At 37.5% G+C, this 56824-nt stretch carries 52 protein-coding genes and 3 pseudogenes; 24 read left to right on the top strand and 31 right to left on the bottom strand.

The annotated features are described in order from the left end of the window. Positions 1–303 precede the first annotated feature (303 nt). Together H592_RS0107985 and H592_RS0107980 are read right to left on the bottom strand one after the other, a co-directional pair. Positions 304–912: pseudogene (locus tag H592_RS0107985) on the bottom strand (PAS domain-containing protein); the annotation flags it as partial. Between the two features lie 603 nt (positions 913–1515). Next, the gene (locus H592_RS0107980; protein WP_051369084.1) at positions 1516–2484 is read right to left on the bottom strand and encodes a TDT family transporter; all 969 of its coding nucleotides are present in this window, start codon (positions 2482–2484) and stop codon (positions 1516–1518) included. Positions 2485–2944: 460 nt separating this feature from the next. On the opposite strand from H592_RS0107980, the gene H592_RS0107975 reads away from it, so the two are divergent. Next, positions 2945–3274, top strand: a complete 330-nt coding sequence (locus tag H592_RS0107975; RefSeq protein ID WP_028868309.1) for a DMT family transporter — start codon at positions 2945–2947, stop codon at positions 3272–3274. 146 nt (positions 3275–3420) lie between these two features. On the opposite strand, the gene H592_RS0107970 is transcribed toward H592_RS0107975, so the two are convergent. Beyond that, positions 3421–4662, bottom strand: coding sequence for a sensor domain-containing diguanylate cyclase (locus H592_RS0107970; protein ID WP_037071272.1), 1242 nt, complete (start codon positions 4660–4662; stop codon positions 3421–3423). Positions 4663–4944: 282 nt separating this feature from the next. Here H592_RS0107970 and H592_RS0107965 point away from each other — a divergent pair, with 282 nt between their 5' ends. Further along, complete coding sequence (locus tag H592_RS0107965; RefSeq protein WP_028868307.1) at positions 4945–5562, top strand: glutathione S-transferase family protein; 618 nt, start codon at positions 4945–4947, stop codon at positions 5560–5562. Between the two features lie 863 nt (positions 5563–6425). Here the strand turns inward: H592_RS0107965 and H592_RS0107960 are convergent. The 6 genes and pseudogenes from H592_RS0107960 to H592_RS0107940 all read right to left on the bottom strand — a co-directional run bounded on the left by H592_RS0107960 (position 6426) and on the right by H592_RS0107940 (position 10001). Then, positions 6426–7379 (bottom strand): DUF2971 domain-containing protein, encoded by a 954-nt coding sequence (locus H592_RS0107960; RefSeq protein ID WP_028868306.1) that lies wholly within the window; start codon positions 7377–7379, stop codon positions 6426–6428. A 132-nt stretch (positions 7380–7511) separates the two neighbouring features. Beyond that, positions 7512–7757 carry a hypothetical protein gene (locus tag H592_RS0107955; protein WP_028868305.1) on the bottom strand — a complete coding sequence of 82 codons (246 nt, stop codon included), beginning with the start codon at positions 7755–7757 and terminating at the stop codon, positions 7512–7514. Positions 7758–8027: 270 nt separating this feature from the next. Continuing rightward, complete coding sequence (locus H592_RS23915; protein ID WP_156916093.1) at positions 8028–8240, bottom strand: hypothetical protein; 213 nt, start codon at positions 8238–8240, stop codon at positions 8028–8030. Between the two features lie 668 nt (positions 8241–8908). After that, positions 8909–9103, bottom strand: a pseudogene (locus tag H592_RS23570) (helix-turn-helix transcriptional regulator); the annotation flags it as partial. A gap of 47 nt (positions 9104–9150) precedes the next feature. Beyond that, positions 9151–9552 carry a putative signal transducing protein gene (locus H592_RS0107945; protein ID WP_028868304.1) on the bottom strand — a complete coding sequence of 134 codons (402 nt, stop codon included), beginning with the start codon at positions 9550–9552 and terminating at the stop codon, positions 9151–9153. Between the two features lie 80 nt (positions 9553–9632). Beyond that, a complete protein-coding gene (locus tag H592_RS0107940) occupies positions 9633–10001 on the bottom strand; it encodes a PH domain-containing protein (RefSeq protein WP_028868303.1) in 369 nt (122 codons plus the stop codon). Positions 10002–10324: 323 nt separating this feature from the next. On the opposite strand from H592_RS0107940, the gene H592_RS0107935 reads away from it, so the two are divergent. Next, entirely contained in the window at positions 10325–10531 is a 207-nt protein-coding gene (locus H592_RS0107935) for a cold-shock protein (RefSeq protein WP_025566132.1), read from the top strand. Positions 10532–11689: 1158 nt separating this feature from the next. Here the strand turns inward: H592_RS0107935 and H592_RS0107925 are convergent. Together H592_RS0107925 and H592_RS0107920 are read right to left on the bottom strand one after the other, a co-directional pair. Continuing rightward, complete coding sequence (locus tag H592_RS0107925; protein WP_028868302.1) at positions 11690–12481, bottom strand: ABC transporter permease; 792 nt, start codon at positions 12479–12481, stop codon at positions 11690–11692. Between the two features lie 330 nt (positions 12482–12811). Further along, on the bottom strand, positions 12812–13252 hold the full coding sequence (locus tag H592_RS0107920) for a dCMP deaminase family protein (protein WP_028868301.1): 441 nt from the start codon (positions 13250–13252) through the stop codon (positions 12812–12814). A gap of 234 nt (positions 13253–13486) precedes the next feature. Between H592_RS0107920 and H592_RS0107915 the strand changes: the two genes are divergently transcribed. Further along, entirely contained in the window at positions 13487–14431 is a 945-nt protein-coding gene (locus tag H592_RS0107915; RefSeq protein ID WP_028868300.1) for a YeiH family protein, read from the top strand. Positions 14432–14958: 527 nt separating this feature from the next. Here the strand turns inward: H592_RS0107915 and H592_RS23910 are convergent. Further along, complete coding sequence (locus H592_RS23910; protein WP_156916092.1) at positions 14959–15117, bottom strand: hypothetical protein; 159 nt, start codon at positions 15115–15117, stop codon at positions 14959–14961. Positions 15118–15323: 206 nt separating this feature from the next. On the opposite strand from H592_RS23910, the gene H592_RS21765 reads away from it, so the two are divergent. Beyond that, positions 15324–15617 carry a hypothetical protein gene (locus H592_RS21765; RefSeq protein ID WP_051369083.1) on the top strand — a complete coding sequence of 98 codons (294 nt, stop codon included), beginning with the start codon at positions 15324–15326 and terminating at the stop codon, positions 15615–15617. A gap of 121 nt (positions 15618–15738) precedes the next feature. On the opposite strand, the gene H592_RS0107900 is transcribed toward H592_RS21765, so the two are convergent. From H592_RS0107900 to H592_RS0107885, 4 genes are all read right to left on the bottom strand, one after another. After that, positions 15739–16686: an ABC transporter permease gene (locus H592_RS0107900; protein WP_028868299.1), complete on the bottom strand. Its 948-nt coding sequence runs from the start codon at positions 16684–16686 to the stop codon at positions 15739–15741. Position 16687: 1 nt separating this feature from the next. Further along, positions 16688–17665 (bottom strand): ABC transporter permease, encoded by a 978-nt coding sequence (locus H592_RS0107895; protein WP_028868298.1) that lies wholly within the window; start codon positions 17663–17665, stop codon positions 16688–16690. Between the two features lie 176 nt (positions 17666–17841). Further along, on the bottom strand, positions 17842–19392 hold the full coding sequence (locus H592_RS0107890) for an ABC transporter substrate-binding protein (protein ID WP_028868297.1): 1551 nt from the start codon (positions 19390–19392) through the stop codon (positions 17842–17844). A 60-nt stretch (positions 19393–19452) separates the two neighbouring features. Continuing rightward, positions 19453–21159 (bottom strand): dipeptide ABC transporter ATP-binding protein, encoded by a 1707-nt coding sequence (locus H592_RS0107885; protein ID WP_028868296.1) that lies wholly within the window; start codon positions 21157–21159, stop codon positions 19453–19455. A gap of 410 nt (positions 21160–21569) precedes the next feature. On the opposite strand from H592_RS0107885, the gene H592_RS0107880 reads away from it, so the two are divergent. From H592_RS0107880 to H592_RS0107870, 3 genes are all read left to right on the top strand, one after another. Then, entirely contained in the window at positions 21570–21962 is a 393-nt protein-coding gene (locus H592_RS0107880; protein WP_028868295.1) for a DNA polymerase III subunit psi, read from the top strand. Then, complete coding sequence (gene rimI, locus H592_RS0107875) at positions 21949–22413, top strand: ribosomal protein S18-alanine N-acetyltransferase (RefSeq protein WP_245600383.1); 465 nt, start codon at positions 21949–21951, stop codon at positions 22411–22413. The genes H592_RS0107880 and rimI overlap by 14 nt, the downstream gene beginning before the upstream one ends. A 78-nt stretch (positions 22414–22491) precedes the next feature. Continuing rightward, complete coding sequence (locus H592_RS0107870; RefSeq protein ID WP_028868293.1) at positions 22492–23235, top strand: TrmH family RNA methyltransferase; 744 nt, start codon at positions 22492–22494, stop codon at positions 23233–23235. Positions 23236–24232: 997 nt separating this feature from the next. Here the strand turns inward: H592_RS0107870 and H592_RS0107865 are convergent. Continuing rightward, positions 24233–24727, bottom strand: coding sequence for a SprT family zinc-dependent metalloprotease (locus tag H592_RS0107865; protein ID WP_028868292.1), 495 nt, complete (start codon positions 24725–24727; stop codon positions 24233–24235). A gap of 35 nt (positions 24728–24762) precedes the next feature. Then, positions 24763–25911, bottom strand: coding sequence for a methionine adenosyltransferase (gene metK / locus H592_RS0107860; RefSeq protein ID WP_028868291.1), 1149 nt, complete (start codon positions 25909–25911; stop codon positions 24763–24765). A gap of 246 nt (positions 25912–26157) precedes the next feature. On the opposite strand from metK, the gene H592_RS0107855 reads away from it, so the two are divergent. After that, on the top strand, positions 26158–27486 hold the full coding sequence (locus H592_RS0107855) for a peptidoglycan DD-metalloendopeptidase family protein (protein WP_051369082.1): 1329 nt from the start codon (positions 26158–26160) through the stop codon (positions 27484–27486). 110 nt (positions 27487–27596) lie between these two features. Beyond that, complete coding sequence (locus H592_RS0107850; protein ID WP_028868289.1) at positions 27597–27938, top strand: DUF3802 family protein; 342 nt, start codon at positions 27597–27599, stop codon at positions 27936–27938. Between the two features lie 204 nt (positions 27939–28142). On the opposite strand, the gene H592_RS0107845 is transcribed toward H592_RS0107850, so the two are convergent. Continuing rightward, complete coding sequence (locus tag H592_RS0107845; RefSeq protein WP_028868288.1) at positions 28143–28616, bottom strand: Rsd/AlgQ family anti-sigma factor; 474 nt, start codon at positions 28614–28616, stop codon at positions 28143–28145. Between the two features lie 463 nt (positions 28617–29079). Here H592_RS0107845 and nudC point away from each other — a divergent pair, with 463 nt between their 5' ends. After that, the gene (nudC, locus tag H592_RS0107840; protein ID WP_028868287.1) at positions 29080–29886 is read left to right on the top strand and encodes an NAD(+) diphosphatase; all 807 of its coding nucleotides are present in this window, start codon (positions 29080–29082) and stop codon (positions 29884–29886) included. A 159-nt stretch (positions 29887–30045) separates the two neighbouring features. Beyond that, on the top strand, positions 30046–31110 hold the full coding sequence (hemE, locus tag H592_RS0107835) for a uroporphyrinogen decarboxylase (RefSeq protein WP_028868286.1): 1065 nt from the start codon (positions 30046–30048) through the stop codon (positions 31108–31110). A gap of 156 nt (positions 31111–31266) precedes the next feature. On the opposite strand, the gene H592_RS0107830 is transcribed toward hemE, so the two are convergent. After that, the gene (locus H592_RS0107830) at positions 31267–31716 is read right to left on the bottom strand and encodes an RrF2 family transcriptional regulator (protein WP_025564194.1); all 450 of its coding nucleotides are present in this window, start codon (positions 31714–31716) and stop codon (positions 31267–31269) included. A gap of 261 nt (positions 31717–31977) precedes the next feature. Here H592_RS0107830 and H592_RS0107825 point away from each other — a divergent pair, with 261 nt between their 5' ends. From H592_RS0107825 to purD, 6 genes and pseudogenes are all read left to right on the top strand, one after another. Next, complete coding sequence (locus H592_RS0107825; RefSeq protein ID WP_028868285.1) at positions 31978–34239, top strand: nitric-oxide reductase large subunit; 2262 nt, start codon at positions 31978–31980, stop codon at positions 34237–34239. A gap of 180 nt (positions 34240–34419) precedes the next feature. Then, positions 34420–34542 carry a hypothetical protein gene (locus H592_RS24755; protein ID WP_281170601.1) on the top strand — a complete coding sequence of 41 codons (123 nt, stop codon included), beginning with the start codon at positions 34420–34422 and terminating at the stop codon, positions 34540–34542. Next, positions 34523–34883: pseudogene (locus tag H592_RS24560) on the top strand (IS4 family transposase); the annotation flags it as partial. The gene H592_RS24755 and the pseudogene H592_RS24560, both read left to right, overlap by 20 nt. A 504-nt stretch (positions 34884–35387) precedes the next feature. Then, positions 35388–35882 carry a GNAT family N-acetyltransferase gene (locus tag H592_RS0107815; protein WP_028868283.1) on the top strand — a complete coding sequence of 165 codons (495 nt, stop codon included), beginning with the start codon at positions 35388–35390 and terminating at the stop codon, positions 35880–35882. Positions 35883–36059: 177 nt separating this feature from the next. Then, positions 36060–37652 carry a bifunctional phosphoribosylaminoimidazolecarboxamide formyltransferase/IMP cyclohydrolase gene (gene purH, locus H592_RS0107810; protein ID WP_028868282.1) on the top strand — a complete coding sequence of 531 codons (1593 nt, stop codon included), beginning with the start codon at positions 36060–36062 and terminating at the stop codon, positions 37650–37652. A 275-nt stretch (positions 37653–37927) separates the two neighbouring features. Then, positions 37928–39214 (top strand): phosphoribosylamine--glycine ligase, encoded by a 1287-nt coding sequence (gene purD, locus H592_RS0107805; RefSeq protein ID WP_028868281.1) that lies wholly within the window; start codon positions 37928–37930, stop codon positions 39212–39214. A gap of 209 nt (positions 39215–39423) precedes the next feature. Here purD and H592_RS0107800 read toward each other — a convergent pair whose 3' ends face one another. From H592_RS0107800 to prmA, 6 genes are all read right to left on the bottom strand, one after another. Further along, on the bottom strand, positions 39424–40638 hold the full coding sequence (locus H592_RS0107800; RefSeq protein ID WP_028868280.1) for a bifunctional alpha/beta hydrolase/OsmC family protein: 1215 nt from the start codon (positions 40636–40638) through the stop codon (positions 39424–39426). Positions 40639–41009: 371 nt separating this feature from the next. Next, complete coding sequence (locus H592_RS0107795; RefSeq protein WP_028868279.1) at positions 41010–41285, bottom strand: HU family DNA-binding protein; 276 nt, start codon at positions 41283–41285, stop codon at positions 41010–41012. A 493-nt stretch (positions 41286–41778) separates the two neighbouring features. Next, complete coding sequence (locus H592_RS0107790) at positions 41779–42363, bottom strand: YjaG family protein (protein ID WP_028868278.1); 585 nt, start codon at positions 42361–42363, stop codon at positions 41779–41781. Between the two features lie 154 nt (positions 42364–42517). After that, positions 42518–42817, bottom strand: a complete 300-nt coding sequence (gene fis, locus H592_RS0107785) for a DNA-binding transcriptional regulator Fis (RefSeq protein ID WP_025563271.1) — start codon at positions 42815–42817, stop codon at positions 42518–42520. 18 nt (positions 42818–42835) lie between these two features. Further along, positions 42836–43798: a tRNA dihydrouridine synthase DusB gene (dusB, locus tag H592_RS0107780; RefSeq protein WP_028868277.1), complete on the bottom strand. Its 963-nt coding sequence runs from the start codon at positions 43796–43798 to the stop codon at positions 42836–42838. Between the two features lie 137 nt (positions 43799–43935). Next, positions 43936–44820 carry a 50S ribosomal protein L11 methyltransferase gene (gene prmA / locus H592_RS0107775; protein WP_028868276.1) on the bottom strand — a complete coding sequence of 295 codons (885 nt, stop codon included), beginning with the start codon at positions 44818–44820 and terminating at the stop codon, positions 43936–43938. Positions 44821–45094: 274 nt separating this feature from the next. Between prmA and H592_RS0107770 the strand changes: the two genes are divergently transcribed. After that, positions 45095–45733 (top strand): response regulator, encoded by a 639-nt coding sequence (locus H592_RS0107770; RefSeq protein WP_028868275.1) that lies wholly within the window; start codon positions 45095–45097, stop codon positions 45731–45733. Between the two features lie 40 nt (positions 45734–45773). Here the strand turns inward: H592_RS0107770 and H592_RS0107765 are convergent, their stop codons facing one another. The 3 genes from H592_RS0107765 to acs form a co-directional block, all read right to left on the bottom strand. Continuing rightward, a complete protein-coding gene (locus tag H592_RS0107765) occupies positions 45774–47441 on the bottom strand; it encodes a hybrid sensor histidine kinase/response regulator (RefSeq protein ID WP_169727645.1) in 1668 nt (555 codons plus the stop codon). Between the two features lie 389 nt (positions 47442–47830). Next, complete coding sequence (aroQ, locus tag H592_RS0107760; protein ID WP_028868273.1) at positions 47831–48268, bottom strand: type II 3-dehydroquinate dehydratase; 438 nt, start codon at positions 48266–48268, stop codon at positions 47831–47833. A 127-nt stretch (positions 48269–48395) separates the two neighbouring features. Further along, positions 48396–50345 carry an acetate--CoA ligase gene (gene acs / locus H592_RS0107755; RefSeq protein ID WP_028868272.1) on the bottom strand — a complete coding sequence of 650 codons (1950 nt, stop codon included), beginning with the start codon at positions 50343–50345 and terminating at the stop codon, positions 48396–48398. Between the two features lie 431 nt (positions 50346–50776). Here acs and H592_RS0107750 point away from each other — a divergent pair, with 431 nt between their 5' ends. The 4 genes from H592_RS0107750 (at position 50777) to H592_RS21760 (ending at position 54250) form a co-directional block, all read left to right on the top strand. Continuing rightward, positions 50777–52171 (top strand): hypothetical protein, encoded by a 1395-nt coding sequence (locus tag H592_RS0107750; RefSeq protein WP_028868271.1) that lies wholly within the window; start codon positions 50777–50779, stop codon positions 52169–52171. Continuing rightward, positions 52171–52893: a type IV pilus modification PilV family protein gene (locus H592_RS0107745; RefSeq protein ID WP_028868270.1), complete on the top strand. Its 723-nt coding sequence runs from the start codon at positions 52171–52173 to the stop codon at positions 52891–52893. Before H592_RS0107750 ends, H592_RS0107745 begins: the two co-directional genes overlap by 1 nt. A gap of 111 nt (positions 52894–53004) precedes the next feature. Next, on the top strand, positions 53005–53505 hold the full coding sequence (locus H592_RS0107740) for a DinB family protein (RefSeq protein ID WP_028868269.1): 501 nt from the start codon (positions 53005–53007) through the stop codon (positions 53503–53505). A gap of 4 nt (positions 53506–53509) precedes the next feature. Beyond that, complete coding sequence (locus H592_RS21760; protein ID WP_051369081.1) at positions 53510–54250, top strand: NRDE family protein; 741 nt, start codon at positions 53510–53512, stop codon at positions 54248–54250. 93 nt (positions 54251–54343) lie between these two features. Here H592_RS21760 and H592_RS0107730 read toward each other — a convergent pair whose 3' ends face one another. Together H592_RS0107730 and H592_RS0107725 are read right to left on the bottom strand one after the other, a co-directional pair. Then, positions 54344–54568 (bottom strand): SlyX family protein, encoded by a 225-nt coding sequence (locus H592_RS0107730; RefSeq protein ID WP_028868268.1) that lies wholly within the window; start codon positions 54566–54568, stop codon positions 54344–54346. A gap of 8 nt (positions 54569–54576) precedes the next feature. Continuing rightward, positions 54577–55563, bottom strand: coding sequence for a WD40 repeat domain-containing protein (locus H592_RS0107725; protein WP_037071267.1), 987 nt, complete (start codon positions 55561–55563; stop codon positions 54577–54579). Positions 55564–55689: 126 nt separating this feature from the next. Between H592_RS0107725 and fkpA the strand changes: the two genes are divergently transcribed. Next, complete coding sequence (gene fkpA, locus H592_RS0107720) at positions 55690–56457, top strand: FKBP-type peptidyl-prolyl cis-trans isomerase (protein WP_028868266.1); 768 nt, start codon at positions 55690–55692, stop codon at positions 56455–56457. Positions 56458–56824: the final 367 nt, after the last annotated feature.

Genomic DNA, 56824 nt, shown 5'->3' with positions numbered 1-56824 from the left:
CAAGCAGCGTAAAATTTCAAATCCTTCATTTTGAATATACTGCTCAATGTCGCCATGCTCATTATCTCGGAAATTATCAGATTGTAGCTGCTCAATCATGTGATCAATCTGTTTAGTTGCATCAGAAAAGAATGAAAAATCAGGGGTATTCAAGTAAGCTAGATTCATAGAAGGCCTTTTGGTGCTCTTTGTGTTGCGTAGTAACTACATAACTAACACAAAAAGGTTCTTCTTTCTTCTATAAAATTCTATAACCACCTGAAATCAAATAGATCTTCCGTCGATTCAAAAGATCTACACCCAATGTAATTTAAATTTATTAGCCACATGCTCAGGTAAAACATCAACCATCGACTTGCCAATAAACTTATTTGGGGGAATATACAGGCTCTTTTTGTCATGGGCGCGATAATCGATAATGATGCCTTCTTCTGTCATTAAGAAGAATAAATCTGGGCTGGCTTCAAATACCGCTTCTAACATTTTTTCTTTAAAAATAGCTTGTTCTTGTGCATAACGTACATCGGATAAATCAATATCAACACAATACATTTGCTTTTTATTTTCTTGATTTACAAACATCACATGACTAGAGAAAACATTAACATCCTCACCCGCTTTATTAAGTAAGGTTATTTCAGAGGCTGGGATTTCTATATTGTTGTGGACCCAATTACTGTGGGCGGGAATGATATGTTCCCATAATGGTTTGGGAATGATTAACTGTTCAAGCTTTTGTCCTAACGCTTCTTCTTTGCTGTAACCATAAAGAGACTCACTACCGGCATTCCAATAGATAACCCTGCGCTCTTCATCATATCCTTGCACAGAGATAGCATCCACTTCATCAAACATCTTGTGTAATGGATCGTTGGTTAAACTTGAGTGGGATATTGGTTTGTTAATTTTCATGTACTCCGCATTGAGTGAGATGAAAAAAGATATTTTATTTATACTACACCTAAATAAATATTTTTGTTTTTTCGTCGAATTTATTATAAAAATCGTAAACTTGAATCAAGTTTTTGAGGTAAAGCGTCATTTTGTATCATAAAAATAACAGCTTCTTACGATCAGTGCAAAGCCAGTGAAAATTGACCTTTAGAGGATGTTTGTCAACTAGTGTTATTAAGCTATTAATATGTAAACGCATTAATGTATTGCTTACCTTGATAAGTGTTTTATTTATTGTTGGCTTTATTGTGGTAAGGGGTGGTTATTATCATAATAATAATTGATAATTTAAGTTTCCATGTTACTTGACATCTATTTTAGATATTAGCATCCGTTCATCTGAGCATGTTGTTTGAAGGGGAGCTCATTGGCTTTAAAGATTATCCTGAATAAACACAACAGTTAATGTCTGAAATGATAGCGGTTAATTGATCACCGCTATTCCATTTGATGTTATTAAATATAAAGCTGTTATTAAATATAAAGCTGTTATTAAATATAAAGCCGTTATCTATTCGGCGATGTTTTTTATTACTGTGAAGTTCAATTAAAAAAGTTTTATTACCGTGAAGCCCGATTAAAGAAGTGCGGTAAATAATGAAAACTAACATAAAGCACCATCGCGCTGGCAATCGCTAACTCTATGTTCGCTAACTGCGCAGTCATATTGACCCAGTAAACAGTAATGCCCTGCTCAGATAAAAACTCACTCATTTTTAATAAAGTAACGGCGCCGACCACCAATGGAAAAGTAAAGGCAGAATAGGCGGGGGTATAAGCTAAGCGTAATAGATTTTTAAATGCAAAATAAACATACAACGTCATGATCAGTGCTAAACAAAACAGTACTGCAATAATTATTGTATTTGGCAGAGGAGAAGTCGCAAGGTAGGCCAATAGCAATAAACTTGCTGGAGTGGCTAGGATAACAATAATTGGTTTTTCATTGTCATTGAGCACACCACCAAAGCATAATCGATATAAAACAATCGGCAATAACAGTGTGTAAGAGGCTAAACCAAGTGTAAATATAAATTGGGTTACTATGGGGGCAAGGCCGCCTGGGTGCGTTATTAAGGCAAGCACTAATCCAATTGGTGGGATAAACCAACTCGGTAATATCTGTTTAAACTGAAAGTCTTTACTACGGCTTAAGATAAAATATCCCAAGAAATAGAGATGTAAAATGATAGCTAACCAGCTAATGATTTGCCCTAACTGTAAGTAATATAAAGCAATGCTATTGGCGATCACCATCATCGCCATCGCTAATGTAGGGATCACTGTTCCGGCGATAGGGTGTTGTAAGTCTTGTTTAAATAGGTGTGGATTAAATACAAACTTAATCATAAGTAGTAAAAGAATACAGGCTGCAATGCAGGCTCCGAATACCTGGGCTTTTCCCTGTAAAGGTACAAAATGCTCCCAAGATAAACCTAAACTTGCAATCGCTAACGCAAGCCCTGAAGCCGCGGTTGGAATATTACAAAAATAGTGATTGATAGTGGTCAATTTATTCGATTTTAACATGGTCAGGATGGCTCATTTTAGAGTGTAATTTATTCATTTTTTAATCGTCGACTTTTAAAGATAAAAGCCTACTAATGCCGAAAATAATAGCAGAGATTACAAGGTTTGAGGGGAAGACCTTTTGATATTAAATAGGTTATCGGCATTTCCAATATAGAAGCTAATTTACCTTCAGGTGTAAGTTTATTTAAATGACTGTTTTATTTAGACAATTAAAAATAAAGGCGGAAGTTGTTTTAATCAATAAAATAGATCTTCACTGACTGAAATCGAGATTATTAAACAGCAAATACAAAAGCTTCATTTGTTACATCAATAAAGTGTTGCTCAACATCTCTTAGGTACTTAATTAACTCATTGATTAAGTCGCTGAACTTGCTATTGTCCACACAAAAATTAACGTCAACATTTACATGAAAAGTATTAAGCGTCATTTTGCTTAATATAAAGAAGGAAAGGTATGGGGTATTGGTATTTAGCCATTGCGATAGTGTCAGAAGTGATCGCTACACTGGCATTAAAAGCGTCTGATGGATTTAGTCAAACTTTTTACAGTGTGATTTGTGTGGTGGGTTATATTGCCGCTTTTTATTTTCTGTCCCTTGTACTTAAAAGTGTACCGGTAGGGATTGCTTATGCCATATGGGCAGGGATGGGTATTATTTTAGTGGCTGCTATTAGCGCGATTATCTATAAACAAATACCAGACTTACCTGCCATTATTGGGATGGGACTTATTTTAGCCGGCGTTGCGGTAATGAATTTATATTCCAAAACCGTGGCTCATTAAGTGTAACTGTAACCTTTTTACTGTTTTTATTGGTTGGCGTATTGGTTGCTGTTTAGAGTACGTGTTGAATGTTGAATGTTGAATGTTGAATGTTGAATGTTGAATGTTGAATGAAGCGAGTAGAGGGGCTTGATCACCATTAAAGTCTAATCTTTACAGTTAACCACGCAGTTTTTACCATTGGCTTTTGCTAGGTATAAATATTTATCTGCCGACTTAATAAGATCATTAATACTAATTGGGGTATCACAAGCACTATTTGAGCTAATACCAATGCTGACACTCGCCGTAAACGGATTAATTTCTGGTCTGAACTGCACTTGTTTAAATGCGATACGAATAGATTCCGACATTTCAACCGCTTGCTGACTACTTATATTAGGCACAAACGCAATAAACTCTTCACCTCCCCATCGGCCCACCACTCCATTAAATTGTTGTACTATTTCTTTAATGAGACTAGCCAACGCTTTTATCACCTGATCGCCCATCTGGTGCCCGTAGGTATCATTAACCTTTTTAAAGTCATCAATATCCATCAGAACACAAATAATATTGGTATTTATTTTGAAGTGCTTATCTAACCAGTCATAAATGGCACTACGATTAAGTAAATCAGTAAGTTGATCATGTGATGCTCGATAAGCTAATACGCGTTCATATTCAACTTTATCGGTGACATCTTCTAATACAACTTGTACTGCAGGTTCACCTTCCCATTCAATGAGGTTGTCGTAAATATTAAAAAAGCGTTTACTGCCATCAAAGCAAATGTTTTCAACGATAGTGCTTTTATTCGCCGATCCACCCTTGAGCGTTTTATAATAATGCTCTTTCACTTCTTGATGTTTTTCAATAGGAATAAATTGCAAAATAGAATCCGTAGACATCGCTTGTTCAAGTGATTCCGCGCGCATCTCATTCGCCCATGCCTGATTAAGCATTAAGGGCTTAAAATTACGATGCACCATAATACCTTGCCCAGAATTCATGATCAGTCGCTTAAACATTAAATCTTTTTCACGTATTTTCTTGTTAGCTTCAACAACAGTCGATAGATCCATCACAGTCACTTGAAGGGCTAACTCACCCTCATATTCAATAACATGATCAATGGAGAACACTGTAAATTCTCTACCGTGACGGTCAATATTATTAAAAGTATGACCTCGAGGTGTTACTTTTCCCGCAATGGTATCAATATAATTCTGGGTGGCCAGTTCATGAAACTCAGGTGCAATCAGTTCAAGAAAGGAGTCGATGCTATTTAATAAATCATCAGGGCTGTCATAGCCATAAAGTTTGGCATAGTTTTCATCAACATAAATCGCTTTAAGATCTTGTATGATGACCACGCCATAGGTTGAATCAATATTAATATCAGACATAAGGTTTACTATTTTAATTATAATTATTAAAGGATGAAAATATCCATTTGAAGGTAGTTATTAGCATGTAATTACTTAAATATAGCTGTTTTTTAAAGTTAAGTATAACTAACTTAAAATTTAATCGAATTATTTTTGAGCTTTTTATGTTACTCACATCACATCTTATAAATGCACTTGATGGTTGATATTGGTTATTACAGGCATTGGATTAAACTGCTTTCATTGCTATGGTGATGCAAATAACTGTTTCTGTTATTAACAATAAAATAGGTAGGTATTATGATCACGTTACACCACTTAAATAAATCTCGCTCTAAACGTATTATTTGGCTTTTAGAAGAACTTGGTGTTGAGTACCAAGTTAAACCTTATTTACGAAACAGTGAGACATTTTTTGCACCTCCAGAATTAAAAGAAATCCATCCGCTTGGTAAATCCCCAGTGATAGAAGATGATGGTTTAGTGATTAGTGAATCAGGTGCAATCACGGATTATTTAATTGAAAAATATGGTAAAGGTAAGTTTGCACCAGAGCGTGGAACAAACGCTTATGTTGAATATTCACAATGGTTGCACTTTGCTGAAGGGTCGGCAATCTTGCCGCTTCTTTTAAAGATTTTTGTTGCTAAAGATGGTTGCAAAACTAATTTCTTAGCCGGTTATGCTGATGCAGAAATGCTTAAAATCCTAACGTACGTGGATCAGTGTTTAGTTGGTAAAACGTATCTGGTTGATGAGCAGTTAACTGGTGCAGATATTATGATGTCGATGATTATTGAGAATTTGGTCGCAACGGGAGCGATTGAAAATTTCAGTAATTTAAGTCGTTATGCTAAACAATTAGCATCGCACAGTGCTTTTCAAAGAGCAGATAAAGTTGAAGCTGAATATTCGTAGTTGCTAGTGTTGAACAGTCTGGGCTCTTTGAGCCCATTTTTTTTGAATTAGTGTTTGGGATTATCGCTTAGTATTGATTCGTCTGCGCTCATCGAGGCTTTATTTATAATTGTTGCTGGGTGTTTCGCCTTATCGGCGATCCCACTTTCTTTGAACAGCAAAGAAACTCATTTTCATAGCACCCATTTTTATAAAAACCAATGTTGATAAAAAACTATAGAAAGCTGTCACCGAATCGCTTTCTTATCCAATCAATGAAGCTCTTTCTTTATGCACCACTTCATACGGCGCGTCCATGCGCCGAATGAAGTTATAGCAAACGTCCTGTTTGCTATTGCAGAAAGAGCGTCATCGCTTGGGAAAGCTCAACGGCGGGGAAGTTGTAACCACATTGAGTAATGTTTCGCTACGCTCGATCTGACTGTTTTATGCTTTATTCGTAGTATTGTTCGTCTGCGCTCGCTGTGGCTTTATTAATAACTGTAACTTGGTATTTCGCCCTTGCGGCGACTTTACTTTCTTTGAACAGCAAATAAAGTAAGCAAAGAAAGCTGTCACCGAATCGCTTTCTTATCCAAGTAATTCACTCATTTTTATCGTACCGTTTCGGACGTGCATCCATGCACTAGCCTCAACTAATCCAAACATCCTGTTTGGCTTTACTAACAATAAGTAAATGACTTGGGAAAGCTCAACGGCGGGGAGCTGTAGCCGCATTGAGTATCGGTATTTATTTTTAACTATTTGATTTTATTAATGCGAACCTTTGGATGTCCCGAACTTCTCACGAACTTCTCATGCAGGTAGCGATTTTTGGGAAGAAAAAAGTGACTGCATTAGGAACTCAGAGAGCATTAATTTTTTTATATCTCGTCAAATTCTAAGCTATAGTAATCTTTATTTTTTCTTGCTTTCCAAACGTCGAAATACCTTCTTGAACAGATATGCTCACCGAGTATTTCTGATTTTTCTAAGGAAGAGTTCAAGCCTAATAAACAACAGTTAATTGAACTCGAAGATAATTTCATTAAGTAAATGACATCTGGATTTCTGCTTAATTTTGATAACTCAATTGCTATGATTGTTCTATCTATTTCATCTGAAAATTTGAATAAGTTTACAACACAATAACTAGATTCGAAATTTATAGAAGTATGTGGCGACTCTTCTATTAATTTCTTAATATTCTTATTCGCAACTTGTTTAATATTTGGCACTATAACTCTATCAGCCTGCTCAAGCCTCAGAACAACCCTGTGCTCTTGCTCATATATCCATTCATCGCTTTTTTGCATAAACACTTCATAAAGGATTCTGTCGGCACCCTCTGCAGATATATTCGAATAGTCATAATCAAATTTATCATTTCGATATCGAAGACCTTTCCGATAATTGACAGGATTTGGTTTTCCGTCAAATGGAGACCATTCTTCACTAAAAGATGAGCTTATCAGCGAATTCGTCTGTAATAGATTATCGAATATTGAGCCAATATGTGGAATATTTATAATTCCAGCAATAAGTCCCCTGTGCTCATTTGCGTAATGAGCCCACATCAAAAGGTTCTCTTTATTTTCGGAAAAACTAATAACACCAATATGATGCATCCTGTTTTCAATGTAACCCGAAAAAGTTAGCTCACCTAAATCTGGATCAAATTCTGTGGAATAATCAAAATGACTTGCTAGCGCATCTAAACTAACGCTACAAAATGATGCTTCAAAGGGGTCATTAAGCACAGATGGCTGAGATAAGCGAATAAAACCTTTGCTGAAAATATCGCGAGGCTCACCCAAATACTTAAATAGTTGTTTCAATATTAATCCCTGATGCTAATTACATGCTAGAAATATAACGTTTCATTAATCGGAATAAAGCAGTGGATTAAAATGTGTAGATAGAAGCGAAACCCACTGTTTTAGATGTGTTTAAATGCCTTTATAAATTTATTAGCTCCACTCTTGATTTGTTTTCTTTTGTGGTTCTAGCTTTTTCAGAAGAACATCGTAGTACCAAGATACAGAGCCAAATAAAACAGCAAAGACAAAAAACATGATTAAGTTTGATGTTTGAGTTTGAGTATCACTAAACATAGCAATAAGTAGAACAAGAACCATTAATGCAGATAGCACTTTTGATGCTGTCACAATAAACCATCTAAAAGTTCTCATTATGTGGAAAATCATCGTTTTCATTAAATATCCTTATTAAAATCATTACAGTTATAGTTACATTTAATACTGTAATTAAGCAGAATAACTCCGTATTTTCAATGGAAATACGAATACATTAATTTGGTAATTTTTTTCAACAATACGCTACTACAACAGCAAATCAAACAATTAAGGTTATCTATAGGCTGAAAATCAAATATTAATCATGTAGATAGGTGGGATTATTCCGCATTAACAGCGGAAAGGCAGGCCGAGGTCTATTGGTTTATATTTTTACTTTTAGTATTTGGTTTATTCTTTATTCTTTATTCTTAACTTATTTACACCATATCCAACCAGGATCCCTAGCGCTAATCCAATAAGTGCATTTTGAGTTAAGATTGAGAACATCACACAAGCTAGTATTCCAAAAAATATACCCATTAACTTCTCCATGTTTAACTGTGATGTGTTGCTATCTATTAAAGCTCTATTTAAAAAAGCTAAACTTAAAACATCACTCAATGTGGCTACAACTCCCCGCCGTTGAGCTTTCCCAATCGATTAAGCTCTTTCTGCAGCAGCAAACAGGACGTTTGCTGTAACTTCATTCGGCGCATGGACGCGCCGTATGAAGTGGTGCATAAAGAAAGAGCTTCATTGATTGGATAAGAAAGCGAATCGGTGACAGCTTTCTTTGGTTCCTTATAAACATAGGTTTATTTGCTGTTCAAAGAAAGTAAAGTCGCCGACAGGGCGAAATACCAAGTTACAATTATTAATAAAGCCACTGCGAGCGCAGACGAACGATATCACCAAGAAAAAAACAGCCTCAACGAGCGCAGCGAAACATTATTCAATGTGGCTACAACTCCCCGCCGTTGAGCTTTCCCAATCGATTAAGCTCTTTCTGCAGCAGCAAACAGGACGTTTGCTGTAACTTCATTCGGCGCATGGACGCGCCGTATGAAGTGGTGCATAAAGAAAGAGCTTCATTGATTGGATAAGAAAGCGATCCGGTGCCAGTCTCTTTGGTTCTTTGTAAACATAGGTTTCTCTGCTGGCAGAGAGAAAGTAAAGTCGCCGAAAGGGCGAAACACCAAGTTATAATTATTAATAAAGCCACAACGAGCGCAGACGAACCCTAACTCCAAAGCACAAAAAAAAGGATCACCCTGCAATCCCTTGCTGCCTCAGCCCTCTAGGATCCTAATCGAAACCGCCGCCGCCGAGGTCCTATTATCCACCTCTAACTTCTTATAATTCTGCTCTAAATGTTTGTTTACCGTACGTGGGCTCATCTCCAAAATTTGTGAAATTTCCCAACTAGTTTTACCGTAAGACACCCAATACAACAACTCAGATTCACGCTTGGTAATTAGGAGCTTTCTATTGTTCATTTTATGGGCTGTTAGTATTGGCTTGTCTGCGTTTATTACATTTCTTTAAACCAACCACAGTCTTTGCATTTTCTACCGTGTTGATAAAAAAATAGCGGGAATCCTAATAATATAAATACAATAAAAGCGGACTTTTTGCCTTTGGTATAATTGATTAAGTCAAGGCCGTTACATTTAGGGCAGTGTTCTGGCGTTGCTTCAAATACTGAATCAACATCCGCTGAAAAGTTTAATGCCAAGATAGTTCTTGCTTCAATTTCAAACTCCTCTGGCACGTATAACCTAACTCCTCCTATTGCATCTGAATAAAGCCACTGCATATTAACCGTGTGCTCATCAGCTATATGCGCAGGAATACCTTCACTTTCTAAACTCGCTTTAGCGATATGTGCATCCAAAGGAAATGAATATTTTGATACAACAATAAACTTGCTCATAAATCTCCATCAATATCATTTGTAATGATTTCGCTAGCTTCGTTTAAAGTAGGAGATAAGCCTACTGATAACAATGCTGTTTAGAGTAAATGTTGAGAAATGATTTTTGAAATCTCTAACATTGAAGATTGACCAGTAAACTCAAATCTAACCTTCCCGACAGCTGAAAAATAGATTTCCAACTCTGAATCAAGATCAAAGGTACCTGACGTTTCAATAGAGTAAGCAACAATATTTTTATACGGAAGTGACGTGAAGTCTTTTTTGCTTCCCGTAATGCCTTGAACATTAACAGCAATGATTCTTTTATCTGTAAACACAACACCGTCACGCATGGTTTTATATGAATCAATAATCTGTTCATCATCAAGCAGTAAGTCTTTCACTTTATCTGCAAAATCAGTGTTCTGTTTAAGCTTGAAAAAACCTTTATTATTAAAATCTATCATCGAATATCCCTTCATTTCATTTGAGTAATTCATTATGTAACATTTCTTGCTGCTATATATCGCTTAATTTTTTCAATGAAAATGTGTAACGGCAATGTGAGTATAAAAACGGATAATATCTGCACTTTAATCGTAATCAATTGTTGACTTATCTGGGGAGATCTATACTATTCAACTCAGCAGAAATAAAGCCTATTGTTTACATTCTCCATTACGTTGTTTTATTAATAATACCTCGTCTGAAGTCTTTAAGTTCCAGTCTAATTTTTACGCTATTCAAGCCTATTGAAGGCAATTTTTATTAAATTTTACAGGATATTATTATGTCTAAAGTTCAAGGTACAGTTAAGTGGTTCAACGAGTCTAAAGGTTTTGGTTTCATCGAGCAAGCATCTGGTCCAGACGTATTTGCACACTTCAGTGCAATTGCAAGCGAAGGTTTCAAAACTTTAGCTGAAGGCCAAAAAGTAGAATTCACTGTAAGCCAAGGTCCTAAAGGCCCGCAAGCAGAAAATATCGTAGCTCTATAAGCTGTGATATATTAGTGCTTTAACGCACTAATTATTCTAAAGAGAATGGTAAATCTGAAAAGATTTGCCATTTTTTTTTGCTTTAAGAAAAATGAAAAATAGCAGCACCCTTGATTCCGTTAGACATTTTACAATGGGATCAACCAATTGACGCAATTTCTACTTTCAATTTACTCATTTTTCCTGCGTAATATTTGCACATATACTTAATGACGTTGGGATAATTATACCAATCTTGATAAATAAATGGTTTATTTAGGCGTTAGGTAAAATAGATGATAGCAAGGTGTTGATTGTAGTAACGAGTTATTCTCATTACGCTAAATAGTATGGAATAATTTTGAACAGTTTTAGCTGGCCCAGAGTGGTGAAGGGCAGGGTTTTCTGAATCAAATCAACAACAAAGCTAGGATTCATTTTAACAAGCATAAATGACTAGATAATTACTTAGATTGGTATTAATACGACGTAAATCGTTAGAGATCATGCTGAGGTGTTTGGATATTTAGGAAGTTAATCGTGCCGCTTATAAAGCAGCACATTTAATCTCGTCCCTTATGGAGGCACGAGTTTTATAACATATTGAAGCGTAAGAAGTGTTACTGAGAAAAGCGATAAGGTTAGAGGCACCTTATTCAATTGCTAATTTTAAAAAAATCTATTCTATTCAGTGCTGATATTATCTATTCAGACTGATTGCTTAACCGAGCGGGGCTAATCTGCTCTTGTTAATAGTGCGACAGTATTTTCTAGTTATCTTTTGTTGTTTCTTTTTGTTCAATAATTTGTTGTTCGTCTTTGTTCTGTTGGAACCAAAATCTTTTTCTGCCTGTAGAGCGAGCCATATATTTCCTTATGAAATTTAATTGTTTTTCCGCTGAGATAATTTGTATTTTTATCAAATGACGTTTTAGTAAAAACATCTTAAGCGAGTATTAGTAACGCAAAATTGCGTAAAACTGGGATCGGAATTATTCAATGATTTGAGAAGCTAAAGGTAATTCTAAGGACAACGATAACGATGTAACTGAGGATAACTTGGACTTTATATGACATTAATAACTCTGATTTTCCAGAGCGAACTGAATACTAACTAATAAAAAGCATAAAAGAAAGCATTATTTGCATTTATTTTAGACTTTAGTCAGTTATAAGTTACTAATCCGCCTTAAATTTTATTTTAATAAGGCCATTTTTAGCTAAGGCATACTTTAAGCTCATTAATAACGTAATGCTTAATGACACTGTGAGCATGACAAAAATAGCGATCAAGATAAGTAACTGATATTTGATGGCCACCATCGGTGCAACACCGCCTAATATTTGTCCTGTCATCATGCCAGGTAAGGTCACAATACCTGTGGTCGCAATGGAGGCTAGAATAGGAGCCTGCGCTTTTTTCATGGCATGTTGTAAAAAAGGAAAGGCCGCTTGATAAGCACTAGCCCCTAAAGCGATGGCCGCTTCATATTCATCTTGGCGCTGTTTGAATGCATCAAAGAGTGTTTGTAAGGCGACAATATTCCCACTTAAACTATTGCCTAATAACATGCCAGCTAAAGGGATCATGTATTGCGCGCTGTAGACAGGTGTCGGTTGAATGACGAGCAATGACATGATTGACAATAAAGGTAATAAAGCACAGCTGAGTGCGAATGCATTGGCTAATAATAATTTACGGCTGGATAAATCACTCTTATTAATGACGCTGTAACTGCCCATCGTGATCATTATTATCACCCAGGCAATATTTAACCAGACACTATCTAATACGAAGATATATTCGAGATATAAACCCAGCAGGAATAACTGCACTAGCATACGCAATAATGAAATAACGGTGCTTTTATTGATCCCTAGCTTGAAGTGAGCGTTAATCGTTAGCGGGATCAATAGCAGTAATGCAAATAATCCGAGTTGTAACCAGCTAATATCAATACTTGCTTGCATATCGCTTGATGAACTCCTGCTGTTGGTCTGCTGATAGGGTTTAAATTTATGACCACTTTAGTGATTAACAGTGTGTGTTACTTTTATGAAAACACGCTCTGTAAAAATAACCGTTAAAACAACATACTGTGCTCATGAGCTAATTTATTGGATAAGCTCGGTGTTTGACGTTGTTAGTCATAAAGATGCAAATACAGCTAACTATTCAGCTATCTATTCAGTTATCAATACAGTCATCAATATCAAGCATAAAGACTAAACATGAAGGCTACGATTAATCTCTGGCTTGAAAACATTGATAAAAGTTGTCGTCATTTAATACAGTTTGAGTTATTGCTCATCTACCGCTAGCCAATCAACGGCTACGCCTGATTGGTTAAACATTTCTTCACTGAGTCTAATTTTATCTCCCCAGCGTGATAGAAAATCTTCACTTTGCGCAGGGCAATGGACTGCCTTAATGCCAGTTTGGATTATTTTGGCTGCGCAGTTTGGACAAGGGAAGTGAGTTACCCATATTTCACAGCCTTTTAAATCACGTTTTGCATAGAGTATTGCATTCTCTTCTGCGTGTAAGGTTTTGAGTAATTTAATCTCTCGATTATCGGTACCTGCACTATCAGAAATCCCCTGCGGGTAACCATTAAAGCCCAATGAAACAATGCGATTATGCTCGGTAATAACGGCACCTACCTGTGTAGAGGGATCCTTACTCCATGATGCAACGAGCTCTGCCATTTGGATGAATCGTACTGCCCATTTAGAAATCATATTTATTGTAATCCTTTATCATGTTGTTTATCTATTGTGCTGAACAGTCGCTCACGACACAAGCTTTAGTGTTTAACTATTAACAGATAATTAACACTTTATTTTGTATTATGGCAATAAATTAGTAATCAAAATTTACTGCGTTAAATTTAATTTAACCTATGATTAAATACTTTAGAATATGCTTAATACGAAGCCTTGTATATGATGTTTTTAATCATTCGAGGATAAGCAATGACAATCACTCTTTCTAAAATACAATCTAATAAGCACTTGATTTTATTTCTTGTATTAGGTGTGCTGTGTTTGTCGCCTGTTATCTCTTCTCCGATTGCTTTAGTACTCGGCTTTACACTGGCTACGCTAGGCCTAGTACCTACCCAAATTGATATTGCTAAGCTGACTAAAAAATTATTAGCTCTTTCCATCATAGGGCTGGGATTTGGTATTAATGTTGATCAAGCGATTCAGGCGAGTGCTGGTAATCTAGGCTTAATTGTAGGTTCCATTTTTAGTACATTATTGATTGGTATGCTGCTAACTAAAGTATTTAAGATTGATCCTAAAACAGGTCATTTAGTGGCTTCTGGTACAGCTATTTGCGGTGGTAGTGCTATTGCCGCAGTTGCTCCAGCTATTCAAGCGAATAATGAACAAACCTCTCATGCCTTAGCTACTGTATTTATTTTAAATAGTATTGCGTTATTTGTTTTCCCGCTAGTCGGGCATACTTTAGGGATGAGCCAATATAATTTTGGTTTATGGAGTGCGATTGCCATTCACGATACATCATCAGTTGTAGGTGCTGCTTCTGCCTATGGTGATGAAGCATTACAAATTGCAACCACGGTTAAATTAGCGCGGGCGTTGTGGATCATTCCTGTCGCTTTTATCAGTGCCTTTATCTTCAAAGGCGATAGTAAAAAAATCACTGTCCCGATGTTTATTATTTATTACTGTATTGCGATTGCAGTTGCGCATTTTTTACCGCAGTTTGATGCGTTATATCAGCATGTGTTTTTTGTTAGCAAGCGTTTATTAGTGTTGTGTTTATTTTTAATTGGCTGTGGCATTACACTACGCACCATTAAAAATGCAGGTTATAAACCTATGTTATTGGGCGTTTTATTATGGGTAACCATTGCGACAGTAGTACTGGCTTATATTGAATTAGCTTAGGTCTAGGGATAGTTATCACTCTCCTCGTTACCTTTATGCTTGCGCCAACTATCACTGACACCGTGAAATATTATTAATCGGTGTAACCAGGGGATTAACAGATAAACGTAATGCAGCAAGCGCTGCACTCTTTTTAATGCGATTGATGGGGCATAAATAGGAGTAGATAGTAGAAAGTAGAAAGTAGGAAATATGCTAAGGACGTTGTTAATAAAAATAAATTAGATCTGTTTGTTATTCTCTTCGTGTTTTTGTTATTAATGTTTGGCATTAATGACATTAAGCAATCGCTATCAAATACCAGTCTCCACCTCGCAAGTTTTACCCTACTGAATATCATTATCGACTTGCCTTTTTAATTAGCGTTATTATTTGATGTATTGCTAAAATCGCTTTTTCAACGCATAGAATAGGTTTGATTTATTTTTTTATTACCTTGTGGAAGCTTTTAGAGGCGTTCACATTGCGCCACTGCGGTAAAAATAAAGTCAGTAATTTATTCACCAGTAAACACTGTTTCAGCTCATTTATTGATGAGGTGGTTTATCGTTTTTTTGCGTACTCACAAAATAGAATAATAGTGAAAAAGCTAGTAATGAAAACGCCGCAGCAATAATGCCATGGCTTAGAATAGCAATGATGATCGCTATGAACACGAGAGTGATCAAGAATTGTGTTTTAAGCATAAGCCCTTCTATTAGTAGTTGTTGTTTAATGTTGCTATCGTATGCTGTTGCTATCGTATACTGCTGAATAGGGCCTATTATCAACAGGCTTAAACAAAAGCGATAATACAAAATTGTTCTAACTAATATCATTCCGGTTTAGTCAGCCATCCTGACGAGTATTCTGTAGAGGATGAAAAATTTATAAATGTTAAAAGAGAAGCTGTATGAGAAAGACAGATAAAAAAATTGATAAGAACTTACGAGCAGCATTAACAGAAGTCTGTGAAATAGCATTGGATACAGTGCAAGGCTATCAATGGATAACACATAGCGTGAAATACGACGCATTTCCGGCTTCTTTACAAATAAGTTGTGGTTTTGCTTCGGTACAAGCTATTGAGCAGTTACAGCTTGCTCAGCAAGATATTTTGCTGAAAAAATTGATTGTGAAACATTTAATGGTAGTGGGGATAAATTTAAAGGACGTTAATAAACAGGTAAAGTTTGTGGTTGCTTGATGATGGGGGAGTTGGCTGTTGGAAGGTTTGTTAAAGCAAAGCATTAACTCAGCGTATTTCCCCACGCCGAGTTAATGTAATTCCACACGGAGTTAATGTAATTCCGTGTTGAGTTAATCAATTAACCTTTGTATATTTTGGGATTAAATACATCACGTAACCAGTCCCCTAATAAGTTAATCACTAAGACCAAACTGATTAATACAATGCCAGGGAAGATAGTTATCCACCATGCTCCAGAGAATATGTATTTAAAACCAATACTGATCAGGGCGCCTAATGAAGGTTGGTCAACGGGTAAACCAAGGCCTAAAAATGATAAAGCCGCTTCTGACATAATTGCATTGGCAACTTGCACTGTTGAAATCACTAAGATCGGCGATAAACAGTTTGGTAGAATATGACGGAACATGATCCGCATCGATCTAAAACCCATCACTTGTGCGGCTTCTACATACTCTTTTTTCTTTTCTGCTAATACAGAGGCACGAATAGTACGTGCGTATTGAGGCCATTCTGCAACGCCAATAATCACCACTAACATAATCACTGCATAATCAGCAAAAAACTCTGCACCAAAACTAGCTTTAAAAATCGCAGTGATAATGATCGCAACCATCATCGTTGAAAATGATAATTGTACATCGGCAAAACGCATTAAAAAGCTGTCTATACGGCCACCAAAATATCCCGCCGACAAACCTATCACTATGCCCAATACTAATTGCACTGCAACGGCCAAAAAGCCAATCGTTAATGACAACCTTGAACCATATAAAATGGTGGATAAAATATCGCGCCCTTGGTCATCTGTCCCAAGCAAGAAGCGAGACTCGCCGCCTTCTAACCATGAAGGGGGAAGCTCAGAATCCATTAAGTCGATGGACATTAAGTCATAGGGATTAGTGGGTGAAATAACCGGTGCAAATAGTGCAGCAAGAAAAAAGGTTAAGAATAAAACAAAACTAAACATGGCCACTTTATCGCGTTTAAAGTGGTAAATAAAGTCAGAATCCTTTAGTTTCTGCCAGCGTGATGGAGCAGTATTTTGTTGAGTAACACTATTCATTTTATGCTCCTTTTCCAGTGATATTAACGGTTGGATTGACTACGCCGTATAACAAATCAACGATAGTATTAGTGACCACAAAAATAAGCCCTACAAAGATTACATAGGCCGTTATGAGTGGTGTATCAACACGATTGATCGCTTCTAGAAATAAGAAGCCAGTACCAGGCCATTGGAAAACAGTTTCCGTTAAAATGGTATAAGCAACCATCGTCCCGATTTGAACACCGCCGACGGTAAGTACTGGTAGCATGGTGTTTTTCAGGGCATGTTGATAATAAATTTTATTCATTGCTAAGCCTTTAGCCGTCGCAAATTTTACATATTCAGAGCTTAATGCTTCCAGCATCTCTGAACGTACCAAGCGAATAAACAAAGGCAGCATAATAGAGGCGAGAGAGATACAAGGTAAGACCAAATGCAATAACCCATCTTTGGTTAAATAGCCTGTTTCCCAACCGAGTACCGAGATGGTTTCGCCACGGCCATAGGAGGGTAACCACTGCAGTTCAATGGCAAAAATGTACATTAAGATGATAGCGGTTAAAAATACCGGTATCGAGATCCCGATACTACTAAAGGCCATGATTATCTTTGTCCATAAGCTTTTAGGATGAATCGCGGAATAAACGCCAAGGGGAATGGAGACCGCTATTATGATCAGCGTTGCACCCAATACTAACTCCATTGTCGCTTGTAATTTATCTAAAATAACGTCTACGGCAGGGCGCTTAAAGAAATAAGAGTTACCTAAGTCTCCTTGCACTGCGCTAGTAATAAAACGAGTGTACTTGACAACATAAGAGTCATTTAAACCAAGTTCATCACGTAAAACTTGTCGTTCTGCTTCTGATACGGATTGGCCTACCATTTCTCGAAGTGGATCGCCTAGGTTATCTTGGATTGCAAATGCGACTAGGCTGATCACAAACATTACGATTAATGCTTGGAAAAGTCGCTGGACCAAAAAGGTAAACATCAGTTGTTTCCTATAAAATGATTAACGACCCAAAGGCTGGGTCGTTTTGTTGTGGTGTTAAAAAATTAAAGTTGTTTATTTGTACCTATTGGGTAGCAAACTAAAATAGGCTCTTTTCATACAACAAGAGCCTGTAACTAAGCAGGCTTTAAATTATCGCAGCCTGATTACTATCTTTATTTAACAACTAAATCGCCTAAGTATGGAAAGTTTAACGCATTAACAATAGGTGAAACATTTAGAGTAGATTTTGCACCCCAAGCAAGGTTCTGCCAATGTAGCGGAACAAATGCAGCATCGTTATATAGAATCTGTTCAACTTCTTGTAACATTGCAGCACGTTTTGCAGGATCAGTTTCTGCATTAGCAGTATTGACTAAATTATCCACTTTAGGGTTTGAGTAATGGCCACAGTTGTAAGCTCCTCTGCCTGTTTCTGTATCTCGAGTCATGGTTAAGAATTCAGAAAAGTTTGCAGAGTCTTCAGTATCTGAATGCCAACCGATCATCAGCATATCTGCTGCACATTTATCAAACTCAGGCCAGTATTGTGCTTTAGGCATGGTTTTTAAATCTACAGTAATACCAATTTTTGCTAGCATTGATGAGGCTGCTTGTGCAATTTGCGCATCGTTTACGTAACGGTTATTAGGTGCAATCATTGATAATTTAAAGCCTTTTTCATAACCCGCTTCTTTCATCAATTGTTTTGCTTTTTTCAAGTCATAACGAGGCGTTAAACTTGCATCGTAACCGGCATAACCGGCAGGGCCTTGTTGTCCAGCTGTTGTTGCAAAACCTTTCATGATTTTTTTCACGATAGCTTCATTGTTAATTGCATACACAATTGCTTGGCGCACGCGTACATCTTTTAATGCTTCATTTGAACTTTGGTTCATTTGTAGTGTAATGATACGGGTACCAGCAACCGTAGTTAGCTCGATGTTTTTAGTGTCGATAACACGTTTTTGGTCGTTAGGCGCAACCGGGTGAATTAAGTCGACATCTCCAGACAATAAGGCAGCAACACGGGTTGCATTCTCTTTAATTGGTACCAAGGTTAGCTTATCAACATTACCTGGTGAGTTTGTATCCCAGTAATTGTCAAAACGGTCAAATACTACTTTTACGCCTTGCTCACGAGATTCAATAGTAAATGGGCCTGTACCCGATACGTGTGTTGATGCAAATGAACCACCATGTTTAATGATAATTGATTTATCTACACCGTCCATCTCACCAGAATAGAACTTGCTGTCCATTGGGAAAAGGTAAGTGGCCGTTTGTAGCACTAATGGGTACGGTTCAAATGAAACGAGCTCAACAGTGTAATCATCTATTTTTACTAGCTTTTCGTATGGTGAAAATACGTTTTTAAAGTCTTGAGACGTTTTTAAACGATTAAATGTCCAAACAACGTCATCAGCCGTCATAGTATTACCTGAATGGAATTTTACACCTTTACGAAGTGTAAAACGGAAAGTGTTATCATCTACACGTTCCCACTTCTCAGCTAAACGAGGTTCAAAATCAAATTCTTTAGTAAAGCGCACTAGTGGATCAAATAGCATGTGTGACATTTGTAACACACCACCAGAAAGTTGCTCATGTGGATCAAGTGTTACTGGGTCCGAATCATAGGCAATGGTGATATCTGCAGCAGTGGCTGAAAAATTTAACCCCGTAGCAAGTAATGCGATGGCTAATTTTGTTTTTAAAAACTTCATTTACAACTCCTTTTATGAAAAAAACGTTTAACTATTAACTTTATAATGGTGAAATTTTGTTTAGATACTGCTCCGTAATCCTTTAAACTCTGGCATCAATGAAATTAAATGCTGACTATAAGGGTGTTGAGGATGGGTAAATAATTGCTCACTCTCGTTTACTTCTAATAATTTTCCTTGTTGCATCACACCGATGCGGTCGCATACTTGACGTATAACGGGTAAATCATGGCTAATAAATAACATGGTTAGATTTAGCTCATCTTGTAAATCTTTAAGTAGGTTCAGAATCTGTGCTTGTACCGATACATCAAGTGCTGAGGTTGGTTCGTCACAAATTAATAAACGTGGTCTTGTTGCTAAAGCGCGCGCAATAGAGATACGTTGACGTTGGCCACCGGAAAATTCATGAGGGTATTTGACACCCGCCATTCTCCCTAGCCCCACATGGTCTAATAAATCAAATACGATTTGTTGTATTTGTGATTCATTAGCGGCTAGTTTATGAAAGCGAATAGGCTCGGCGATAATATCGTAAATTTTCATACGCGGATTCATCGACGTATATGGGTTTTGAAATACCATCTGCATTTGACGACGGAAAGGGCGACGTTCTCGTTCGGATTTAATCGCCGTTAAGTCAATACCTTCAAAAGTTATTTTGCCTTCGTTAGGCGGAAATAAGCCGGTAATAACACGTGCAATCGTTGATTTTCCTGAACCGGACTCTCCCACTAAACCAAAGGTTTCACCCTCATTAATACTAAAGCTGACGTTTTTGTTGGCTTGAACGTATTCGCGTTTGCTTTCAAAGAATGAATCTTTAGTGATAAAACGTAAACTGACATTTTCAACATTTAATAGTGGGCCATCATAATCACGCTGCTCTTCACTTTGTCCTAACCAGTGATTTTTAATATCTAAGGCTTGAAGTTCATGTGCTTCTTCGATGTAGCTTACCAGTGGGAATCGGTCTAGTTTTCTATCGGAACGTGGTACGGCTGAAATTAAGCTGCGCGTATATTCATGATCCGGATCGCCCAGTACTTTAGCTGTTTCACCAAACTCAACTAAATCGCCACGATACATTACCGCTATTTTATCGGTTACGTTAGACACTACACCCATATCGTGCGTTACTAGCATGCAGCCAACGTTTTTTTCAATACATAAATTACGGATCAGTGTCAGTATTTGATCTTGGATAGACACATCAAGTGCTGTGGTTGGTTCATCGGCAATAATTAAATCGGGTTCACCAGATAATGCGATCGCAATCACAACTCGTTGTCGCATGCCGCCAGAAAATTGATGCGGGTATTGTTTAATTCTAACTTCAGGTTCTGGAATACCCACTTGTTGCATTAAGTTGATAGCACGTTTTAAGGCTTCATCCTGGGTTACATTTAAATTGGCATGAATGGTTTCCAGCAACTGTTGCTCAACAGTGAAAAGAGGATTAAGCGACGTCATTGGATCTTGAAAAATAAAACCAATTTTATTACCGCGCACTTTACGCATCTGTTCAAGTGTTAAACCTGATATTTTTTCACCATCTAAAAAAACTTCACCAGCAGCAATAACACCAGGAGGGCTTAATAAATCGATAATTGCATTACCAACGGTAGATTTACCTGCACCTGACTCTCCAACAACACCAACTATTTCACCACGATTAATGGAAAATGAAAGTGATTTAACTGCTGCATGTACACCAAAACGAGACGGGTATTCGATACGAAGATTTTTAACTTCTAATAACGCCATTTTAATTATTCCCTGCAGGCTTTAAGAATTTTAGTTTGATAAAACCTTGTATATATATGTTTTTGTGATTGAAAACACATTTATAGCATCCTTTTTATTACTAAATCTAATAAATTTTCAATCGGTCACATTAATTTAGAGAGTCGATATCGACAATTCTTTCATACTAATTTTGGCTATGAGTTCAAATTAACAGCATTAAATTTGTATGTTAAGTATCCTAAGACGGTTAAGTTGATTGTTTTTAATCGTATTAATCGCTTCATAAATACCGTTTTTAGGTAAACATTTACCTGATTGTTGTATTTTTTAGCGGTTTCATCTTATAACCGCTGTAAAGTTTCGATTGAATACTAATCAGTGTTATATTTGCACATTGAAATCATCAATATTTTTATTTTAGGCTCGTTATGAAACATCAACAGGCTGTTTTTTTACAAGAAATGGGTATTACTCACTGGCAAGTAAGAAAACCGGCGCTATTTAAAACGGAACAAACTCTTAAGCAGTTAAATCTGTCTGCATGCAAACTGTTAGTCGTCTGTACAGAAGAGGATGCAAAGCATGAGTTGATGGACGCTATTATTAATGCTTTTCAAATAAAATCTGATCAGGTGGTTTATTGCTCCTTAGCGCAATTTGAGAACCAACAGGGGAATTTACCCACATTAATTTGGTCAACACTTGGAGAGATTGCTTCTTCACCGTCTCATCAATTATTACATTCACCTTCTCTAGCTGAGCTCGCGACAAACGCAGTGGCTAAAAAAGTACTTTGGAAGCAATTCTGTGCCTATCAATAATAAACAGTCTGTAGCATCTATTATTGCTATGGCGATTACCGATCTCCCTGAAGTATTAGCCATTGAGACACTGGCTCATAGTCACCCTTGGTCTGAAAAAATCTTTCTGAGCAATTTCGGTAAGCGTTATATTAATCATGTGATCATGCTTGATGATCAGGTCGTCGGTTATTTTGTTGCTAGTTATGTTGCAGGCGAAGTGACGCTAATGAATATTGCCATTGCTCCTGCTTATCAAGGCGCAGGTTTAGGACGAGCATTATTAAGTTATTTAAAAACCTTTTCACTTTCACTGTCGCAACAAGAAATTTGGCTAGAAGTTAGAGCTTCTAACATTCCTGCAATTAAACTGTACCAAGCATTAGACTTTGTAGAAGTGGATATTCGACCTGCTTATTACCCCGCTGATAATGGCCGCGAAGATGCTATTATCATGTGTTGTTACTTATAATCTTATTGGCATCTGCTTACAAAAAAACGATAAAAAGCCATAAAATAGCTCTTTACTGTTATAAACCATTGGAAATTTATGATCTCTAAAAACCAGTTAAAACTCATCCTCTCCTTAGAGCAGAAAAAGCAACGTAAGAAATTAGGATTGTTTTTAGTACAGGGTGAAAAAAATGTCAGTGAGTTATTTAACTCAACTTTTGAGATAGTTAATTTATTTGCGACCAGTGAGTATATTAATCACCATGCAGATATATTAAGTGCTAATAAGTTAGTCGCCTTGACTATTGAGAGTACGCAACAAGAATTACAAAAAGCAGGGACCTTAAAAACCAATAATAGCGTGATAGCAGTGGTTAAATGCAAACAGTATTCTGTTCCAGAAATAGGTGAAAACGAACTTATTTTAGTGTTGGATCAAGTGGGAGACCCGGGCAATTTAGGTACTATTATTCGTGTTGCAGATTGGTATGGTATTGAACATATTATTTGTAGCCCTGACTGTGCAGATTTTTATAACCCTAAAGTAATTGCAGCAACAATGGGATCTTTTGCGCGTGTACAAGTTAGTCATACTGACCTGAGTGAGTATCTATCCGCACAGACTAAGCCGGTTTACGGTGCTTTTTTAGAAGGTAAGAATATTCATCGTAGTAAACTCGCTAGTTCTGCATTTATTGTGATGGGCAGTGAATCGCATGGTATTTCTACTGAAGTCAGTCAGTATATTAGCGATAAAATAACGATTCCTAACTTTGGCTTAGCAGAGTCATTGAATGTAGCAATGGCCACGGGAATTATTTTAGATAATTTTAAACGTTAAGTTTTTATTCCTCGATCGTATCCGGTCTGATAGACCGGATCATGTGAGCGAATCTCGCACTATTATTCACCTTATTTTTTCGTATATGCTTAGTTTTAATCGCCCTATGGGATTGTTTAAACTGGAAGCTGACCCTCAAAACACATCTTAAACTAAGACTTTAAAGCGATACCTTAAACTAAGACTTTAAAGCGATACCTTAAAGCTATACCTTAAACTAAGACTTTAAAGCGATACCTTAAACTAAGATCTTAAGTTGATAGTTCAGGTTAGACCCCATTAAACCACGTTAATGGATCACTTTCAGCCGTATCGAAACAACTTAATAAGCGTTTATTTTTATCCTGATTAAAGTAATAACGACAGCATTAACGACAGTTTAATTTTATACCTTAAAAAATACCTCACTCGCATTTTTGAAAATAGTGTCGTTAAAAGGTTGACAGATGGTAATGATATCTATTATCATCTTGCTTGTTGGCAAGAATACTGTCGTTATAGCTAACAGCAATTAAGCATTGAACATTTAAGCCATGAAGTTAATGTTGATTGTTGTTAGTTCAGTATTTTGTCGATGGTTGTTACTGAGAGTCTCCATGCTAGGTAACACCAAAAACCATGACTCATGATAGTAGATAACATTTATTTATTATGAAATCTTGATTGAAGGTTTGCGCACACAGGCGTTCGATTTAGATTGATGCTATTTTTCGCAGGATATGCCAGCTGTTGATAGATAGTAATGAGTTAAATGGTAATCGGTAAAATTAATATTGCAGCTACAAAGGCGGGGGGTTGGAGTAGCCTGCAATATTAATCCCACTATACAAGTTGATTTCTCAGCTTAGCTACTTTTACACCTCGAAGTATCATAAGTATTGATTTCCCTATAAATAATCTCAACTCTCAACTTTTAACTCTCAACTTTTAATTCTCAACTTTTAGTTCTCAACAAGCCCGTTGTCTTAATTTTTTCATTTCTATTGATTGTTAACGCTTAGTTTTCTTGTTCAGAAAAGACTAAAGTCGATTTACACTTTCGGCATAAATAACGAGTGCCTTTTTTAATATTATTATGTCGACGAATAGTTAATTGATGCTGCGAGCAAGAGCAACGGTAAGTAAATAATTTACCTTGGACATCTGTAATATCTAATTGATGAGTTGTATTAGCAGGTAGATGAAAAACCTGGGTCATGATCTGTTGCCATTCTTTACCATGTGGCTTTACTTTGCCGTACAGCTGATAAGTAATTAAATGTGCAATTTCATGGGCAACTACGTGTTCAATAAAAATAGCTTTATTTTGTAGATATAAGATTGGATTAAACTTAATCAGGTTTTTTTGTAGATGTGCACTACCAGCGCTTCGACCACGTTGATTAAAAAAGTAAGTGGGGCGAGAAAAAGCACGATCAAAAAAGCACTCGGCTAAAATGAAACAATCTTCACCTTTCACTGCGAGTGCTTTTTTATCTTCAAACGTTAGCATAATTCAATATTAAATCGTTTTTATAAAACGCTTAATTAAAATGCAGCTGCTTTAAGCGCTTCTACTTTATCTAATGCTTCCCAAGGGAATTGCTCACGACCAAAGTGTCCATAAGCTGCTGTCTCTTGATAAATAGGTTTGATTAGATCTAACATTTCGATTAAACCGTAAGGGCGTAAATCAAAATGTTCACTGACTAAGCTAACGATTAAATCTTTTGCTACTTTTTCAGTACCAAATGTCTCAACGCTGATTGAAGTTGGCTCTGCAACGCCAATTGCATATGATACTTGGATTTCACAGCGGTCAGCCAAACCTGCAGCAACAATATTTTTTGCTACATAACGTGCTGCATAAGCTGCACTACGGTCTACTTTTGAAGGATCTTTACCTGAAAATGCACCACCACCGTGACGTGCTGTGCCACCGTAAGTATCTACAATTATTTTACGCCCTGTTAAACCACAGTCGCCTACTGGCCCACCGATCACGAAGCGACCTGTTGGGTTGATGTGAAATTTAGTGCGTTCAGTTAACCACTCAGCAGGTAAAACCGGCTTAATTATCTCTTCCATTACCGCTTCAACTAAATCTGATTGTTTAATATCTTCACGATGTTGCGTTGAAAGTACAACAGCATCAATACCTACGATTTTGCCTTGCTCATAAGCAAAAGTAACTTGGCTTTTAGCATCTGGGCGTAACCAATCTAGTTGGCCACTTTTACGTACCTCAGCTTGTTTTTTAACAAGGCGGTGAGCGTATGTGATTGGTGCAGGCATGAAGACTTCTGTTTCATTGGTCGCGTAACCAAACATTAAACCTTGGTCACCAGCACCTTGTTCACGTGGATCAGAGCGGTCTACACCTTGGTTAATATCAGGAGACTGCTTACCTACTACGTTGAGTACGGCACAAGAGTCTGCATCAAAACCCATTTCTGAACTTGTGTAACCAATTTCGCGCACGGTATCACGTGTGATTTGTTCAATATCAACCCAGGCATCAGTGGTAATTTCACCGCCTACCATGACCATGCCCGTTTTTACGTAAGTTTCACAAGCAACGCGTGCTTTAGTATCTTGTTTTAAAATGGCATCAAGTACGGCATCAGAAATTTGATCTGCAATTTTATCTGGATGACCTTCAGAAACTGATTCTGAAGTAAATAAGTCACGTGACATGTAAACTCCTATTCGGGCTATTTAGTTAAATTATTTTGGATGTTTTTACATCTAGACGTCCATAATACATTTTTTTGTAATGGATAACACCCTATTATTTATAAATAAGATAGAACTGTTTGCTTACTTTATTGGTCAAAGGTGGTTAAAATTACTGTAAATTTTCTTAAACATGCTGTGCTATAGGTTATACTCGCTGGCATTTTATTTTACGGTTATGTTTCTTCTGTCTAATCGAGACTCTCTATGCCTTTGTTACATCAAATTAAAATTATGTTTAAAAAAGTGCTTACTTTGGTAAATCACTTACCTCGCTTGCACTTTTGGTTGGTCATCTCTTTATTTGTTTTTTTACTGATTATTAGCCTTATTCCTGCTTCTAACCCTAATGGAAAAACAATTAAACGTGAATTAACTCTTCCTACTAGTGAGTCATTAAAAGATGACTATGCGGTTGCCGAACCATCAACAGTAAATCGTGATGCAAACGATAAACTACTTCCTGATTTCTCGGCTAATCGAGAAATAGATATCACCATTTCAGCCGGTGATACGTTAAGTGAGATATTTTCTGAACAAGCATTATCTGCTGCGGTTTTGCAAGAGTTATTGGAGGCTGATAGAGAACATTTGCGCCTTGCTAATTTATTACCAGGACAAGAAGTGCAACTGTTGGTGAGTCCTAGTAATCAATTATTATCCTTAAAAGTGATTATTGACCGTGCAAATACATTAAGTTTTGTTTTAAAAGATGATATTTATGTCTCAGATTTAGAAGTGAAAGAGGGGGAATGGCGTAATAGCTATTATCAAGGTAGTGTGACCGGCAGTTTTTATGTCAGTGCAAAAAAAACAGGATTATCGGCGAGTCAAATTCAACAGATTTCAGGTGCTTTACAGGAACAGTTTGATTTTAATCGTCAGTTAAGAGTTGGAGATACCTTCCATGTGTTAGTTGCTAAACAATACATAGAAGGTGCCTACAGCTTTGATAGTGAAGTTTTAGCGGTCATCCTTAAAACGCGATCGCGTAATTACACCGCTTTTCTAAATGAAGATGGTCGTTATTATGACAAGAATGGTAAAGGGCTAAGTAAAGCTTATCGTCGCTACCCCGTCAACGGACGCCCTCGTATTAGCTCGCGCTTCAATCCCCGTCGATTACACCCTGTTACTAAGCGCGTTCGTCCACATAATGGGACTGATTTCGCGGTAGGAGTGGGTACCAATGTTTACGCTGTAGGTGACGGTGTTGTACTACGAGCTGGTTATCACCCCGCAGCAGGTAACTATATTGTTATCAAGCATGGCCGAAAATATACCACACGGTTCTTACATTTAAGTAAAATATTGGTGCGTAAAGGACAACGTATTGAGATGGGTAAGCTGATCGGTAAGTCTGGTAATACTGGCCGCTCAACAGGACCTCATCTTCATTACGAATTCCATGTTTATAATAAACCTGTTGATGCGATGAAGGTCGATTTACCATTATCACAAGAAGTACCACAGAAAGATAAAAAAGCCTTCAATGAACGTCGCGACCTTTCATTACGTGAAATGGGCGAATTATAGTATAAGATTGATAGCGATTAATCTTTATTATTAAAATTGATATTAAAATGGTTATTAATGCATTGGCTGTTAATTGTTAAGCCGATACAGTAAAGAAGAAAGGATGCTGGATGTTATTAAAAAGTGATGCATATGAACAATGCATAAATTATTTTGCTGATAATTTAGATATATTTGAAGAAAAGTCTGGTTCACGCACTGGGCAACCTATTTCTGATATCGTTCTTGATCAAGTATCGGATATGTTGATCAACTTTTGTTCGCAACAGCCTCAATTAAGTAATGAGACGCGCTTAATTGTTGTTGCTGAAGGCGATCAATTAGTTGAAGATATTGAGCAGATACTAGGCAAGATATGGGAGCAAAAAGCAACCAATGAACAGCAAATGTTTATAGAAGAATATTTTTTATTACTAAAAAATAGCTTGGATTCGCAAGTTCCTCAATTGTAGTTTTGCTTAGCCTATAGCTAGACATGCTATCGGCTATTACCAAGGTAAAACTAAAAAACCAATCGTTAGATTGGTTTTTTATATTCAGACTTTTTATATGCAGAATTTAGACATCAAAATTTTATACATCAATACGTTATATAGTTAAATACACCGATAATATTGCGATGCAGGTCACCAGAGTACATGACCAATATTAGCAGATTAACGAATAGTATGGTGAAGGTGCACGACTTCTAATAATTGATCTTCACGTTCAAAGCGACTTTCCATCACTTGACCTAATTCAGAAATATCATGGTCAAAATTTAATAATGTTTTATCCGATGCATTTTCTGCATAAGTATCATTAAAATTCAATGCAACATCGGTAGTGGTGGTAATGCGAGAATATAATTCCTGTGCAATTTTTAAATTCTCTACCCCATCAAGTCTCGATTGTTCAATGATTTGCTCATATACTTCAAAATGCCCTGTCGAAGCATAATCCAATAACTGTTGGCAAAACTCTGTGATCACCTCTTGTTTAGGTAAGCAGCGTTTTTCTTGTTGGTAAGGTGGCAGACCCGCTAATTCACAGTATAAGACAACGAGTTTTTGACGTGCATCTAACCAATTATCTAAAACAGATAGTTCACCACCCCATTCTTCTTTTGCTTGTTTTATTTTTTTAAGCATAAAAACCTCTTTTAAATGAAATAGCTACAAAACTAACGGGTTAAAAATTAAGTGAAATTAAGGCGCTCGTCAATATAAATTTAGTTTATATAGCAATCACCATAATTACTGTGAGCTTATACTCAATGTAACCGCTTCAAATACAAATATTTTATATTAATCGTTACCATTCTTATAGATAACTAAAGCGAGAAGAAAAATTAACACTTGTTCAATAGTGGTTTGATATTGCACTATACCCGTTACCAATCAAAATGCATTATTCAGTAGCTAACTACCCATAGGGCAAGTCGTGAGGTAATCATCTTCGTTCCTGTTATAAAACGGGAAAAAGTTTTGATATACCCCCGTTAGATCTTCACCTTTATGCCTATAGCTTGTTTACCTCACGGCTAGCTGATTTTTGTATTTTGAATGATAACGGGTATACATTATTTATTCCTCCCCAAAACGAGTATTTAAGATGGCAGAGTTACAAACTGCGTTAGATGAAAACGCATGGTGGTTTATTTTATCAGAAGGCAAGTTAGTTGCGTTGGATAAAGGTGACTTCATTCCCTTTGGAAATGTTAATGAGTTACCTTTTCCTGAAGGGGCCACCGCTAATAAACGATTACTAGGACAATATAAAGATCAACCCTGTTACCTAGTAGAAGTTGAAGGTAGTTTGGATGTTGGTTTGGGTGGGTATGTTACATTGCGTTCGTTTTTGGGGCGGATTGATGATCTTTTGTTTGATATGGCTGGCCGTGCATTTCAAATTGCATTGTTTTATAAAACTCATCAATTTTGTGGTCAGTGCGGACAAAAAATGCAGCCCATTAATTGGGAAGTGGCGATGAAGTGCTATCATTGCCAACATCGAACATATCCGCGTGTCTCCCCTTGTATTATTGTTGCGATCCGTAAAAATAAACAGATATTACTGGCGTTGCACAACCGTCACCTAAAAGAAAACTATCCTGTTTATACAACGTTAGCAGGTTTTACCGAAGCGGGTGAAACATTGGAGGCTTGTGTTGCACGTGAAGTTTTTGAAGAGGTGGGAATTAAAGTTAAAAATATCCGCTATGTAAGTAGCCAGCCTTGGCCTTTCCCTCATTCATTAATGATGGGCTTTATTGCTGATTATGATTCAGGTGAGATAAAAGTTGACCCGCATGAGTTAATTGAAGCAAATTGGTATCATGCAAATGATTTACCTGTGATACCAAGGCATGGCACAATTGCACGTAAATTAATTGAAAAGACACTTAAAAGATGTCGCTAATTGTTATGCTAGCAACATGACTAGTTAAACAATTTTGAGTTACAAAACAGGATTAGGGCGCGTTCATTTATTTTAAATGTTAGTATGTGCGCCAATAATTGAGCTGACATCTAAATAAACTCGGCGCGCCATCAATAGACAGAAAAGAAAAGGTTACCAATGACTGAATTAAAAAACGATCGTTATATTCGTGCTTTGTTAAAGCAAGAAGTAGATAAAACACCTGTCTGGATGATGCGTCAAGCAGGCCGCTACCTACCTGAATATAAAGCGACTCGAGCACAAGCGGGTGACTTTATGTCGCTTTGCCGTAATGCAGATTTAGCTTGTGAAGTAACATTACAGCCGTTACGCCGATTTGACCTAGATGCGGCGATTCTTTTTTCTGATATCTTAACTATTCCTGATGCGATGGGTTTAGGGTTATATTTCTCAGAAGGCGAAGGCCCTCGATTTGAGCATCCTATTAGCTGTAAAAAAGATGTTGATAACCTGATCATGCCAGATCCTGAAGGTGAACTTCAGTATGTAATGAATGCGGTCCGTACCATTCGTCGTGATTTAAAAGGCGAAGTACCATTAATTGGTTTCTCTGGTAGCCCGTGGACGTTAGCGACTTATATGGTTGAAGGCAGCGGCTCAAAATTCTTCACTAAAATTAAAAAAATGGCATTTGCAGAGCCACAAACATTGCATCTGTTATTGGATAAATTGGCAGACTCTGTGATTGCTTATTTAAATGCACAAATTGCTGCAGGTGCTCAATCTGTGATGGTCTTTGATACGTGGGGGGGGATTTTATCGCCACGCGATTATAAAGACTTCTCATTGCAATATATGCATAAAATAGTGGATGGTTTAACCCGTAACTACGATGGTCAAAAAATTCCGGTGACTTTATTCACAAAGAATGGCGGTCAATGGATCGAACAAATCGCTGATACTGGTTGTGATGCAATTGGTCTAGATTGGACAATTGATATCAAAGAAGCGAAAGCGCGTGTTGGTTCGCGTGTTGCACTGCAAGGTAATATGGATCCATCGATGTTATACGCGTCACCAGAACGTATTCGCCAAGAAGTGGCGACTATCTTAGAAGGTTTTGGTACAGGCAATGGTCATGTGTTTAATTTAGGGCATGGTATTCATTTAGATGTACCACCTGAAAATGCGAAAGTGTTTGTTGATGCCGTGCATGAATTGAGTGTGCCTTATCACAAATAAAAACTGTTAATATTTTATTCACTAAAAAAACATACTTCGGTATGTTTTTTCGTTTCTAGCCACTGCTTATTCATCACTGTTTATTCATCATATCGTTATGCTTAGCATCTTAAAATTGATTGTCGGTTAAGTTTTTTTTCTTTTGAAAAGAGCCGTTTATTCTATTGGAATCTTAAGTACCTGTCTGAGTGCAGCTTTATTCTCTCCTTTGATTAAATCAGCTAACGTGTATTGATCTAAACAATCAAAGAAAGATTCCATTGCTTGTGCAAACATTCTTTTTAGCTGGCAACTTGATGTGATCACACATTGGTTATCTTTGCCAAAGCATTCAACCAATGTTGAACCTTGTTCTATAGAGCGAACCAACTGGCCTATATTTATATTTTCAGGCGCTGTATTAAGCTTTATTCCTCCATTTTTCCCCCGAGTTGCATTGATATGATTGTTGGCACTCAGTTCCTGCACTACTTTCATCAAATGATTTTTTGATATTTGATATCGCTCAGCGACTTCTTTAATAGTGATAATGTGGGAAGTTTCTTTTGCAGCCGCAAGGTAAATTAATACTCGTAATGAGTAATCGGTAAAACGAGAAATGTTCATATAAAGCACCTATGTGATGATATTTAATAATGGCATTATTTTGTCTTTACCGCCTTAATATCTTAAAGAATTATTTTAAATACATCGATTTAAAAGATACATATAGTTTACATCTTTAATTTTGTATGTAAAATCGCTTTAAATAAGATTCATTTTAAATGCATCTTTTATTTATAAGTTAAATAAAGGGTTTTTACTTTAGATATTTTTGAGTTTAAGGTTGTTAATTAAAGGCTAAATACTCATCAAAAGGAGCATGTTATGGGAGAGTATAAAAAATTGTGGTGGACCCTCTTAGGGGTGCTTGCCATTACCTTTTCATTATTAGGTTACTACGGAACAGAAATTTATCGTACAGCACCACCGATACCAGCATCATTCGTTTCTGAACGTGGTGATATTTTTACAACGGAAGAAAAAATATTAGACGGTCAAACGGCTTGGCAATCAGTAGGTGGGATGCAACTGGGTTCAATATGGGGGCATGGTGCTTATCAAGCGCCCGATTGGACAGCGGATTGGTTACATCGAGAACTTGTTAATTGGTTGGATTTAGCGGCAATGGACGAGTTTGCTAAACCTTTTGATCGATTAACCGGAGAGCAGCAAAACACATTACAATATAAACTTAAAAATGATTACAGAACAAATACCTATGATCATGAGAAAAATACAGTCACGTTATCTGTAAGGCGTCTGCAAGCGATTGAGCAAACGGGTGAGTATTATAATAAGCTCTTTGGCGGTGCACCTGAATTACAAAAAACACGTGAAAACTACGCCATGAAAGAGCTGACATTACCAAGTGCAGAGAGAAGGGAGCGTTTAACAGAATTCTTTTTTTGGACCGCTTGGGCTGCCTCAACTGAACGTAGCGACGGTAATGCAACTTATACAAATAATTGGCCGCATGAACCATTAATCGATAATAAACCCACCACTGAAAATATTTTATGGTCTGTTGTGAGTATTGTATTATTGATTGCCGGTATTGGTGCTTTAGTATGGGCTTGGGCATTTTTACGAAAAGAAGATGAAAGTGAACCTGTTGCGCCACTCAATGATCCTATCTTATCTTTCGCGTTAACAGCTTCGCAAAAAGCATTAGGTAAATATTTATTTCTGGTCGTGGCTTTGTTTACTTTTCAAATTTTTATGGGGGCTCTCACCGCGCATTATACCGTTGAAGGTCAAGGCTTTTACGGTATTCAAACTTCAGAATGGTTTCCTTATAGTTTAGTGCGTACTTGGCATATTCAATCTGCTTTATTTTGGATCGCCAGTGGCTTTTTAGCGGCAGGATTATTTTTAGCACCAGTCATCAATGGAGGTAAAGATCCTAGATTCCAAAAACTCGGTGTTGATGTGCTTTTTTGGGCATTGGTTCTAGTCGTTGTTGGCTCATTTATAGGTAATTACTTAGCGATTGCGCAAATAATGCCAGCAAATTTAAATTTTTGGTTAGGCCATCAAGGTTATGAATATGTTGATTTAGGACGATTATGGCAAATTGGTAAATTTATTGGACTTGTATTGTGGTTAATATTGATGATGCGTTGTATTACGCCGACGTTGAAACAGAAAGGTGATAAAAACTTATTAGTTTTATTTATGTTCTCATGTATCGCGATTGGTTTATTTTATGGGGCGGGTTTCTTTTACGGTGAAAGAACACATCTCTCTGTGATGGAATATTGGCGTTGGTGGATTGTACATCTATGGGTTGAAGGTTTCTTTGAAGTTTTTGCTACTACTGCGTTGGCATTTATTTTCTTTAATATGGGATTAGTTTCTCAACGTATGGCGACAGTGGCCTCATTAGCATCTGCCTCATTATTCATGTTAGGGGGTATTCCGGGTACTTTCCATCATTTGTATTTTTCTGGCACAACAACACCTGTTATGGCAGTCGGTGCAACTTTTAGTGCACTCGAAGTTGTGCCATTAATTGTGCTTGGACATGAAGCTTGGGAGCACTATAAGTTGCAAAAACGTGCACCTTGGATGGACAGTGTGAAATGGCCTATTATGTACTTTGTTGCTGTTGCTTTTTGGAATATGTTAGGCGCTGGCGTATTAGGGTTTATGATCAATCCGCCAATCTCTTTATATTATATTCAAGGTCTTAATACGACGGCAACTCATGCGCATGCTGCATTATTTGGTGTGTACGGTTTCTTAGCGCTCGGCTTTACCTTATTGGTATTAAGATACATTCGCCCTCATTTGAAATTTGATGAGCGTTTAATGAAGGTTTCTTTTTGGTGGATGAATATAGGCTTAGCACTGATGTTATTTACTAGTTTATTACCCATTGGCATTATTCAATTTATTGCGAGTGCATCGGAGGGGCTTTGGTATGCACGTAGTGAAGCCGTTATGCAAAGTGATACATTAGTTACATTGCGTTGGGCACGTACCATCGGTGACATCGTATTTATGGTTGGTGCATTAGCAGTCACTTGGCAAGTGACTAAAGGTGTCTTTTTTTCGCCAGAAAAAATAGTGAAATCGAAATGTTAACTTAAGCCTCTTTGATTGGTGTTGCGACGTTTGTATTGCTTATAAGTCATGATTCCAATTAACGTTATAATGAATAAAAATGATGCTTGTTAGCGTAATGCCGAACAGTTAAGAAAACTTAGTTTATTTTTAGCTGAAGAAGATCAAAATCCTATGACTCAAAAGGTCATGGGATTTTTTATGGCGTTTTCAGAAGCACTCGCTCGCACTTCGATTAATCATCTTACCGAATTTTCTTCTTTGTCAGATATCTTAGAGCCAGACATTATTGAATCTTGCCTAAGCGCATCGTTGGGGAATTGAATTAGTTTATCGCGAAATGAAGCTGCACATGCTTGAAAGCCGTTTTACTTGCTTATAATGTAATTCGTTACAAAATGATACTGATGGCGAAATCACTTAAAGGTGCTTTTGCTAATCAATTGGGCTTCATAGATGAGTCTTCTCGTATTATTCATACTCCGATCATGATGCCCATATATGCACCAGAAAACGTCCCCAAAATAGTGATTGATATAGAAATAAATGTCGCCCAATTTAAGCTGGAGGGAAAGCGAAAACGAAGTTATCCTAGGTGTTTAAAGCCTTCTAAGAATCGATATCCGGTGCTAAAAGTAAATATGCCTTTCACCTTAAGTGAATGACATTATGCTGCAGCATGTTTTTTTATTTTGCAAAGTATAAAATCAATAAATATTGTATTTATGCTTCTTTGCTGAAATAGATTCAATTCAACCTTTACCTATCACCTTTGATGTTTTACCTCGACTCCCCTCTAATTCGCTTGTAACTAACTAATACCATATAAGATTAAATATTTTATGTTTAGTCTTAAGCATTCAGAGTAACTAATAATTAATTCCAGCCATTTCTGGATTATCTCATGGTGATGAAACTATGGTATAAACAGCTAAATTTGTATATAAAATGAACGATATGATGGTGTATGTTAACTACTACTAAAACCAATTTAGTTAATTATCTGTTGATTTATAGCGGTTAAATTATATAAATGCTTGGTTATCGACTCTGTAATAAGCTCGATTGTTATTACAATCAATGCGTTGCTTGCATTTTTTTGCCGAAATAGAACACTTATTTAATTCAATTACTATGAATGGCAATTTTGCTAGGGACATGGAGGTAATATGACGTTATTTATTGAACACCAACAATTAAACATTCGCCGTTTTGTTGATGAAGATAAAAATGACTTTATTAGCTTGGTTCAACACCCGTTATGTATGAAGTACAGCATGACAGGGGTTTTATCAGAGCCGCAAGCGAGCAAGTTTTTTGATACGTTAATGCATAACAAAAAACATAAAATGTACGCAATTGAAGAAGCTGAGACTGGTCTTGTGATTGGTTGTACTGGATTACAAGATTGTTTTATTGAAGAAGACTTATGTATTGTTTTTACCCTACGTTTGCTACCAGAATTTAATCAACATCAAGATTTGAATCCTGCATTAAAGCAATTAATAGAACAACTCTCCTCCCTACATCAACTCCCGAAACTACAAGCAGTGGTTGCTAAGAAAAATCAGTTTATTATGCAACTGCTAGCAGATTTGAGCTTTGAAAAAGTCAAAATAGTAACCTGTCGTGGCATCGATAGTTACTTATATCAAACTTGTTGACCCATCGATTACCGTCCTATTTGAATAAATAGTGTTATTTTTTGTATTTTTATTCAACAAAACGAATAAAAATGCTTTTAATTCGGGTAGAATGCCGCGCAAGTTCAACTTTTAAGAAAACTCCAATCATTTGAGTTTTTCACCCATGAAAACATTAACCGAGGAATGTGAAAGATAATGGAAAATAACCGAACAATTAAACGCGCACTGATCAGTGTTTCTGATAAAACTGGTATTGTAGAATTTGCACGTGAGTTAGCGGATAAAGGCGTTGAGCTTTTATCAACCGGCGGTACTTGTAAATTATTGGCTGAAAATAATATCAAAGTAACAGAAGTATCTGATTACACTGGATTTCCTGAGATGATGGATGGGCGTGTAAAAACATTACATCCTAAAATTCATGGCGGTATTCTTGCTCGTCGTGGTATTGATGAAGCAATTATGTCTGCAAACGATATCCAAGCGATTGATATGGTTGTTGTTAACTTATATCCATTTGCTGCAACAGTAGCTAACCCTGATTGTACATTAGAAGATGCGATTGAAAATATCGATATCGGCGGTCCTACAATGGTACGTGCTGCGGCAAAAAACCATAAAGATGTAGCCATTGTTGTAAATGCATCTGATTACTCACGTATTTTGTCTGAAATGACAGAAAACGACGGTAGCTTAGTTTATAAAACGCGTTTTGATTTAGCAATTGCAGCTTATGAGCATACCGCTCAATACGACGGTATGATTGCTAACTACTTCGGTACGATGGTGCCAAGTTACGGTGAAAACAAAGAAGGTGATGAGGAATCAAAATTCCCACGCACTTTTAATGCACAATTCCAAAAGAAACAAGATATGCGTTACGGTGAAAACTCTCATCAAGCAGCAGCTTTCTATGTTGAAAACAACGTTCAAGAAGCGTCTGTATCGACAGCAACGCAGTTACAAGGTAAAGCATTATCTTACAACAACATTGCTGATACTGATTCTGCATTAGAATGTGTTAAAGAATTTTCAGAGCCCGCTTGTGTGATTGTTAAACATGCAAACCCATGTGGTGTTGCCGTTGCTGGAAACATTCTTGATGCATACGAAGGTGCTTACAAAACAGACCCAACGTCTGCATTTGGTGGCATTATCGCATTCAACCGCGAATTAGACGCTGCAACCGCTGAAGCGATTACTTCACGTCAATTTGTTGAAGTGATTATTGCGCCATCTGCTAGTGCAGAAGCTGCAGCAATCGTTGCAACTAAAAAGAATCTACGTTTATTAGAATGTGGCGAATGGGCTGACCAAACAACTGAGTTTGATATTAAACGTGTTAACGGTGGTTTATTAGTTCAAGACCGTGACCAAGGAATGGTAGGTTTAGACGACCTTAAAGTTGTGTCTAAACGTCAACCTACAGACGCTGAAATGTCAGATTTGTTATTTAGCTGGAAAGTGGCTAAATTTGTTAAATCAAATGCGATTGTTTATGTTAAAAACAGTGCTACCGTTGGTGTTGGTGCTGGCCAAATGAGCCGTGTTTACAGTGCGAAAATTGCAGGCATTAAAGCCGCTGATGAAAACCTAGTCGTTGAAGGTTCTGTTATGGCATCGGATGCATTCTTCCCATTCCGTGACGGTATTGATGCAGCAGCAGAAGCAGGCATTAGCTGTGTTATCCAGCCAGGTGGTTCAATGCGTGATGATGAAGTTATCGCAGCAGCAGATGAGCACAATATGGCAATGGTATTTACAGGGATGCGCCACTTCCGCCATTAATCTTATTTTGCTTTGTGCTTTGGCTCGTCCTCTGCGTTGAAAGTGCTCACTTGCAGTAGCAAGCTCCGCGCTTTCGCCTTGATGACAAGCCAAATCCCTTAGCAAATAACACAATTAATTATTGTGTTATTAAGCAACCAAGTAGCAAGCTCCTTGCTGCCTCTTGATTGTTAGTAAAATTTCTTAACACAATTAGATTAATCGATTTGAATATTGTAGGGCGAACTTTGGTTCGTCTTTATTATTTTAGATAACTTATTTTTAAGGTTCCTATTATGAATGTACTGATTATTGGTAATGGCGGTCGTGAACATGCGTTGGCATGGAAAGCGGCACAAAACCCTGAAGTTAAAAATATCTTTGTAGCACCTGGTAATGCCGGTAGTGCCTTAGAAGATAAAGTCACTAACGTTAATATTGGTGTTGAAGATGTCGATGCTTTGGTTGCTTTCGCAAAAGAAAACAATGTTGAATTAACGATTGTAGGGCCAGAAGCACCATTAGTTATTGGTGTGGTTGATGCGTTCCGTGAAGCGAACTTAGCATGTTTTGGCCCAACCAAAGGTGCAGCACAGTTAGAAGGCTCTAAAGCTTTCACTAAAGACTTTTTAGCACGTCATGACATTCCAACGGCTTGGTACCAAAACTTCACTGAAATTGAGCCTGCGTTGGCTTACGTTCGTGAAAAAGGTGCACCAATTGTCATCAAAGCAGATGGTCTTGCCGCAGGCAAAGGCGTGATCGTTGCGATGACCTTAAAAGAAGCTGAAGATGCTATTCAAGACATGCTTGCTGGTAATGCATTTGGTGAAGCTGGTCATCGTGTGGTCGTTGAAGAGTTCTTAGATGGCGAAGAAGCATCATTTATCGTGATGGTTGATGGTAAAAATATCGTACCAATGGCAACAAGCCAAGATCACAAACGTGTTGGCGATGGCGATACAGGTCCAAATACCGGTGGTATGGGCGCATATTCTCCAGCACCAGTGGTAACACCTGAAATGCATGATCGTATTATGGAGCTTGTTATTCGCCCTACGGTTGAAGGTATGGCTGCTGAAGGTAATACGTACACTGGTTTCTTATACGCCGGTTTGATGATCATGGCTGATGGCACACCTAAAGTTATTGAATATAACTGTCGTTTTGGTGACCCTGAAACACAACCAATCATGCTACGTATGAAGTCTGATATCGTTACTTTATGTCTTGCCGGTGTGAATGGCGAACTGGAAGATATGGTTGCCGAGTTTGATCCGCGTGCTGCGATTGGTGTTGTATTAGCAGCTGGCGGTTACCCTGCTGATTACACTAAAGGCCATGTTATTTCAGGTATTCCTGAAGCTACTGAAGGGCTTAAAGTATTCCATGCTGGCACTGCTGAGAAAGATGGGCAAGTGGTAACAAGTGGCGGACGTGTACTTTGTGCAACAGCATTAGGTAATACAGTGACTGAAGCGCAACAGAAAGCCTATGAGCTTACTAAACAGATTAGTTGGGATGGTATGTTCCATCGTAACGATATTGCTTACCGCGCGATTGCTCGCGAAAATAGTAAATAACCTTTGTGTTAGATAAGCAACGCTATTAATAACACGACTTAGTATTAGTTCACTAACTTCTCTGATCATTGATCAGAGAAGTTATTTCCCCTAATAATGTGTTAACCCCATCGACTTGTTACATCTTTGAATTTCCCGTCTCACGACTGACTGATTTTTATATCATGAACGGTAACGGCTATAAGCAATTGTTGACACTTTGACAAGTGTTATTCAACTAATTTACTGATCACTGCCACATTATTATGTAATGTTTTATGTACAGGGCATTTATCCGCAATTTCTAAAAAGCGCGCACTCTGTTGCTGGTCTAAATCACCTACAAAACTGATATTACGCACAACCGCTTCTATACCATTTTGTTGTTCACAGTTATTACAATCATCTTGATAATTACGAGTGTGTGTCAGTTCAACTTTGATATGTTGTATCGGTAGTTTTTTGCGTTGAGCATACATTCTTAAGGTCATTGATGTACATGCCCCTAGGCCAGCGAGTAGATGCTCGTAAGGATCTGGTCCGGTATTTTTCCCACCGACGCTAACGGGTTCATCAGCTAACCAATAGTGACTTGATGTGCTTACATGTTGGGTAAATTTGTGATCTTTTTCTTCAACCAGGACATGTCCCTTAGGCAATGCCTTTTTATCACTGTTTGTTTGCTTGCTTGTATCGTTGTTAATATATCGACTGGCCCATGCTGCAATAACCTCTGCTGCATATTCTGAATCATTTTTATGACTTAATAAGTGGTCAGCGTTATCCAAGCTTACAAAGCTTTTAGGGTGTAATGCTGCTTGATATATTTTTTCAGCTTCACTGATGTTAACAACCGTATCAACGGGGGAGTGCATCACTAACAACGCTTTTTTGAGTTTACTAATATGTTGATTACCATAGCTGTTAATATCATCTAAGAACTGTTTCTGTATGGTGAAGTTTCTGCCTGCAAGTGTTACTTCTGCTTCGCCTTTATCGTTAATGTCATCAATATGTGCTGCAAAATTATGAGCAACATGTGCAGCATCAGATGGAGAGCCTATTGTCACAACAGCAACGGATTCAGGCACTTTTTGAGCAACGCCTAATACGGCAGCGCCACCTAAGCTATGACCGATCAGTAATTTAGGTGCATGATACTCTTTACGTAAAAAATCAGCCGCTGCTACTAAATCTTGTATGTTGGATGAGAAGTTTGTATTGGCAAAATCTCCATCGCTATTACCTAACCCGGTGAAGTCGAAGCGAAGCACTGCAATCCCTTTGGCCGTTAGCGCCCTGCTAATGCGAGATGCAGCCGCAACGTCCTTACTGCATGTGAAACAGTGAGCAAACAGCGCATAGAACCTGACGTTTGCTTCTGGAGTCTCTAATAGCCCACTTAGCGTATGGCTACCACTAGTGAATTCTACTTTCTGACGCATAGTACATTCCTTCTTTAGTTGATTACTAATAAGTACATCGATGACTAAACATTAATGAGTGTTGTTATATATAACATGTTGTTCAACAAAATGATGGTTTGTGGTGTGTTTTATAGAGCTAGTTTTATCTGAGTAGTATTGATGATTTGTTATCGCCAATAGCATTAAATATAGGAAGGGGCATTAAATATCGAAAGGGGGAGTATATATAGGAAAATTAAACCGAGGAGGGACGATTAAAAAAGCCCTCAAAAGAGGGCTTCTAATAACATGTCCAGTCAACTTACTATTTAAAAGTAATACACTGTAAGCGAGTGGTAAGTTATTTTAAATGCAAATACTCGAAAGTATTTTATCCGCGTAACAAAAGATTATTTGTTTACCGCTTCTTTAAGAGCTTTACCAGAAACAAAAGCAGGAACGTTAGCTGCTTTAATTTGAATGTCAGCACCAGTTTGTGGATTACGGCCTGTACGTGCTGCACGATGATTTACTTTAAATGTACCAAAACCGATAAGTTGAACTGGTTCACCATCTTTTAGGCTATCAGTTACGCTAGCTAAAATTTGCTCTAGGGCAGCTTTAGCTTGTACTTTAGTTAGGTCTGCTTTTTCTGCGATATCTGCAACAAGTTGAGTTTTGTTCATTATTTGACTTCCATTAGTATAAAAAAATGCATAAGAATTTAAACATATTATTTAATGTATTGCATTCATTCCTCGCAAGTAAAGGATAATAATCATTTAAATTAGTAAATTAGCGGTTTATTTACTTTATTGTGTTAAAAATCACACAACAGCGGGGGTAGTTGTGGCTTGCGGTTCAAATTTTGTTCGCCATATAGCACCTTGAACGATGCAAATATTACCTGGTCTAGTCGTCTAAGCGAGTTTTATCGATAAAAGTTATGTCGTTTTTTGGACAATCTGAGGGAAAGGTTTGTGACTATTTATGCTGCGTTTTACTTTTTTATGCACATAATGACATCTTAAACTGCGCTGCATAGCTAGATTTTAAACGAAACTATATAACACTATATAACTTCACTATATAACGAGAAATTTGCTTGGCCTTAACTAAAAAGCCAGCAAGGTATCGCAAAAATAGCCCTCAAAGATTAACCGTTCTGAGCATTAACCATTAAATATCTAATGTGGAGATGCCAATGTTGGTGCTTTCAAGGGACTTTATATAAGCTCGAATTGATTTAATGAGTTCCGGACTACGTTCATTATCTAACATTTTTAATACAGTTTCTTGAACCGCTAAATGTTCAATAAATAATGGCTCAAGTAATAAGGTTGCCTCATCAATTTCTTGATCTGTTTGTAATTCAATAAAGCTAGCAATGGTTGCAAAGCTGGTTTGGCTTGCATTTATTGCCTCTTCTTTAGACTTAGTAGAAAATGAATTGAAGATACAATTAGTAATAACACAAAAATCGACCGCTGGATAAACCCCGTAAAAGTCATAATCATTACTTTCTGGGATGATAGCATCGAAATTTTCTTCTTGGATAGTGAAGTTTATTTTAGCGCCTTTTACGGTCAGTTTTTCCCAAAAAAGTTGTAAGATATTTTCAGCTGTTTCTCCATGTTCACTGCCAATTGCTTGGCTAAACATTTTAAAATGAGTAATATTTTGCTCTGCTAATGCCATACAAAAAACATTTTGTTGCCAAGCTTGTAAATTGGAAAGTTGATCATTGACGGGAAGAGATAGCATAGTAGTCCTATTTGCACCTGCAAAAGAAGCTAAGATTATAGGCAAAATTGAAGGCTGTCTGCAGATATTTAGCGATTTTTATTTTTTCCTTAAAAAAGGTATAAAAAAAGCGACTTAGAAAGTCGCTTTTTTAGATTCTAGAGTAGAGTTAGACTTAACCCATGCCGTATTTTTTCAATTTTTTGCGTAACGTACCACGGTTAATACCTAACATAGTTGCTGCACGAGTTTGATTACCACGAGTGTATTGCATAATGATATCTAACATTGGCGCTTCAACTTCTGCCAATACTAATTCATATAATTCAGTTGTGTCTTGACCATTCAATTTTGCTACATAACCAGATACAGCTTGACGTACTGAGTCACGTAGTGGACGTTGAGTTATTTGCCCTGTAGCAGGAATACTAGTTGTTGTTGTCAGTGCTTCTTGAGAAATATTTTGTTCAAACATGGCTGTTAACTCTTTTAATTACAATTGATTTAAATAAGTTTCTAATACGTTTAATTGCTCACTAGCATTTTCTATCGCATTAAATTTTCGCTTAAAATAACCTAACCTGTCTTGCGCTTGCAAATACCACCCGACATGCTTCCTAGCGATTCGAGGTCCCATTACATCACCATAAAAAACATGCAAAGCTTGCACATGATCTAATAGCATTTGTGTAATTTCCGTTTGTGCCAAACTCTGTGCATGTTGCCCAGTGTTTAGAAAGTGGTTAATTTCATTGAATATCCAAGGGGCACCTTGTGCACCTCGTCCAATCATGATGGCATCAGCTCCTGTGTAGTCCAGTACAGACTTGGCTTTCTCCACAGAAGTAATATCACCATTTGCAATCACAGGGATTGTTATGCTTTCTTTAATTTTTTTTATCGTGTCATACTCAGCTTCACCTTTAAAAAGGCACTGTCGAGTACGACCATGCACGGTTAGTGCTTGGATACCTGCTTGTTCAGCGATCTGTGCAATCTCTATCCCATTTCTATTTTCTGGGTCCCAGCCAGTGCGAATCTTCAAAGTAACAGGCACGTCAACAGCATCAACAACACTCTCCAAGATAGCTTTCACTAACTCAGGGTGTGGTAATAATGCAGAGCCTGCTTTTTTCTTATTCACTTTCTTGGCGGGACATCCCATATTAATATCAACGATCTGAGCACCTAGCTGCACGGTCAATCGTGCGGCATTAGCCATTGCTAGCGGTTCAGAGCCAGCAATTTGTACAGAGCGGATACCTGATTCGTTATGGTAGTCCATTCGTAACTTAGATTTAGTACTATTCCAAACACGAGGATTGGATGACAGCATTTCTGACACAGCTAGCCCAGCACCTTGTTTACGACAAAGTTCTCTAAATGGCCTATCTGTGACGCCAGCCATCGGCGCTAAAATAAGATTATTGTCTAATTGATACTTTCCAATGCGCATATTCTAAGCGTTCTCTAAGTTAAGGCGGCGTAGTCTACGCATTTTTTACTGCAGAATAAAGGTTAATAATTAAGCATTTTGAAATTATTTCGCTTGCAAATTGAGCAACACTTTGTTCTCAGTTATTTATAATCGCTTTAAGCGTGCTTAATTCCAGATAAACGAGCCCATTCATCCTTGATTTTTGCAGCGTCCATAGCAAACCATTGGCCATAAACTTCAATCAATTCTTCAGCTTGCTGCTCTAAGATACCTGATAATGCTAAAGCACCATTAGCCTTCACTAAACACTCAATACTGCTTGATAATTCACGTAATGGGCCCGCTAGAATATTTGCCACAACAACATCTGCCACAATACCTTCAGGCATGTCTTCTGGTAAGTACAACTCAAGTTGTTCTGATACGTTGTTTCGTTGCGCATTATCGCGGCTTGCAGTAATCGCTTGCGGGTCTATATCAATACCTATCACGCGTTTTGCACCTAGTTTAAGTGCTGCAATCGCTAAAATACCTGAGCCACAACCAAAGTCTATGACCACTTTATCTTGTAGATCTTGAGCATCTAACCAAGCCAAACAGAGTGCTGTCGTTGGGTGAGTGCCGGTGCCAAAAGCAAGGCCTGGGTCAAGCATTACATTAACGGCGTTTTCATCGGGAACGGGTTTCCAGCTTGGACAAATCCACAAACGTTCACCAAATTGCATTGGATGAAAGTTATCCATCCATTCACGTATCCAGTCTTTATCTTCTAGTTGTTCAACTTTGAATGCAAAGTCTTGCGCAAGTAGCTTGCTCTCTTTTAATAGAGCAATAACTGGCAGCATATCGGTATCGGCTTCATATAAACCAGTGACATCGGTATCTCCCCATAGGCGGGTTTCACCAGGCAGAGGTTCAAAAATAGGGGTGTCTTGCGAATCAGTAAAGGTAGCCGAAAGGGCGCCATTATCCATTAATAGTTCACCAATCTCTTCCGCATTTACATTGCTTGCGTTTAATTTAAGTTGGATCCAAGGCATGATTATCTCTTTTTAGTTGAGTCAATAGATAGCGCGCAAGAATACAGGGAATTGATTGATTAATATAGCGTCGTAAAACACCTCTGGCTGATTTCTATATCCTGAACGAAACATGCGCGTAGGTTTAAAATTGTTGTTTTATCATTGATTGTTATTCAATATTTGCTTATTTTAGTAGAGTTTTTCTGATCTTTACTAATAATTTCCAGATAGTTGCATTGTAAAGTATCATCTTCTTTTGAAAATAACAGTTTGTTACGGAAAGGGTATTTCGATGAACAAAATAGTGATTATTGATGATCACCAGTTATTTTTATATGGTCTAAAACTAACCTTAGAAAATGAAAATAATTTGGTGGCTACATTTGATAGCCCAATTGAGGCACTAGTAGCAATAAAAGAAATTCAGCCTGATTTAATTCTGATGGATTTATACATGCCTGAAATGAATGGTTTGGCAATGATTAATGCATTAACAGAGGCACAGATAGCCTCTCCAGTGCTAGTATTGTCAGCTAGTGAAGATTACCACGATGTGTATCAGGCTTTACAACATGGTGCTGTAGGTTTTATTCCTAAGTGTTATTCTCCAGAGGCCATGTTAGTAGCCTTGAAAACCGTGCTGAGTGGTGAGTTGTTTGTACCTGAAGAAGTTGCCGTAAAAATTAATGAAATTGCCCAAGTTGAGGCTAAAAAGAAGCAAAACTTACATTTATCTGACAGACAAATGCAAATTTTGAAGTTGATTCATGAAGGCAAAAAGAATAGAGAGATAGCTGATGCGCTATGTATTTCTCAGGATACGGTGAAGTTTCATCAAAAAGGGTTATATGCGACATTGCAAGTATCGGGCTCTTCGAGTCGTATAAAAGCCGTTGAGAAAGCAATGGAGCTTGGTTTATTTAAATCTTAGTCTGGTTTATTTAAATCTTAATCAGGTTTATTGATGCTTTTTATTTTAGTAATTGTTTTAATAAAAACCTTAAAGAAGCGGGTTTTACGGGTTTATTGAGTACTTTATAGTTTATCCCTTTGCCCGTTTCTTGCACTTCTTGTAGTTTTCCTGGATCTGCCTCACCGGTTAATAAGACTGCTGGAATGACATCCTCCTGACGAATCGCTTTAATGACATCAAGTCCTGTTTTGTGGTTTGGTAATCGGTAATCTGAGATCACTAAGTCATAGCGATTACTCTTGTACTGTTGTAAGCCCGCTTCAGCTGTGCTTGCACAGTCAACAAGGTAACCCCAATTTTCAAGTAACATGCTTAAAGCGCTTAAAATGCCTGGGTCATCATCAATTAATAATATTCTGTAACTAATAGAGTGACTAGCAAGTTGATTCAAATTAATCGTTTTCGGCGTACTGGCGACGCTTTCTAACGGTAATTGAAAGCAACTACCATTAGGGCCAGTGATTGCAGTTATCCGTGTTTTACACAACGCAGCTTTACGCTGAGCGATTGCTAATCCTAACCCAATGCCTTTGCTTTTATTATGTAGCGGATTATCTGCTAACACTACTTCATCAAATAAATGTTCATAAATAGACGCTATGATCGGCTCACCTTGGTTCCATACCTGTAATAACGCATTACCCTTGTGAGCTCTAACCGATAATAATATTTTTGCGGCGTTTTCTTGCCTACCATGAACAATTGCGTTACTAAGCAATGTCTCCACAATTTCGATCAATAATTGTTTGTCCATTTTTATGGTAATTTCAGGTACACGGGCAGTGATATTAATACCGGATTTAGAAGCTTGACGTTGATGTTTTTTGACTAAAGGTAATAGTGTAGAGGCGACATTAAATTCAGTTAGCGTAGGGGTGATTGCATTACCATCTAAGCGTGCTAAATCTAATAAGCTAGATAACCAACGTTCCAGCTCCTCTGACGCTAATTTGATATTATTTGCTAGCTGATAGTGAGGGGTATCATTGAGTTTATTTTCTAACAAGTGTCCATATAAAGAGATGCTACTCAGTGGTTGGCGAATATCGTGAATTATACGGTTTAAATAACGAGCACTGTGCTGACTAAGGATCGTGTCTTTTTTAGGTTTTATATCTGCTTCTTGTTTTGGTGATTTATTATTAAGCATCTGTGTATAAACAGTGAGATAGCACATGGTGATAAGGAAAGTGCTATTAAATAGAAACACTAAGGCATCACTTTCTCCCAAAACACATGAAAATATATAACAAACGGTTAAAAATATATTGTTAAATATTAATAGGGGAATGCTATAGGAAAATAAATAAGCATAAAATAGAGGTAGCAACAGCGTTAAATATAAGAAGCTATTTTGATAGGTTTGTTCTTGGAAATGACTATTAATAGCCACAAATGGAGTGATTAAAAGTGCACTGATTAGAATAATGTTTTGTGCTAATTTGTCTTTTTTATAAATCAGACTGACGAGAGCCATTATACATAATAATAAAATAGTTAACGGTATATAGAATGCAGTAGTAAAGGTAGGGGATGAGTCAAAAATAGTATAGCTTTGTGCTATGCCGATTGAAAAAAAGAAAATAAATGAAGCAATGATCACGATATTAAAAGTGCGAAATGATTGCCATCTAACATGATTTTTGGGTACTTTTATTGATTGCATCTGATTATTCATTTATTAGTTTTAAGTGATTGCTTCATAGATCTTTCCATACACTTTAGTGATTCTGTTTTGGATAACGGAAATGAATCAAGAAGTGTATTCAATGAAGTCTGTAAAAGATAGGTAAAAAATAAACGATAGGTAAAAAAAAGCCTAACAAAGTTAGGCTCGCCTGCAATATGTCTTTTTATTACAAATTTAATAAAAAATCCATTTTAATGGCATTAAAGTGGGTGTACTACTATGCCTCAATTCCTTAAGACCCATATAGAATGCCTCAAGAGCGGGTATAAAGTAACTACCCGTTCGGGTAGTTTTGACATATTCTTGCACAATAATGAATGAAAAATAGACGAACAGCTGTGTTAATGAACAGAAGTATTAACCGGTTATTTTTCAGGTACAAACTTTTGCGCACTTTGTAAGGCAAATGAGTAACCTTGTGCACCCATTCCACAAATAACGGCACAAGCGACATCTGATAAATAGGAATGATGCCTAAATTTTTCACGTTTATGGATATTAGATAGATGCACTTCCACAAACGGAATCGCCACGCCTAAGAGCGCATCACGAAGGGCAACGCTAGTATGTGTAAATGCAGCGGGATTAATAATAATAAAATCAATCTCTCCAGCGCTGTCGTGAATTTTCTCAATCAGTTCATATTCACGGTTAGATTGGAGGTGAGATAATTGAATGTTCAAGTGAGTCGCTTCTGACTCAAGCGATTCAATAATATCTGCTAGGGTTTGGCTACCGTAAACTTCCGGTTCACGTTGCCCTAATAAATTAAGGTTCGGTCCATTTAATACTAATACTTTCACTTGCTACTCCTTTTGAACAGAAGCCTCATAAAAAAACTCCTCGAGAACGTTTAAGTTATCGAGGAGTTTAGCGAGAAAGCCATCAATTGGCTATGTCGAATTTATTAAAATCAGTGGCCGTTAAAGCCTATCTAATTTCTTGATTTTCTTTAATCAATTTATCAACCACACTTGGGTCGGCTAAGGTTGATGTATCACCTAATTGATCACTTTCACCGGTTGCAATTTTACGTAAGATACGACGCATAATTTTGCCAGAACGTGTTTTAGGTAAGCCTTCTGCCCAATGTAAAATATCAGGGGTAGCAATCGCTCCAATCTCTTTACGTACCCATTGTTTCACTTCAGCATATAGCTCAGGAGAAGAGTATTCGCCTGAATTTAGCGTCACATAGGCATAAATACCTTGTCCCTTTATTTCATGAGGAACACCGACAACAGCAGCTTCTGCGATCTTAGGATGTGACACTAATGCACTTTCTATTTCAGCGGTGCCCATTCGGTGCCCTGAAACATTCAGTACGTCATCAACACGTCCTGTGATCCAGTAATATCCATCTTCATCGCGGCGTGCTCCATCACCTGTAAAGTACATGTTTTGGAAGGTTGAAAAATAGGTTTGTTCAAAGCGATCATGATTACCGTAAAGCGTACGCATTTGCCCTGGCCAGCTATCTAGCATCACTAAGTTGCCTTCAACTGCACCCTCTAAAATATTACCTTCATTATCAACTAATGCAGGTTGTACACCAAAGAATGGATTCGTTGCAGAACCGGGCTTGAGATCCGTTGCACCCGGCAGAGGAGTAATTAAGATACCGCCGGTTTCTGTTTGCCACCATGTATCAACAATAGGACATTGCTTATTACCAATTTTATCGTAATACCATTCCCATGCTTCAGGGTTAATAGGTTCACCTACAGAGCCAAGAATTCGTAGTGATTTTCGATGAGTACCTTGTATTGCTTCATCGCCTTTCGCCATTAATGCGCGAATTGCAGTCGGTGCTGTATACAATATCGTTACATTATGTTTATCAACTACTTCACTCATGCGGGCTGGAGTCGGGTAGTTTGGTACACCTTCAAATAACAGTGTAGTAGCGCCATTCGCTAGTGGCCCGTAAACTAAGTAACTATGACCAGTGATCCAGCCAACATCAGCCGTACACCAGTAGATATCACCTTCTTGATAATCAAACACATATTTAAAGGTCATGGCTGCATACACTAAGTAGCCGCCGGTAGTATGTAATACGCCCTTCGGTGTACCGGTAGAGCCTGATGTGTATAGAATGAATAGTGGATCTTCTGCATTCATTGCTTCTGGTTGACAATCTGTTAGTTGTGATTGAGTGACCGTTGTCCAATCTAAATCTCGGCCTTCAACCCAATTAACGTCACCACCCGTGTTTTTAAACACAATCACATGTTCAACACAGTCAGTACCATCACGTGTTAATGCTTCATCTACATTTGCTTTTAGTGGAACGGTTCGTCCGCCGCGTCGACCTTCATCGGCAGTGATCACTAATTTTGCACTACTATCAACGATTCGGCCTGCAATTGCATCAGGAGAGAAACCACCAAAAACAATAGAATGTACTGCACCAATCCGCGTACAGGCTAACATTGCAACAGCTGCTTCAGGTGTCATTGGCATGTACAAACAAACCACATCACCTTTTTTAATGCCCTGTTCTTTTAAGGCATTAGCGAACTGACAAACTTGTGTGTATAAATCTTGGTAAGTAATTTTTGCATCTTGGTCAGGTGAGTCACCTTCCCATAGTAATGCAACTTGATCTGCTTTCGTTCCCAAGTGGCGATCGATACAGTTAACTGAAACGTTTAATTCACCATCCTCAAACCATTTAATATTAACATTGCCAGGAGCGTAAGAACTGTTTTTGACCTTAGTGTAGGGTTTTATCCAATCTAAAATTTTACCTTTCTCACCCCAAAATGCCTCTGGATCTTCGATAGATGCTTTGTATTCAGATAGATATTGGTCATTGGTTAGCAAGCTATTTGCTGCTAACTCAGGTGAAACTGGGTAAATAGTATTTCCGCTCATTGTTCGCTCCGTTATTACATAATAATCAATTGCTCATATTTTTATTTTTTAGGTATAGCTTAATAAGTAACCACAGCATTCTAATCGAGAGTGAAAATAGTTATTGTGAGGAATGCCTATGTTGTTAAATAAATGTTATCTCTCATTAGGTTAGCGTTGATTATGAGATCAACCTCAAAAATAAGAAGTGTTTTTTTGAGTGGTTGAGTAGGTTTTTTATTGTTTTTTTATTAACTTTTTTGACTTTTTATCTAAGCTCTAATAACAGACTAATTCATTAAATGACCAATATTAATCGAAATATAAGCATAAAAATGGCCTTATTAAAGGCGCTGGGTCATGAACATACGGGAAACTCTTATTTAAAAAATACTGAGCCTGAATAAATATATTGGTTAGTTTGCAATATTCAGTTAAATGCTGGAGGTCAAATGAAGATCAAGCAACAGGGTTTTGCTATTTTAATCACCGCGATTGTATTAAGCATTGCGGGGGTAGCCTATACAGCTAGCATGGCCTATTTACAGATCATCGATAATCAAGTATTGGGTAACTATTATCGTAATAGTGAAGCTTTTGTAAATGCAGAGTCGGGCATTAATTTAACTTTAAGCAAGCTGAAAAATGTGTCAACTGCCACTAATATGCTTGATAACCTACCTTATATTTACACCGCTTCACTTAATGCTAAGACTTCATATCAGGTCACTGTGACTCAAATAAGTAGCAATAAGTTACAGATTATCTCCGTCGGAAAATCACAAGATGGCACTGCATCAAAGCAAGTTTCAGTACAGGTTTATTACGATATTGCGTTTAATATTCCCACTGCCCCTCTTTCTAGTAATGGTAAATTACAAATTAATGCGGGGGATTCTATTAATGATGGTTGCGAAGGTTTAACTGTCGATCAATGCCGTTCTCCGGGGAGTATTGCACCACAAATTACACTTAGCCAACCAAGTTTTACCCTCCCTAGCAGTGTGCTTGCTCAGACAGATGGCGATCAGCAAGTACCTGAGTTTTGTTTGGATGATTCATTACAGGTAGATAACATAAACCTGAGTGCGATTTATGGCGCGTTGTTGGATCAAGAAGGGCTATCTCGCTTTAAACAAATTAACCTAAATGAGTGGGGGAGTGCAGCTTCAGCATCGGGCTCTATTTTTGACCAAGTACAACCGATTGACGATATGAACAGCGCCACTTCATTATTTGAAAATACTTTTGGTATTACCTGGCAAGATGCAAAAGGTGCGTTAACAAGTTCATCGCAAGTGGCACATATTGATATGGGAAACCTTAATAACGGTAGTTGTTCGGAGCAACTACAGAATGTGGATGATCTCATTGATATTATTTATATCACTGGAGATTGTAATATAAAGCAACAACATACATCGATAAACAGCGCAGGTAATAAACACTTTACTATTGGCTCAGTCGATGACCCTAAACTAATTTTCATGGAAGGGGGAGCTTTCACTGCCTTGCCCAATACACACAGTGCGGTGATCGGTTTATTATATTTATTGCCGGGCTCTGCAGAGGTTATCGATGAGAGCGGTAATTTTGTTTATATTGATGGCATTAAACAAACTGCACAAGACATGAGTATTGATTTAGCCGGCATTCAAGTAAATGGCGCGTTATTAAGTGAATACAGTTGCTCTGTGAGTAGTGCTGCAAGCAACAATGCTAATAACCTGCCACCCTTATCAATCCGTTACGATAAAAGCGTACTCAATCAACTTTATAAAAAATTAGGGATGACAGATGTCACAAGCAATTATCAATTAGTTGCAGGAACATGGAGAGACTTCTAATGCTCAATAATAGAAACAAGCCTCAAAACACAGGTTTTTCATTAATCGAAATTTTAATTGCTCTGATAGTGGTTAGCCTAACGGCGGTAAATATCACAGGCTTACAAAAGAAAGTGACGGAACAACAGCGTGATAATATAGCGCGAACAGCGATGATGTCATTAGTAACTGGAAAAATGGAACAGGTGCTGAGTCTCGTAAATATTAATCAGTTATCTGATTTGCATGATGTGTCGGAAACTAATATAGACATTGCCAATACTAAGTTCTCAATATCGTGGGCAATTTCAGATGTTGCTGCTGGTTTTGATCATGGTGGTGATTTTAAACAAGTGATGATGGATGTCTCATGGCTCAATGCTCAGGGAGAAGTAGAAGACTTTAAACATGCTCAGCAAGTTAATCTAACGTTGCTGACATCAGAGACAAACAATGCTTCATCAAGCAACCCCTATGCACAGACGATTACCTCTCCGATAGGGTTAAACGAATTGATTTATTTTCAGCCAAAGCTTGAATATCAACAAGGGGCGTTTGTTATTCATGATAGTTATTTATATCAAGCCTCTGCTGACTACGCGATGGATCTAGCTCACCCTCATTTGATCACTGACCCTGACACTGGGATCACGAGTGCAAGTGAAGGGTGGATAGGTTTTGGGGTAATAGATGATCCTGCATTAGCGAGTAACGATGATTTAGCTGTGTTATTCATGGAATAATAACGATGTTATGATTTTGTGATAAGTAAGCTTCGTTGATATGTTATTCTTGAACTATTAAATAACACTGCACTCTAATCGATATTATTCACATGAAGGAATGTTTGGCCAATGATTGAAAGCCAACTTATTATATTACAACAAGCTAAAACATATTTAACGTCTGTTTCTGAACAGCAATATACACAAATTATTTCGCCTTATTTTATGAGTTCAGCGGGTGCACACATGCGCCACATTCTAGATCACTATTATGCGATTATTAATGGTTTGTCAGAAGGACTGATCGATTACGATAAACGTAGCCGTGGTGGCATTATTGAAAGTTGTCCGCAAGCTGCACTACAGTCGATACAAGAGATCTCTGATTTTTTAAATGCATTAACAGCGCATCAATTGCAACAAACTATCAAGTTATCAACTGAAATCTCAGTGACTGATAAGCAAGTTGCAATAGTGGATACAAGTCTTGCACGTGAGATAATCTTTACGGGTAGCCACGCAGTGCACCACTTAGCAACGATTAAGCACATTGCACAAGCTCAGGAAATAGAAGTAGAAGGCAGTTTGGGTATTGCACCAGCAACGGCGACTTTTTTACGCGCGGGTTAATATAATGTGTACATTAACATATCGTTTAAATGATCAAGGTTATCAGCTTTTTTTTAATCGTGATGAGCAGATCACACGCCCCCAAGCTATTGCACCTAGTATTGATAATTCGTTAAACGCCGCTTATCCGATTGACCCAACCGGCGGTGGCACTTGGATAGCTGTACATCAAAGCGGTGCAAGCCTTGCGTTATTAAACTATTACCAAGCGCAAATAGACCCAAGCTTGAAAACCTTTATAAGTCGTGGTGTCATTATTCCACACCTATTAAAACAGACAGGCTGTATTCATCAACAATTACTGACGATGGATTTAAGTGTTTATCAAGCGTTTCAACTCTGTGTTTTTAATCCTGATTTATCCACTCAGATTGAAAAAAAACAGCAGGCTTATCAATATATTTGGGACGGCCAACAACTTACCTTCTCTGCATTATCGGTAGACGAGTCATTACCTATCACTTCTTCAGGTGTTGATTATGAAATTGTTTCTGCTTATCGCAGAGCACAGTTTCAGAAATCGATAGATACTCAACAATCCACTACCAATGATTATATCGAGTATCATCAACATCAAGGGCAATCAGGAAAGTGTTCAGTGAAAATGCACCGAGAAGATGCTCAAACAGTCAGCCTTACACAGATCTCTGTCGATCAAAAGCAACCATTAGGTAGAAAAGTGAAAGTTGAATATTTAGATTACTTAAGTAAACAACCTGAAAAAGCACAATCACTTACTCTATAGTGTCAGAGTAAATGATTCACTTTTAGACTGCAAGGTAGTGAATGGCGGCTAAAAGCCTAGCTATAACCTAATAACCTTTTTAGCCTATTATTGTTAATAATGAGGCGGGCGCATCTCTTCTTTTTCAGAAGCTAATTGATTCGGTTCACTCTCTTTTAACTTAACTGCTAATAAAGCAACTTGTTCAATCAACTGCTGTGTACGGCGCTGTTGTTCAAAAATTTCTTTGTTTAATGTGTCTATATTATCTTCTTGAAAAGCCGCTTTCATTTCCAATTGTTCAATGCGTTGTTCTAATTCTGCTTGTTTGCTATCCATGGTGTCTCTTATAAAGGCGCTAGGGGCCAAATTTCTAATAGTCCAGCAGAGCTTTCAGTCACAATTGCTGAATCACTCCATAATGTCGCAGAGTATACTACAGCTGTTTTAGGACGTGTTTCTTTTCTTGGGGTGACAGTCCAATCTTGTTTTGCTAATCCTGTTTTAGTCTCCCATAACACTACTTTTTTTGTGCCATTACCCGTTAATAAGTATTGACCATCTTTAATGAAACGTACTGAAGAAAAAATGGATTGTCGTGCTCTATAAATGAGTGTGCTTTTTAACTTGCCTGTTTGCAAGTCCCATATCTGAGAGGCCTTTTGATTATCTGCTATAAAAGCAAAACGACCATTTTTTTCTAACCTGACCATACTAATACGTTGTTTAAAATCAAATTGTTGTATAACTTGTGCCGTGTCGGTATCCCACAGAAATGCTTGGTGATCATTACCGCCAGATAAAACATAGCGACCATTGCTAGACATATCGATACTGTTTATTTTTTCACGGTGTAATGGTGCTTCTAAGCGACGTCCAGTGCGTAGATTAATATGAACTAACTTACCATTAACCTGTCCATAAACAACGAATTGGCCATTTTCAGACAATTGGATATCTCTGATTGGTGAATCAGAAACTTGATAAAACCCCAGTGATTTACCTGTTTTTGTATCCCATAATGCAAATTCGTCACGGCTGGCAGATAATGCAACACTGTTATTTGATGATAAACGCACAATAAAAACATCGTTGTTTTGCCCCTGGTGATGATACCAGTTGAAAAGCAGTTTATTATGTCGATTATCCCATAAACTGATGCCATGGTGGATCGACGATGTCAGTGAATAATCTCCATTTTGAGAGAGTTCAGCTGCAAAGGCACCTTGCACAGCATGTTCATATTGCTGAGTCGGTTGCGAGTATTGCTCACAAGCAGTTAAAAACAAGCAGGTTGTGAGTAAAATAGTTTTTAAGGTATTAGCTAATGGCATGATTAAATTGTCTTTGTTGATAAACAGCTTTAAGGTTAGTATAAGTAAACTGTTTTAGATACTTGCTTTACAACTTTTTGAAGTAAAATCAAAGCTATCTGTTTTAATTTAATATTTGGAGTAACAATGAAAAACGTTTTTAAAGTTTCTTTATTAGCTGCAGCAGTTGCAATTACTGTTGGCTGTAACCAAGAAGAAGAGCAAGTAACTTCAACTCAAGAAACTGCTGCGGTAAGTTTTAAAGATGATAATGAAAAAGCGGCCTATGCAATTGGCGCATCATTTTCTCGTTATGTTTCTACTACATTGGAGAAGCAAGCTGAGTTTGGTATGGCATTAGATAAAGAAATCATCCTGCAAGGTATTACAGATACATTACGTGATAACTCTAAATTAACAGATGAAGAGATGATCGAAACGCTAAAAGCGTACGATACAAAAGTGAAAGCGGCTGCTGAAAAAGTACAGCTTGAAGCGGCAGAAAAATCAGCTGCTGAAGCAAAAGCATTCTTAGATGAAAATGCAAAAGTGGAAGGTGTAACCGTAACTGACTCTGGTTTACAATATTCAGTGATCACTGAAGCAGAAGGTTCAAAACCTGCTGCAGAAGATACAGTGACAGTTCACTATGTAGGTACATTAGTTGACGGTACTGTTTTTGATAGTTCTATAGAGCGTGACCAGCCAGCTAAATTCCCGCTAAACCGTGTTATTCCAGGCTGGACTGAAGGTGTTCAGTTAATGAGTGTTGGCGAGAAATACAAGTTCGTTATTCCTGCTGAATTAGGTTACGGAGAGCAAGGTGCGGGCTCAATCCCACCGGGTGCAACGCTTATTTTTGAAGTTGAATTATTAGATATTGAACCTGCAGAAGCAGCACCGGCTGCAGAATAGTATAAGCAATAGCTATTTTAAGTAGTGTTATAGAAAGGTCGCGAAAGCGGCCTTTTTTGTTTGCCCAGCAAAGCTGGCAAACCCGCTCACTTGCAAGAAAGTGAGATCACCCTGATTGAGGGGAAGATAATCCGAATGGCAAGGGCGTCACTGGCTAACGGTGGGGTCTGAAGGAAGCCATAGGAAGTTAGAAGTACACAACTAACCGTAACCTGTTTCGGCAGTGTTGGTGGATAAGCGTCCAAAATAGCGCGAAGTCCAATACTCAGTCAGACCAACACTGTGTTTGAGGGTGGTCATTTCTAACAGGGAGCCAGTGTAATAACTGGGGAAGCCTGGCACTGTATCCAAGCATTTGTTTGGACAT

It is taken from the genome of Psychromonas arctica DSM 14288 (assembly GCF_000482725.1).
Taxonomy (GTDB): domain Bacteria; phylum Pseudomonadota; class Gammaproteobacteria; order Enterobacterales; family Psychromonadaceae; genus Psychromonas; species Psychromonas arctica.
This window is presented reverse-complemented; position numbering and strand designations above follow the sequence as displayed.

What these genes read in the sequence shown, in the direction of transcription:
- purD (WP_028868281.1), top strand. Translation starts at nt 37,928, where the DNA reads ATGAATGTACTGATTATTGGTAATGGCGGTCGTGAACATGCGTTGGCA.
- H592_RS0107970 (WP_037071272.1), bottom strand. Translation starts at nt 4,662, where the DNA reads ATGTCTGATATTAATATTGATTCAACCTATGGCGTGGTCATCATACAA.
- H592_RS21760 (WP_051369081.1), top strand. Translation starts at nt 53,510, where the DNA reads ATGTGTACATTAACATATCGTTTAAATGATCAAGGTTATCAGCTTTTT.
- H592_RS0107900 (WP_028868299.1), bottom strand. Translation starts at nt 16,686, where the DNA reads ATGAATAGTGTTACTCAACAAAATACTGCTCCATCACGCTGGCAGAAA.
- hemE (WP_028868286.1), top strand. Translation starts at nt 30,046, where the DNA reads ATGACTGAATTAAAAAACGATCGTTATATTCGTGCTTTGTTAAAGCAA.
- H592_RS0107770 (WP_028868275.1), top strand. Translation starts at nt 45,095, where the DNA reads ATGAACAAAATAGTGATTATTGATGATCACCAGTTATTTTTATATGGT.
- H592_RS21765 (WP_051369083.1), top strand. Translation starts at nt 15,324, where the DNA reads ATGAGAAAGACAGATAAAAAAATTGATAAGAACTTACGAGCAGCATTA.
- H592_RS0107945 (WP_028868304.1), bottom strand. Translation starts at nt 9,552, where the DNA reads ATGAGCAAGTTTATTGTTGTATCAAAATATTCATTTCCTTTGGATGCA.
- H592_RS0107880 (WP_028868295.1), top strand. Translation starts at nt 21,570, where the DNA reads ATGAAACATCAACAGGCTGTTTTTTTACAAGAAATGGGTATTACTCAC.
- H592_RS0107975 (WP_028868309.1), top strand. Translation starts at nt 2,945, where the DNA reads ATGGGGTATTGGTATTTAGCCATTGCGATAGTGTCAGAAGTGATCGCT.
- fkpA (WP_028868266.1), top strand. Translation starts at nt 55,690, where the DNA reads ATGAAAAACGTTTTTAAAGTTTCTTTATTAGCTGCAGCAGTTGCAATT.
- H592_RS0107925 (WP_028868302.1), bottom strand. Translation starts at nt 12,481, where the DNA reads ATGCAAGCAAGTATTGATATTAGCTGGTTACAACTCGGATTATTTGCA.
- H592_RS0107870 (WP_028868293.1), top strand. Translation starts at nt 22,492, where the DNA reads ATGATCTCTAAAAACCAGTTAAAACTCATCCTCTCCTTAGAGCAGAAA.
- nudC (WP_028868287.1), top strand. Translation starts at nt 29,080, where the DNA reads ATGGCAGAGTTACAAACTGCGTTAGATGAAAACGCATGGTGGTTTATT.
- H592_RS0107865 (WP_028868292.1), bottom strand. Translation starts at nt 24,727, where the DNA reads ATGCTAACGTTTGAAGATAAAAAAGCACTCGCAGTGAAAGGTGAAGAT.
- H592_RS0107750 (WP_028868271.1), top strand. Translation starts at nt 50,777, where the DNA reads ATGAAGATCAAGCAACAGGGTTTTGCTATTTTAATCACCGCGATTGTA.
- H592_RS0107730 (WP_028868268.1), bottom strand. Translation starts at nt 54,568, where the DNA reads ATGGATAGCAAACAAGCAGAATTAGAACAACGCATTGAACAATTGGAA.
- H592_RS0107740 (WP_028868269.1), top strand. Translation starts at nt 53,005, where the DNA reads ATGATTGAAAGCCAACTTATTATATTACAACAAGCTAAAACATATTTA.
- H592_RS0107935 (WP_025566132.1), top strand. Translation starts at nt 10,325, where the DNA reads ATGTCTAAAGTTCAAGGTACAGTTAAGTGGTTCAACGAGTCTAAAGGT.
- H592_RS0107725 (WP_037071267.1), bottom strand. Translation starts at nt 55,563, where the DNA reads ATGCCATTAGCTAATACCTTAAAAACTATTTTACTCACAACCTGCTTG.
- H592_RS0107965 (WP_028868307.1), top strand. Translation starts at nt 4,945, where the DNA reads ATGATCACGTTACACCACTTAAATAAATCTCGCTCTAAACGTATTATT.
- fis (WP_025563271.1), bottom strand. Translation starts at nt 42,817, where the DNA reads ATGTTTGAACAAAATATTTCTCAAGAAGCACTGACAACAACAACTAGT.
- H592_RS0107745 (WP_028868270.1), top strand. Translation starts at nt 52,171, where the DNA reads ATGCTCAATAATAGAAACAAGCCTCAAAACACAGGTTTTTCATTAATC.
- H592_RS0107845 (WP_028868288.1), bottom strand. Translation starts at nt 28,616, where the DNA reads ATGCTTAAAAAAATAAAACAAGCAAAAGAAGAATGGGGTGGTGAACTA.
- H592_RS0107955 (WP_028868305.1), bottom strand. Translation starts at nt 7,757, where the DNA reads ATGAAAACGATGATTTTCCACATAATGAGAACTTTTAGATGGTTTATT.
- H592_RS24755 (WP_281170601.1), top strand. Translation starts at nt 34,420, where the DNA reads ATGGCGTTTTCAGAAGCACTCGCTCGCACTTCGATTAATCATCTTACC.
- H592_RS0107825 (WP_028868285.1), top strand. Translation starts at nt 31,978, where the DNA reads ATGGGAGAGTATAAAAAATTGTGGTGGACCCTCTTAGGGGTGCTTGCC.
- dusB (WP_028868277.1), bottom strand. Translation starts at nt 43,798, where the DNA reads ATGCGCATTGGAAAGTATCAATTAGACAATAATCTTATTTTAGCGCCG.
- H592_RS0107940 (WP_028868303.1), bottom strand. Translation starts at nt 10,001, where the DNA reads ATGATAGATTTTAATAATAAAGGTTTTTTCAAGCTTAAACAGAACACT.
- H592_RS0107765 (WP_169727645.1), bottom strand. Translation starts at nt 47,441, where the DNA reads ATGCAATCAATAAAAGTACCCAAAAATCATGTTAGATGGCAATCATTT.
- H592_RS0107895 (WP_028868298.1), bottom strand. Translation starts at nt 17,665, where the DNA reads ATGTTTACCTTTTTGGTCCAGCGACTTTTCCAAGCATTAATCGTAATG.
- H592_RS0107800 (WP_028868280.1), bottom strand. Translation starts at nt 40,638, where the DNA reads ATGCGTCAGAAAGTAGAATTCACTAGTGGTAGCCATACGCTAAGTGGG.
- H592_RS0107980 (WP_051369084.1), bottom strand. Translation starts at nt 2,484, where the DNA reads ATGTTAAAATCGAATAAATTGACCACTATCAATCACTATTTTTGTAAT.
- H592_RS0107885 (WP_028868296.1), bottom strand. Translation starts at nt 21,159, where the DNA reads ATGGCGTTATTAGAAGTTAAAAATCTTCGTATCGAATACCCGTCTCGT.
- prmA (WP_028868276.1), bottom strand. Translation starts at nt 44,820, where the DNA reads ATGCCTTGGATCCAACTTAAATTAAACGCAAGCAATGTAAATGCGGAA.
- H592_RS0107830 (WP_025564194.1), bottom strand. Translation starts at nt 31,716, where the DNA reads ATGAACATTTCTCGTTTTACCGATTACTCATTACGAGTATTAATTTAC.
- metK (WP_028868291.1), bottom strand. Translation starts at nt 25,911, where the DNA reads ATGTCACGTGACTTATTTACTTCAGAATCAGTTTCTGAAGGTCATCCA.
- H592_RS0107790 (WP_028868278.1), bottom strand. Translation starts at nt 42,363, where the DNA reads ATGCTATCTCTTCCCGTCAATGATCAACTTTCCAATTTACAAGCTTGG.
- H592_RS0107850 (WP_028868289.1), top strand. Translation starts at nt 27,597, where the DNA reads ATGTTATTAAAAAGTGATGCATATGAACAATGCATAAATTATTTTGCT.
- H592_RS0107855 (WP_051369082.1), top strand. Translation starts at nt 26,158, where the DNA reads ATGCCTTTGTTACATCAAATTAAAATTATGTTTAAAAAAGTGCTTACT.
- H592_RS0107815 (WP_028868283.1), top strand. Translation starts at nt 35,388, where the DNA reads ATGACGTTATTTATTGAACACCAACAATTAAACATTCGCCGTTTTGTT.
- H592_RS0107890 (WP_028868297.1), bottom strand. Translation starts at nt 19,392, where the DNA reads ATGAAGTTTTTAAAAACAAAATTAGCCATCGCATTACTTGCTACGGGG.
- H592_RS0107915 (WP_028868300.1), top strand. Translation starts at nt 13,487, where the DNA reads ATGACAATCACTCTTTCTAAAATACAATCTAATAAGCACTTGATTTTA.
- acs (WP_028868272.1), bottom strand. Translation starts at nt 50,345, where the DNA reads ATGAGCGGAAATACTATTTACCCAGTTTCACCTGAGTTAGCAGCAAAT.
- H592_RS0107920 (WP_028868301.1), bottom strand. Translation starts at nt 13,252, where the DNA reads ATGATTTCTAAATGGGCAGTACGATTCATCCAAATGGCAGAGCTCGTT.
- purH (WP_028868282.1), top strand. Translation starts at nt 36,060, where the DNA reads ATGGAAAATAACCGAACAATTAAACGCGCACTGATCAGTGTTTCTGAT.
- H592_RS0107795 (WP_028868279.1), bottom strand. Translation starts at nt 41,285, where the DNA reads ATGAACAAAACTCAACTTGTTGCAGATATCGCAGAAAAAGCAGACCTA.
- H592_RS23910 (WP_156916092.1), bottom strand. Translation starts at nt 15,117, where the DNA reads ATGCTTAAAACACAATTCTTGATCACTCTCGTGTTCATAGCGATCATC.